This is a genomic window from Solwaraspora sp. WMMB762 (assembly GCF_049179115.1).
Lineage (GTDB): Bacteria > Actinomycetota > Actinomycetes > Mycobacteriales > Micromonosporaceae > Micromonospora_E.
This window is the reverse complement of record NZ_JBMHMD010000001.1, coordinates 7060008-7116194: the sequence shown is the minus strand read 5'-3', so window position 1 is coordinate 7116194 and position 56187 is coordinate 7060008. Positions and strand designations below refer to the sequence as shown.

Annotated in this window: 53 protein-coding genes (1 of these 53 cut by a window edge); 14 read left to right on the top strand and 39 right to left on the bottom strand. The window is 72.5% G+C overall.

Features of this window, described 5'->3' with window-relative positions; all coding sequences use genetic code 11:
* The 7 genes from pspM to ACN27J_RS32070 form a co-directional block, all read right to left on the bottom strand.
* On the bottom strand, positions 1–48 hold the start of the coding sequence (gene pspM, locus ACN27J_RS32100) for a phage shock envelope stress response protein PspM (RefSeq protein WP_421371900.1). The gene continues 738 nt to the left of window position 1, outside the view; only the first 48 of its 786 coding nucleotides appear in the window; the start codon lies at positions 46–48; its stop codon lies beyond the left edge, outside the window.
* 150 nt (positions 49–198) lie between these two features.
* Complete coding sequence (locus ACN27J_RS32095) at positions 199–1080, bottom strand: PspA/IM30 family protein (RefSeq protein WP_421371899.1); 882 nt, start codon at positions 1078–1080, stop codon at positions 199–201.
* Positions 1081–1312: 232 nt separating this feature from the next.
* A complete protein-coding gene (locus ACN27J_RS32090; protein ID WP_421371898.1) occupies positions 1313–1837 on the bottom strand; it encodes a helix-turn-helix domain-containing protein in 525 nt (174 codons plus the stop codon).
* A gap of 166 nt (positions 1838–2003) precedes the next feature.
* Positions 2004–2501 (bottom strand): CinA family protein, encoded by a 498-nt coding sequence (locus ACN27J_RS32085; RefSeq protein ID WP_278174422.1) that lies wholly within the window; start codon positions 2499–2501, stop codon positions 2004–2006.
* A 104-nt stretch (positions 2502–2605) separates the two neighbouring features.
* Entirely contained in the window at positions 2606–3208 is a 603-nt protein-coding gene (gene pgsA, locus ACN27J_RS32080) for a CDP-diacylglycerol--glycerol-3-phosphate 3-phosphatidyltransferase (RefSeq protein WP_421371897.1), read from the bottom strand.
* Positions 3209–3212: 4 nt separating this feature from the next.
* Positions 3213–4745 carry a 30S ribosomal protein S12 methylthiotransferase RimO gene (gene rimO / locus ACN27J_RS32075; protein WP_421371896.1) on the bottom strand — a complete coding sequence of 511 codons (1533 nt, stop codon included), beginning with the start codon at positions 4743–4745 and terminating at the stop codon, positions 3213–3215.
* A gap of 67 nt (positions 4746–4812) precedes the next feature.
* On the bottom strand, positions 4813–7326 hold the full coding sequence (locus ACN27J_RS32070) for a DNA translocase FtsK 4TM domain-containing protein (RefSeq protein WP_421371894.1): 2514 nt from the start codon (positions 7324–7326) through the stop codon (positions 4813–4815).
* 236 nt (positions 7327–7562) lie between these two features.
* Here ACN27J_RS32070 and ACN27J_RS32065 point away from each other — a divergent pair, with 236 nt between their 5' ends.
* From ACN27J_RS32065 to ACN27J_RS32055, 3 genes are read left to right on the top strand one after another with little or no spacing between them, the layout of a single operon-like run.
* Positions 7563–8033 (top strand): YbjN domain-containing protein, encoded by a 471-nt coding sequence (locus ACN27J_RS32065; RefSeq protein ID WP_421371893.1) that lies wholly within the window; start codon positions 7563–7565, stop codon positions 8031–8033.
* Between the two features lie 5 nt (positions 8034–8038).
* Entirely contained in the window at positions 8039–9865 is a 1827-nt protein-coding gene (locus ACN27J_RS32060) for an HSP90 family protein (RefSeq protein ID WP_421371892.1), read from the top strand.
* On the top strand, positions 9862–11433 hold the full coding sequence (locus ACN27J_RS32055; RefSeq protein WP_421371891.1) for a YbjN domain-containing protein: 1572 nt from the start codon (positions 9862–9864) through the stop codon (positions 11431–11433). Before ACN27J_RS32060 ends, ACN27J_RS32055 begins: the two co-directional genes overlap by 4 nt.
* On the opposite strand, the gene ACN27J_RS32050 is transcribed toward ACN27J_RS32055, so the two are convergent.
* From ACN27J_RS32050 to ACN27J_RS32010, 9 genes are all read right to left on the bottom strand, one after another.
* Positions 11390–11764, bottom strand: coding sequence for a DUF2784 domain-containing protein (locus ACN27J_RS32050; protein WP_421371889.1), 375 nt, complete (start codon positions 11762–11764; stop codon positions 11390–11392). The genes ACN27J_RS32055 and ACN27J_RS32050 overlap by 44 nt on opposite strands.
* 132 nt (positions 11765–11896) lie before the next feature.
* Complete coding sequence (locus ACN27J_RS32045; protein WP_421371888.1) at positions 11897–13474, bottom strand: S1 family peptidase; 1578 nt, start codon at positions 13472–13474, stop codon at positions 11897–11899.
* A 176-nt stretch (positions 13475–13650) separates the two neighbouring features.
* Complete coding sequence (locus ACN27J_RS32040; RefSeq protein WP_282229933.1) at positions 13651–13848, bottom strand: DUF397 domain-containing protein; 198 nt, start codon at positions 13846–13848, stop codon at positions 13651–13653.
* A gap of 89 nt (positions 13849–13937) precedes the next feature.
* A complete protein-coding gene (locus tag ACN27J_RS32035; RefSeq protein WP_421371887.1) occupies positions 13938–14855 on the bottom strand; it encodes a helix-turn-helix domain-containing protein in 918 nt (305 codons plus the stop codon).
* Between the two features lie 92 nt (positions 14856–14947).
* Positions 14948–16636 carry a ribonuclease J gene (locus ACN27J_RS32030; protein ID WP_421371886.1) on the bottom strand — a complete coding sequence of 563 codons (1689 nt, stop codon included), beginning with the start codon at positions 16634–16636 and terminating at the stop codon, positions 14948–14950.
* Positions 16633–17556 carry a 4-hydroxy-tetrahydrodipicolinate synthase gene (gene dapA / locus ACN27J_RS32025; RefSeq protein WP_421371885.1) on the bottom strand — a complete coding sequence of 308 codons (924 nt, stop codon included), beginning with the start codon at positions 17554–17556 and terminating at the stop codon, positions 16633–16635. The genes ACN27J_RS32030 and dapA overlap by 4 nt, the downstream gene beginning before the upstream one ends.
* Positions 17557–17616: 60 nt before the next feature.
* On the bottom strand, positions 17617–18372 hold the full coding sequence (thyX, locus tag ACN27J_RS32020; protein WP_421371884.1) for an FAD-dependent thymidylate synthase: 756 nt from the start codon (positions 18370–18372) through the stop codon (positions 17617–17619).
* An 83-nt stretch (positions 18373–18455) separates the two neighbouring features.
* Complete coding sequence (locus ACN27J_RS32015; RefSeq protein WP_421371883.1) at positions 18456–19034, bottom strand: DUF2752 domain-containing protein; 579 nt, start codon at positions 19032–19034, stop codon at positions 18456–18458.
* Between the two features lie 89 nt (positions 19035–19123).
* Positions 19124–20371, bottom strand: a complete 1248-nt coding sequence (locus ACN27J_RS32010; protein WP_421371882.1) for a winged helix-turn-helix domain-containing protein — start codon at positions 20369–20371, stop codon at positions 19124–19126.
* A 163-nt stretch (positions 20372–20534) separates the two neighbouring features.
* On the opposite strand from ACN27J_RS32010, the gene ACN27J_RS32005 reads away from it, so the two are divergent.
* Complete coding sequence (locus ACN27J_RS32005; protein WP_278167998.1) at positions 20535–20813, top strand: YggT family protein; 279 nt, start codon at positions 20535–20537, stop codon at positions 20811–20813.
* 51 nt (positions 20814–20864) lie between these two features.
* On the opposite strand, the gene ACN27J_RS32000 is transcribed toward ACN27J_RS32005, so the two are convergent.
* From ACN27J_RS32000 to ACN27J_RS31980, 5 genes are read right to left on the bottom strand one after another with little or no spacing between them, the layout of a single operon-like run.
* On the bottom strand, positions 20865–22433 hold the full coding sequence (locus ACN27J_RS32000) for an AMP-binding protein (protein WP_421371881.1): 1569 nt from the start codon (positions 22431–22433) through the stop codon (positions 20865–20867).
* Positions 22430–22894 carry a MaoC family dehydratase gene (locus tag ACN27J_RS31995; protein WP_421371880.1) on the bottom strand — a complete coding sequence of 155 codons (465 nt, stop codon included), beginning with the start codon at positions 22892–22894 and terminating at the stop codon, positions 22430–22432. Before ACN27J_RS31995 ends, ACN27J_RS32000 begins: the two co-directional genes overlap by 4 nt.
* Positions 22891–24063: an acyl-CoA dehydrogenase family protein gene (locus ACN27J_RS31990; protein ID WP_421371879.1), complete on the bottom strand. Its 1173-nt coding sequence runs from the start codon at positions 24061–24063 to the stop codon at positions 22891–22893. Before ACN27J_RS31990 ends, ACN27J_RS31995 begins: the two co-directional genes overlap by 4 nt.
* A 24-nt stretch (positions 24064–24087) precedes the next feature.
* A complete protein-coding gene (gene fabG / locus ACN27J_RS31985) occupies positions 24088–24846 on the bottom strand; it encodes a 3-oxoacyl-ACP reductase FabG (protein ID WP_421371878.1) in 759 nt (252 codons plus the stop codon).
* 13 nt (positions 24847–24859) lie between these two features.
* Positions 24860–26029, bottom strand: a complete 1170-nt coding sequence (locus ACN27J_RS31980) for an acyl-CoA dehydrogenase family protein (protein ID WP_421371876.1) — start codon at positions 26027–26029, stop codon at positions 24860–24862.
* 95 nt (positions 26030–26124) lie between these two features.
* Here ACN27J_RS31980 and ACN27J_RS31975 point away from each other — a divergent pair, with 95 nt between their 5' ends.
* The 3 genes from ACN27J_RS31975 to ACN27J_RS31965 are packed head-to-tail and all read left to right on the top strand — an operon-like array spanning position 26125 to position 29366.
* Positions 26125–26790 (top strand): TetR/AcrR family transcriptional regulator, encoded by a 666-nt coding sequence (locus ACN27J_RS31975; protein WP_421371875.1) that lies wholly within the window; start codon positions 26125–26127, stop codon positions 26788–26790.
* Positions 26791–26832: 42 nt separating this feature from the next.
* Complete coding sequence (locus ACN27J_RS31970; RefSeq protein ID WP_421371874.1) at positions 26833–28251, top strand: aldehyde dehydrogenase family protein; 1419 nt, start codon at positions 26833–26835, stop codon at positions 28249–28251.
* The gene (locus ACN27J_RS31965) at positions 28248–29366 is read left to right on the top strand and encodes an alcohol dehydrogenase catalytic domain-containing protein (protein WP_421371873.1); all 1119 of its coding nucleotides are present in this window, start codon (positions 28248–28250) and stop codon (positions 29364–29366) included. The genes ACN27J_RS31970 and ACN27J_RS31965 overlap by 4 nt, the downstream gene beginning before the upstream one ends.
* Before the next feature lie 81 nt (positions 29367–29447).
* Here the strand turns inward: ACN27J_RS31965 and ACN27J_RS31960 are convergent, their stop codons facing one another.
* The 6 genes from ACN27J_RS31960 to ACN27J_RS31935 form a co-directional block, all read right to left on the bottom strand.
* On the bottom strand, positions 29448–32309 hold the full coding sequence (locus ACN27J_RS31960) for a LuxR C-terminal-related transcriptional regulator (RefSeq protein ID WP_421371872.1): 2862 nt from the start codon (positions 32307–32309) through the stop codon (positions 29448–29450).
* 48 nt (positions 32310–32357) lie between these two features.
* Positions 32358–32978 carry a TetR/AcrR family transcriptional regulator gene (locus tag ACN27J_RS31955; protein WP_278167988.1) on the bottom strand — a complete coding sequence of 207 codons (621 nt, stop codon included), beginning with the start codon at positions 32976–32978 and terminating at the stop codon, positions 32358–32360.
* A gap of 93 nt (positions 32979–33071) precedes the next feature.
* Positions 33072–34298, bottom strand: coding sequence for an acyl-CoA dehydrogenase family protein (locus tag ACN27J_RS31950; protein WP_421371871.1), 1227 nt, complete (start codon positions 34296–34298; stop codon positions 33072–33074).
* The gene (locus tag ACN27J_RS31945) at positions 34298–35377 is read right to left on the bottom strand and encodes a phosphotransferase family protein (RefSeq protein ID WP_421371870.1); all 1080 of its coding nucleotides are present in this window, start codon (positions 35375–35377) and stop codon (positions 34298–34300) included. The genes ACN27J_RS31950 and ACN27J_RS31945 overlap by 1 nt, the downstream gene beginning before the upstream one ends.
* Complete coding sequence (locus ACN27J_RS31940) at positions 35370–36215, bottom strand: SDR family NAD(P)-dependent oxidoreductase (protein WP_421372648.1); 846 nt, start codon at positions 36213–36215, stop codon at positions 35370–35372. The genes ACN27J_RS31945 and ACN27J_RS31940 overlap by 8 nt, the downstream gene beginning before the upstream one ends.
* A gap of 11 nt (positions 36216–36226) precedes the next feature.
* Complete coding sequence (locus tag ACN27J_RS31935; RefSeq protein WP_421371869.1) at positions 36227–36997, bottom strand: SDR family oxidoreductase; 771 nt, start codon at positions 36995–36997, stop codon at positions 36227–36229.
* A 148-nt stretch (positions 36998–37145) separates the two neighbouring features.
* Here ACN27J_RS31935 and ACN27J_RS31930 point away from each other — a divergent pair, with 148 nt between their 5' ends.
* On the top strand, positions 37146–38354 hold the full coding sequence (locus tag ACN27J_RS31930) for an acetyl-CoA C-acetyltransferase (protein ID WP_421371868.1): 1209 nt from the start codon (positions 37146–37148) through the stop codon (positions 38352–38354).
* A gap of 17 nt (positions 38355–38371) precedes the next feature.
* On the opposite strand, the gene ACN27J_RS31925 is transcribed toward ACN27J_RS31930, so the two are convergent.
* From ACN27J_RS31925 to ACN27J_RS31890, 8 genes are all read right to left on the bottom strand, one after another.
* The gene (locus ACN27J_RS31925; RefSeq protein ID WP_421371867.1) at positions 38372–39649 is read right to left on the bottom strand and encodes an ABC transporter substrate-binding protein; all 1278 of its coding nucleotides are present in this window, start codon (positions 39647–39649) and stop codon (positions 38372–38374) included.
* A 152-nt stretch (positions 39650–39801) separates the two neighbouring features.
* Entirely contained in the window at positions 39802–40854 is a 1053-nt protein-coding gene (locus ACN27J_RS31920; protein WP_421371866.1) for a branched-chain amino acid ABC transporter permease, read from the bottom strand.
* Positions 40851–41729: a branched-chain amino acid ABC transporter permease gene (locus ACN27J_RS31915; RefSeq protein WP_421371865.1), complete on the bottom strand. Its 879-nt coding sequence runs from the start codon at positions 41727–41729 to the stop codon at positions 40851–40853. Before ACN27J_RS31915 ends, ACN27J_RS31920 begins: the two co-directional genes overlap by 4 nt.
* 40 nt (positions 41730–41769) lie before the next feature.
* A complete protein-coding gene (locus tag ACN27J_RS31910; protein WP_421371864.1) occupies positions 41770–42492 on the bottom strand; it encodes an ABC transporter ATP-binding protein in 723 nt (240 codons plus the stop codon).
* A 4-nt stretch (positions 42493–42496) separates the two neighbouring features.
* Positions 42497–43339, bottom strand: coding sequence for an ABC transporter ATP-binding protein (locus tag ACN27J_RS31905; RefSeq protein WP_421371863.1), 843 nt, complete (start codon positions 43337–43339; stop codon positions 42497–42499).
* A gap of 214 nt (positions 43340–43553) precedes the next feature.
* Positions 43554–44723, bottom strand: coding sequence for an acyl-CoA dehydrogenase family protein (locus ACN27J_RS31900; RefSeq protein ID WP_421371862.1), 1170 nt, complete (start codon positions 44721–44723; stop codon positions 43554–43556).
* Positions 44720–45943 carry an acyl-CoA dehydrogenase family protein gene (locus ACN27J_RS31895; RefSeq protein ID WP_421371861.1) on the bottom strand — a complete coding sequence of 408 codons (1224 nt, stop codon included), beginning with the start codon at positions 45941–45943 and terminating at the stop codon, positions 44720–44722. The genes ACN27J_RS31900 and ACN27J_RS31895 overlap by 4 nt, the downstream gene beginning before the upstream one ends.
* Positions 45944–46084: 141 nt before the next feature.
* Positions 46085–46978 carry an alpha/beta hydrolase family protein gene (locus tag ACN27J_RS31890; protein ID WP_421371860.1) on the bottom strand — a complete coding sequence of 298 codons (894 nt, stop codon included), beginning with the start codon at positions 46976–46978 and terminating at the stop codon, positions 46085–46087.
* Between the two features lie 138 nt (positions 46979–47116).
* Here ACN27J_RS31890 and ACN27J_RS31885 point away from each other — a divergent pair, with 138 nt between their 5' ends.
* Both ACN27J_RS31885 and ACN27J_RS31880 read left to right on the top strand, forming a co-directional pair.
* Complete coding sequence (locus ACN27J_RS31885; RefSeq protein ID WP_421371859.1) at positions 47117–48184, top strand: DUF2855 family protein; 1068 nt, start codon at positions 47117–47119, stop codon at positions 48182–48184.
* A gap of 110 nt (positions 48185–48294) precedes the next feature.
* Positions 48295–48870: a GNAT family N-acetyltransferase gene (locus tag ACN27J_RS31880; RefSeq protein ID WP_421371858.1), complete on the top strand. Its 576-nt coding sequence runs from the start codon at positions 48295–48297 to the stop codon at positions 48868–48870.
* A 27-nt stretch (positions 48871–48897) separates the two neighbouring features.
* On the opposite strand, the gene ACN27J_RS31875 is transcribed toward ACN27J_RS31880, so the two are convergent.
* The gene (locus ACN27J_RS31875; protein ID WP_421371857.1) at positions 48898–50145 is read right to left on the bottom strand and encodes a helix-turn-helix domain-containing protein; all 1248 of its coding nucleotides are present in this window, start codon (positions 50143–50145) and stop codon (positions 48898–48900) included.
* Between the two features lie 305 nt (positions 50146–50450).
* Between ACN27J_RS31875 and ACN27J_RS31870 the strand changes: the two genes are divergently transcribed.
* From ACN27J_RS31870 to ACN27J_RS31860, 3 genes are read left to right on the top strand one after another with little or no spacing between them, the layout of a single operon-like run.
* On the top strand, positions 50451–50825 hold the full coding sequence (locus tag ACN27J_RS31870; RefSeq protein WP_421371856.1) for a hypothetical protein: 375 nt from the start codon (positions 50451–50453) through the stop codon (positions 50823–50825).
* On the top strand, positions 50822–51604 hold the full coding sequence (locus ACN27J_RS31865) for a GOLPH3/VPS74 family protein (protein ID WP_421371855.1): 783 nt from the start codon (positions 50822–50824) through the stop codon (positions 51602–51604). The genes ACN27J_RS31870 and ACN27J_RS31865 overlap by 4 nt, the downstream gene beginning before the upstream one ends.
* Complete coding sequence (locus ACN27J_RS31860) at positions 51601–52038, top strand: hypothetical protein (RefSeq protein ID WP_421371854.1); 438 nt, start codon at positions 51601–51603, stop codon at positions 52036–52038. The genes ACN27J_RS31865 and ACN27J_RS31860 overlap by 4 nt, the downstream gene beginning before the upstream one ends.
* Here ACN27J_RS31860 and ACN27J_RS31855 read toward each other — a convergent pair.
* Positions 52025–53269: a glycosyltransferase 87 family protein gene (locus ACN27J_RS31855; protein ID WP_421371853.1), complete on the bottom strand. Its 1245-nt coding sequence runs from the start codon at positions 53267–53269 to the stop codon at positions 52025–52027. The genes ACN27J_RS31860 and ACN27J_RS31855 overlap by 14 nt on opposite strands.
* 31 nt (positions 53270–53300) lie before the next feature.
* Between ACN27J_RS31855 and ACN27J_RS31850 the strand changes: the two genes are divergently transcribed.
* A complete protein-coding gene (locus ACN27J_RS31850; protein WP_421371852.1) occupies positions 53301–53882 on the top strand; it encodes a GNAT family N-acetyltransferase in 582 nt (193 codons plus the stop codon).
* A gap of 74 nt (positions 53883–53956) precedes the next feature.
* Here ACN27J_RS31850 and dapB read toward each other — a convergent pair whose 3' ends face one another.
* Both dapB and ACN27J_RS31840 read right to left on the bottom strand, forming a co-directional pair.
* Positions 53957–54748, bottom strand: a complete 792-nt coding sequence (dapB, locus tag ACN27J_RS31845) for a 4-hydroxy-tetrahydrodipicolinate reductase (protein ID WP_421371851.1) — start codon at positions 54746–54748, stop codon at positions 53957–53959.
* 66 nt (positions 54749–54814) lie between these two features.
* Complete coding sequence (locus tag ACN27J_RS31840) at positions 54815–56182, bottom strand: M16 family metallopeptidase (RefSeq protein WP_421371850.1); 1368 nt, start codon at positions 56180–56182, stop codon at positions 54815–54817.
* Positions 56183–56187 lie beyond the last annotated feature (5 nt).

The window sequence follows — 56187 nt, the reverse complement described above, 5'->3', positions numbered from 1 at the left end:
ACGCAGGCGACGCAGCCTGCGAAAGTAGCGGGTCCGTGGATCCACCACCGTTGCTCCTTCCCGCCCCCTCGGACGCCGCCGCCCCCTCGGACGCCGCCGCCTCGAGGCGACACCACCCCGGCCGGGGATGGCCGTCCCGTGCCCCCTGCCTACGGCACCGTCTGAACCGGGCCGGTCACCACGTGCCCAGCCCGATGGTCAGCCGGCGGCGGAGGCGTCACCGGTGTTCTTGTCCTTCGCCATCGAGGCACGGAGCTGGTCGAGGCGGGCGACACTGGCGCTGTCCGCGCCGGCCGTGCTGTCCGCACCCGCCGGGGTCTGCTCGACCGCCGGCCCCGGCTGTGCCCCGGCGAGCTTCTCTCCCGCCATGCTGGCCCGGATCTGATCGAGCCGCGACGTACCAGCCATGTCGAGGGTGGACTTCTGCACCTCGAGCATCCGCCCCTCGACGGAGTTGCCGGCCAGCTCGGCCCGGCCCATCGCGGTGGCGTAGCGCTGCTCGATCTTGTCCCGCACCTCGTCGAGCGACGGCGTGTTCTTCGGCGCGGCGAGCGCCGACATCGACTCCAGCGACGACGCCACGGTCTCCTGCATCTTGGCCTGCTCGAGCTGGCTCAGCAGCTTGGTCCGCTCGGCCAGCTTCTGCTGCAGGATCATCTGATTGTTCTCCACCGCCTGACGGGCCTGAGCAGCGGCGGCCAACGACTGGTCGTGCAGGGTCTTGAGGTCCTCCATCGACTGCTCGCCGGCGACCAACTGGGTGGCGAGAGTCTGGGCGGTCTGCTCGTACTTGTTCGCCTCCGCCTCGTCGCCCTCGGCGCGGGCCTTGTCGGCCAGCACCAGCGCCTGCCGGGCCATCCCCTGCAGCCGCTCGACCTCGCTCATCTGCCGGGAGAGTTTCATTTCCAGCTGTCGCTGGTTGCCGATCACCGCGGCGGCCTGCTGAACCAGTGCCTGGTGCTGGCGCTGGGCGTCCTCGATCGCCTGCTGGATCTGCACCTTGGGGTCGGCGTGCTCATCTATCTTGGCGCCGAACAGCGCCATCAGGTAGCGCCAACCCTTGACGAACGGGTTCGCCATCTCTGCGGTATCCCCTCACTATCGGCGCGAACGGTCAGGCGGTCACGGCGACCCGACCCGGGCGGTACGGTGCGCCGGCACCCCTACCATCGTCCCAGGCCGTCGCCACCGCGTAAGCCACCGTCGGTGGGATCCGGCAGGGTAGGCCGGTTGAGGGTCAACCTTAGTGTCCCGGATCCAGCGGTGGCGAGCCCAGGATCCGGCAGCACGCTGCCGCTCGATCGGCCGCGGCTCAGGCGGCGCAGACGACGTCACGGTCCCGACCGCCGGTGTTCGGCACCCGCCGGGAGGCCCGCAGCGTCGTCTTGAGCGGCGAGTCGCTGCGGACCGAGACGGTCACCCCGCCCTCGGTGGCGACCTGGTGCACCGAAGCATCGCCCCGCTCGGCCGTACCGACGGCGCCGTCCGGGGCGGAGCGCAGAACCTCGCTGTGGCTCGGCCGCTCTTCCAGGGCCCGCTCGGGCGACGCGGCGGGCGACGTCGGGGACTGCTCGGGAAATGGAACCAGCAGGCCCTGCCGCTGCTCGGCGACGGCGACGGTGTGGCTCACGTCACGCAGCACCTCGGACAGCTGAGCACCCAACGCGTCGCAGATCGCAGCGAGCAGCTCACTCGAGGCTTCCTTCTGGCCGCGCTCGATCTCGGAGAGGTAGCCGAGGCTGACGTTCGCGGCGGTGGAGACCTCGCGCAGAGTCCGGCGCTGACCCTGCCGGCGGGCACGCAGCGCGTCACCGATAACGCGGCGTAGCAGGACCATCGCACCTCCCCCTGTCCGGGACCGGCCGGCGAGTGCCGGAGGCTTCCCGCAACCTTATCCGTTCGTCACCCGATCGACACCCCACCCGGGAGCACGAATCGGGCCCGGCAGGGCGATCAGAGTCAGATGTCAGTTATATCCGCTCGGCGTCCCGGGTGTCCCCCGCTCAGGGCCGCGTGGCGTGCAGTTGCGTCGTCAGCAGCCGCAGGGCAGCGGTCACGCTCGACCTGCGTACCGCATCTCGACCGCCACCGAGGTCCAACCGCCGGACCTGATGCACGCCAGCCGGACCGGCCAGGGCGACGTAGACCCGCCCGACCGGCTTGCCGCCCTGCGGCTGTGGGCCGGCCACCCCGGTGGTCGCCAGCGCCCACTCGGCGGCGCACCGGACCCGGGCACCCCGGGCCATGGCGACCGCGACGTCCGGGTCGACCGGTCCGCGGTCGGCGAGCAACCGCTCCGGCACGCCGGCCAGGGTGCGCTTCAGGTCGGTGGCGTACACGACCAGCCCACCGCGGAAGACCAGGCTCGCCCCGGCAACCTCGACCAGGGCGGACGCCAGCAAGCCACCAGTGAGCGACTCGACGACCGCCAGCGTCTCGCCCCGCTCGGCCAGGGCGTGCACGACCGCCGCCGCCGGGCTGCCGCTGGCCGACCGCCCCATGCCGAGATCGCCGCCGTCCGGCGCCGGCCGCCCGCCCGCTGGCGCGCCGGCCGGAGGCACCCGGTCCGACCCGGCCGGAGGCACCCGGTCCGACCCGGCCGAGGTCACCGGTCCGGCCCGGTACGGCGCAGCCGCAACGCACGGACCAGGTAGTCCAGCCCAGTCGCCACGGTGACCAGCAGCGCAGCCGCCATGATCCACGGAGCGACCGCGGCAAGCACCGACGGCAGCGGTAGCAGGTACCAGACGATCGCCGTGATCTGCAGCGCGGTCTTCGCCTTGCCGCCCCGGCTCGCCGCGATCACCCCGTGCCGCAGCACCCAGAACCGGATCAGCGTGACTCCCCACTCACGCACCAGGATCAGCCCGGTCACCCACCAGGGCACCAGGTCGTACCAGGACAGCAGTACCAGCGCGGTGCCGGTCAGCGCCTTGTCGGCGATCGGGTCCGCGACCTTGCCGAACGACGTCACCAAGGCGTACCGGCGGGCGATCCAGCCATCGATCAGGTCGGTCGCCGACGCGACGACGAACGTCAGGCAGGCGGCGATCCGCCAGCCCGGATGGGTCATCTCGGAGAGAATCACGAACACCACGAAGACCGGCACCAGCACCATGCGTAGCCCGGTGAGCGCGTTGGCCGCGTTGACCACCGGCACCGCAGCGACGGCGGTACGCGGACCGGCGGAGGCGCCCGGCTCGGTCATCGGCTCACCTGACCGCGGTGGAGAGCGGCCGGTCGGCCGTACCGGACGAGAGCACGTCACTCGGCACTGCCACCAGGTCGACCCCTTCGGTCCCGGTCACCGTCGCCCGGACCAGGTCCCCGGGACGCAGCATGGCGAGGTCGACCCCGGCTCCGGTGGCGGCGGCAGCGCCGGCCACCAGCGTCGTCGACCCGTCCACCTCCGGCGCCTGGTGCGCGGCCCGACCCTCCACCAGCCCGTCGTCGACGCTGTCGACCAGCACCTCCACCGTCGTGCCGACCCGTTCCTCGGCCCGCTGCGCGCACAACTCGTCGGCCAGCGCACAGATCCGGTCGTAGCGCCGCTTCACCGTGGCGGCCCGTACCTTGTCGGGCAGTCCAGCGGCCTCGGTGCCGTCCTCGTCGCTGTAGTCGAACACCCCGATCGCGTCCAACCGGGCCGCGGACAGGAAACGGACCAGTTCGTCGACGTCCGACCGGGTCTCGCCGGGGAACCCGACGATGAAGTTGCTTCGCGCGCCGGCCTGCGGCGCCAGTGACCGGGCCGAGGCCAGCAGGTCGAGGAACCGCCCGGTGGAGCCGAAGCGCCGCATCCGGCGCAGCACCGGCTCACTGGCGTGTTGGAAGGACAGGTCGAAGTACGGTGCCACGCCGGCCGTGGTGGCGATCGTCTCGATCAGGCCCGGACGGGTCTCTGCCGGCTGCAGGTAGCTGACCCGCACCCGGACGATGCCGTCGACGGCGGCCAGCTGTGGCAGCAGCTTCTCCAGCAGCCGCGGATCGCCCAGATCCTTGCCGTACGAGGTCGAGTTCTCGCTCACCAGCACGAGTTCCCGAACGCCGGTGCCGGCCAGCCACTCGGCCTCGGCCAGCAGCTCCTCGGGAACGCGGGAGACGAACGCCCCCCGGAACGCCGGGATGGCGCAGAAGGCGCACCGGCGGTCACAGCCGCTGGCCAGTTTCAGCGACGCCACCGGGCCGCTGTCCAGCCGACGCCGCAGGACCGTGCGAAGGTGCGCGGGGGTGTGCTCGTCGACCGTCGCGTGACCGGGCACGACGACACCGGAGCGCTGCCGGGAAACCGGGGTCAACGGCAGCATCGTGCGCCGGTCCCGGGGCGCGTGCGCGGGCAGCTGCTCGCCGGCCAGCACCGCCCGCAGCCGGCCAGAGATGTCCGGGTAGTCGTCGAACCCGAGGACGGCCTGCGCCTCCGGCAGGTGCTCGGCGAGCTCCCGGCCGTACCGTTCGGCCATGCAGCCGGCGGCCACCACCTTGGCCCCGCCGTCGGCGGCGTCGAGCAGCGTCTGCACCGAGTCCTGCTTGGCCTTCTCGACGAAGCCGCAGGTGTTGACGAGCACCACGTCGGCGCCGTCGGCGTCGGTGGTCACCTGCCAGCCGTCGGCGTCCAGCCGGGCGGCCAACTCCTCCGAGTCGACCTCGTTGCGGGCGCACCCCAGGGTGAGCAGGGCGACGCGCCGGCCGGGCGGTTGGGCGGGAGGCGGGGGAAAAGCAGACACCTGACGAGGGTACCGGGCCATTGGCGTACGGCGGCCGGGCGGCGCGGTGCCGGACGATCCGATCGGTCAGCCGACCGTACCAGTGCGGTCAGCTCGCCTCGACGGCCCGCAGACTCGCCAGCGCGTCCTCCAGCTCGTCCGGCTTGACCAGGACGTCGCGGGCCTTGGAACCCTCGGACGGCCCGACGATGCCCCGGGTCTCCATCAGATCCATCAACCGGCCGGCTTTGGCGAACCCGACCCGCAGTTTGCGCTGCAGCATCGAGGTCGACCCGAACTGCGAGGTCACCACCAGCTCGATCGCCTGGACCAGCAGGTCGAGGTCGTCGCCGACGTCCTCGTCGATCTTCTTCTTGTTCTCCTGGGCGGTGGTGAGCACGTCGGGGCGGAACTCCGGCTCGCGCTGCTTCTTGCAGAAGGCGACGATCTCGTCGATCTCCTTCTCGCTGACCCAGGCACCCTGGATGCGCAGCGGTTTCGACGCCCCCATCGGCAGGAACAGGCCGTCGCCCCGGCCGATCAGCTTCTCGGCGCCCGGCTGGTCCAGGATGACCCGCGAATCGGACAGCGACGACGTGGCGAAGGCCAGCCGGGACGGCACGTTCGCCTTGATAAGACCGGTCACCACGTCCACCGACGGCCGCTGGGTGGCCAGCACCAGGTGGATGCCGGCGGCCCGGGCGAGCTGGGTGATCCGGACGACCGAGTCCTCCACGTCCCGGGGGGCGACCATCATCAGGTCGGCCAGCTCGTCGACGATCACCAGCAGGTACGGGTACGGCCGGATCTCCCGCTCGCTGCCGGGCGGAGCGGTGATCTCCCCGGCCCGTACCTTGCGGTTGTAGTCGTCGATGTGCCGGACGCCGTTCGCGGCCAGGTCGTCGTAGCGCATGTCCATCTCGCGTACCACCCACTCCAGCGACTCGGCCGCCTTCTTGGGGTTGGTCACGATCGGGGTGACCAGGTGCGGGATGCCTTCGTACCCGGTCATCTCGACCCGTTTGGGGTCGATCAGCAGCAGCCGGACCTCGTCCGGGGTGGCCCGGCTGAGGATCGAGATGAGCAGCGAGTTCAGGCAGGACGACTTGCCGGCGCCGGTCGCCCCGGCGATCAGGATGTGCGGCATCTTCGCCAGGTTGGCCACCACGAAGCCGCCCTCGATGTCCTTGCCGAGCGCCACCAACATCGGGTGGTGGTCGGCGCTGGCGGCCCGGGAGCGCAGCACGTCACCGAGCGACACGTCCTCCCGGTCGGTGTTCGGGATCTCCACGCCGACCGCGCTCTTGCCCGGGATCGGGCTGAGGATCCGCACGTCCGGTGACTTCACCGCGTACGCGATGTTGCGGGAGAGCTGGGTGATCCGCTCCACCTTGACCCCGTGGCCGAGCTCCACCTCGTAGCGGGTCACCGTGGGGCCACGGGTGAACCCGGTGACCGCCGCGTCAACGTCGAACTGCTCGAACACCCCCTGCAGCGCGGCGATCACCTCGTCGTTGGCCTTGCTGCGGGTCTTCGCCGGCGGCCCGGTCCGCAGCAGTTTGGCCGGCGGCAGGCGATAATCCCCGGACAGCCCGGTGATCGCCAACTGCTCGGCGCGGGTCGGGGTCGGGGAATGCTCCGGCGGCTCCGGCGCGGTGCGGGTGGTCGGCACCTTCGCCGCCGGCCGGCGCGGCAGCTCCATCGTCTCCTGCAGATCGAGCGGCTCGGCCGGGGCACCGTCGTCACCGGCCGACGGTGCCGGCAGGGCGTCGGCCGTCCGGCTGGCCTGCCGGCGGCGCGGCGGTCGGCGGCGGGCCCGCTCGTCGCCAGCGGTCTCGTCGTCACCGGTGTCGTCACCGGCGTCGGCCGAGGTCGGACCGGACTCCGGCCCCCGCCCGGTCACCACCCCGGCGAGCAGCCCGAGCCGCTCCGGGATCCGGTTGATCGGAGTGGCGGTGACGACCAGCAGACCGAAGATCAGCAGCAGGATCAGCAGCGGTACGCCGACCCAGTAGCTGACCGTGCGCTCCAGTACCGTACCGACGCCGAGCCCGATCAGCCCGCCGGCGTAGTCACGCTGCAGGTCGTCGTCGGGGCGTTGGCCGATGTGCAGCAGCCCCGCCGTGGCGACCAGCATCGCCGACCAGCCGACCAGCCCGCGGCCCCGGGGTTCCGGCTCCTCCGGTGGGTCCCGCATCAGCCGGACCGCGCCGATCAGCAGCAGCAACGGCACGGCGACCGCGATCGCGCCGACGAACAGCCGCATCATGTCCGCGACGCGGACCCCGAACGGACCGGCCGCGCCGAACCAGATCGCCATCGAGGTGAGAATGGCGAGGCCGAGCACGAACAGCCCGGCACCGTCCCGCCGGTGCTCCGGGCTCAGCTCGCGCGCGGTGGCCGCCCGACGACCGGCGGTACGCACCGCCCAGCCGACGCCGTGCGCCAGCCCCATCCAGGTGGCGCCGACCGCGCGACCGACCAGGACTGCCGGCGAGTTGCGGGCCGGGCGCCGCCGGGCCGTCGGGCGCTTGCGGGCCGGGGTCCGGGCACGACCGGTCGCGGCGCCGCGGCTGGTCGACCCGCCACGCCGCCGATTCGCCTGGGAGGTTCGGCCGGCCATAGAGTCCCACGGTAACCCCGCCGGCATACAAACCCTCGCTTTTCCGGGTCGTGTCCGAACCACGCGGGGCGGCGCGGCTGTGCCACCATTCCGAACGGCCCCTACTGTCCCCCGGGCCACGACGACGCCGTCCATCGCCGGACCCCCGTCCGGACATCGCCGGCCCGTCCGCGCGCCGGCTCCCGGCCGGGGCGCGAGGCCCGCCGTCCGACGTGCCGTACCGAAAGGACCACCGCATGCCCCCGCCGGACCCAGACCACCTGCCCGACGCGCCCTCCGGCGGTGGTGCGATGCAGGTGCTGCGGCCGCTGACCACCGCGATGATCGCCGAGACCCTCACCTCCCGTGGGTACCACTTCCAGGCCGACTCCGACGGCGACCTGGTCGGCCGGTGGAACGACAACCTGATCGTGTTCTCCCGGCTCGGACCCAACGGCGAGGTGCTGCGGGTCCGGACCATCGCGTCGACCCTGTTCACCGTGGACGACGTGCCCGCGCTGTACGCCTTCTGCAACGAGTGGAACCACGACCGGCTGTGGCCCAAGACCTTCGTCCACGTCGACGACGACGGCACCGCCCGGGTCTGCGGTGAGCTGATCACCGCGTTGGAACGTGGAGTCAGCGCCCCGCAGCTCGACCACCTGCTCGACTGCGGGATCGCCACCGGGTGCCAGGTCTGCGACGCCGTCGCCGAGTTGGCGGGCTGACCCGGATGGAACGCCGTTTCCAGGTCGACCTGCGCGGCATCGTCGACCTGCTCAGCCACCACCTGTACGCCAGCCCTCGGGTGTTCGCCCGGGAGTTGGTGCAGAACGCCACCGACGCGATCACCGCCCGCCGTGCGGCCGAGCCCGACTGGGCCGGCGGTACCGTCCGGATCGAGCCCACCGACGACGGTGGCCTGCGGGTACACGACGACGGCATCGGCCTGACCGAACCGCAGGTGCACACCTTCCTGGCCAGCGTCGGGCGCACCTCCAAACGGGACGACCTGGGCTTCGCCCGGCAGGACTTCCTCGGCCAGTTCGGCATCGGCCTGCTGTCGTGCTTCATGGTCGCCGACACCGTCGAGGTGGTCACCCGGTCGGCCCAGGGCGGACCGGCGGTGCGCTGGACCGGGTACGCCGACGGGCGCTACACCACCGAGGTCGACGACGCCGCACGCGGACCGGTCGGCACCACCGTCACGCTGCGGCCCCGCGCCGACGCCGGACACTGGCTGGCCGCCGACCAGATCCGTGACCTGGTCCGCGACTACGCCCGGCTGCTGGACGTCCCGGTGCTGTTCTGCCCGCCCGGAGGCGAGCCGGTCCGGCTGACCGAGCCACAGGCCCCGTGGGAGGTGGTCCACGCCGACCCGGCGGCCCGCCGGGAGGCGCTGCTCGACTACGGCGCGACGCTACTCGGTGCCCGACCGATGGACGTGATCGACCTGCGGGTGCCGGAAGCCGGGCTGGTCGGCGTCGGCTTCGTGCTGCCGTCGGCGTCGACGGTCGGCCAGGGCGGGCACCGGGTCTACCTGAAACGGATGCTGCTCAGCGACGACGCCAGCAAACTGCTGCCCGAGTGGGCGTTCTTCGTCCGCTGTGTGGTCGACACCTCCATGCTGCGCCCCACCGCCAGTCGCGAGGCGCTCTACGAGGACGACCTGCTCGGCGCGGTCCGCGACGGGCTCGGCGAGCAGATCCGCAGCTGGCTGCTGGAGCTGTCGGTCAGCCAGCCGGAACGGCTCGCCGCTTTCCTGCGGGTGCACCACCTCGGGGTCAAGGCGCTCGCCGTCCGCGACGACGAGATGCTGCGGCTGGTCGACTCGTGGCTGCCGTTCGAGACCAGCCGGGGAATGATGCCGCTGCGGCTGTTCCGCCAGCATCTGGCGATGATCCGGTACGTGGAGACGGTCGACGAGTTCCGGTCACTGGCCGCGATCGCGTCCGCCGCCGGTACGCCGATCGTCAACGCCGGCTACGCCTACGACGCGGAGATCCTGCAGCGCCTGCCCCGGCTGGACCCGGCGATCCGCACCCGCCGGCTGGACCCCGGCGAGCTGGCCGCCCGGTTGGAGACCCTCTCGCCGGGGCAGCTGGCGGTGGCGGAGACCTTCCTGGCCACCGCCCGCACGGTGCTGGCCGAGCTGGACTGCGTACCGCAGCTGCGGCAGTTCGACCCGGTCACGGTGCCGGCCCTGTACGTCCTCGGCCAGGCCGCCCGCGAGCAGGACAGTGTGCGCCGTGCGGTGGCCGGCTCCGACGAGCTGTGGTCGGAGGTGCTGTCCGCGTTCGCCGATGTCGACGTCGACCACCGCCCGGAGCTGGTCTTCAACTGGCGGCACCCGCTGATCCGCCGGCTCGCCGGGCAACCGGCGGGAGCGGCGCTGCGCAACGCCGTCGAAGCGCTGTACGGTCAGGCGCTGCTCGCCGGTCACCATCCGTTGCGGGCGGTGGACAGCGCCGCGCTCAACCGGTCCTTCCTGGCCCTGCTGGACCGGGCCTTCACCGATCCGCCCGCCGGGCCGGGCACCCCCACCGAGGAGACACCGTGACCGCCGAGGAGCTGGTCCAGGCGCTGGACGAGGCCACCGACCTGCCCGACGGCGACGGCAAGATCGCCGAGCTGGAACGGATCGCCGCGCACGCCGACGCGGCCGGGCAGGCACGGATCGGCTTCGACGCGCGGATGGCGCTGATCGAGACGTACAACCACCACACCGAACGCTGGCGGATGCTGCCGGCGTTCGGCTGGTGTCTGAGCACCTTCGACCGTTATCCGGAGCTGTTCGAGCCGTGGGACGCCGAACTGCTGCGCTGGTACCACAAGTGGGCGGTAGCGACGCTGCGCGGCACGCCGCGGGTGGGTCTGGCACAGACCCGGGCCGCGCTGGACGACATGGAGCGCCGGTTCACCGCCAGCGGGCAGAGTCTGCAGGCGGTGTACAACCTGCGCTGCAAGATCGCCGACCATGTCGGCGACGAGGCCCAGGCCCGGCAGTGGCTGGACCGGTGGCGGACCGCGCCGCGCGATGAGAACAGCGACTGCGCCGGCTGCGACCCGTCCCGCCAGGCCGAGCTGCTCGCCGGCTGGGGTGAGTGGGAGGCGGCGCTGGCGATCGTCGAACCGGTGCTCAGCGGCGCGGTCGGCTGCACCGAGCAGCCGGAGAAGGCGCTGGTCGCGGTGATCATGCCGTACCTGCGGCTGGGCCGGTACGCTGACGCGGCGCAGGCGCACGTCCGGGCGTACCGGCGGCACCGGCATGAACGCGACGCCTTCCCGTACCTGGCCGAGCATCTGCGGTTCTGCGCGGCGGTCGGTCAGCACCAGCGTGGCCTGGCGATCCTCGCGGAGCATCTGGAATGGTTCGACCGGCCGTACGACGACTCCTCGGCGATGGAGTTCGCCGCCGCCGGTGCCCTGGTCTGCCGGCTCGCGGCCGCCGCCGGCCACGGCGACGAGACGATCCACCGGCCGGAGTACGGCGACCGGCCGGCCGCCGACCTGCCGGTGGCCACGCTCGGTGCGCAGCTGGCCGGCGCCGCCACCGAGCTGGCGGGCCGGTTCGACGCCCGCAACGGCACCGACCACCAGTCGCGGCGGATCGCCGGCTGGCTGGCCGCCGAGCCGCTGACCGACGCCGTCGAGCTGCCGGCCGATCAGCCGGCCACCGGCGGCGAGGTCGGCGTACCGCCGGCGGGCGGCACCCCGGACGTGGTCTCGCCGTTGACCCTGGAGGGCATCACGGCGGCGCTCAACGAACGCGGCGACCGGTACTTCGTCGACGACAACGGGGTGGTCGGCGGCAAGTGGGGACACGCGGTGATCCACTTCGAGCGGCTCGGCGAGCAGCAGCGGGTGCTGCACAGCCGGGTGCTGGCCGACCGGCGGTTGCCGGCGGACCGACTGGCCGAGGCGTACCGGTTCTGCAACTCGTGGAACCACGACCGGCTGCTGCCGAAGGCCTACGTGCACGACACCGGGTCCGGCGAGCTGATCCTGGCCGGCGACGTGAGCACCGACCTGGCGTACGGGGTCAGCGGGGCGCAGCTCGCCGCGCTGGTGAACGCGGCGGTGATCACCGGGGCGCAGTTCGCCGACGCCGTCGCCGAACTGCCCTGAGCACCCCGGCCCAGCTGACTACGACGACCGTGGCCAGCACCAGCCGGGCCGCCCAGGCGTACTGGTCGGGGTAGATCACCCCGGTCAGGTAGCGCTCGACGAACCCCTCGTCGAAGCCGACCTGGCCGGCCCGGCTGCGGGACCAGTGCTCGGCCACGGTGAGCGGGCAGCTCAGGTTGGCCGCCACCACCAGCACTCCCCAGCCCGCCGCGGTCAGATGCAGCCAGATCGTCCGCGGCCACCGCCAGGCCAGGAACCCGCCGACCGCCAGGTAGGCGAGGAACCCGAAGTGTGCCGTCAGGATGACGACGGTCAGCAGCTCGTAGCCCATGGTGACCTCCCCGTAGGCCAGGCTACGAGCGCCGGTCGACGGCCGACAGGGTACGCGTACTCAGCGGGTGCGACGGGGGAGTGCGCCGTCCCCGGGAAGGGCGGTCCCCGGGGACGGCGCGGCGGGTGGCGGTCAGTTCACCGAGAACCCGAGGAGGTAGCCACCCACGCCTCGACCGGACTGCACCCGGTACCGGTAGGCACCGGCGGGTCCGGAGAAACTCAACCGGGTCACCGTGGCACCGGCGCGGTCGCCCCGGGCGACCGTACGCCAGCCGTCGGCGGTGAAGCGTTGCAGCGTAAGCCGGAAGGCCGCGCCGGCCGGTGCCTGCAGGCAGGCGCTGTGTCGGCCGGCACCGGCCCGGAAGAACCGTCCGTCCGGCTGGATCTGTCGGCCACCGGCCCGGGTCAGTTCGCCGTCGCGCAGCACCGTGTGGTCGGCGCACGGGCTCTGCGGCGGGTCCGCCGGCTGGGTCGGCGCCGACGTCGGTACGGCGGTCGGCGCGCCGGTCGGCGGGGCCGCACCGTCCTCGGTGGTGACCAGGGTCAGGTTGTTGACCTGCAGGATCTCGGCCAGCGGCTGGAAGAAGGTGACGCCACCGGAGCGGCAGTTGCCGGAGCCGCCCGAGGTGACGCCCTGCGCCTGGTCGCCGGAGAGCCAGGCACCGCCGGAGTCGCCGGGTTCGGCGCAGACGTCGGTACGGGTCAACCCGCTGACCGCGCCCTCCGGGTAGTTGACCGTGACATCCTTGGCCCGGATCACGCCGCACCGGGTCCCGGTGGTCGACCCGGAGCGGCAGATGCTGGCCCCGACCGGAGCTTCCACGCTGCCGGCGACCGGCAGGTTGTTGCCGTTGAAGTCGTTGACCACCGGCTGCGGCGTCCAGTCGTCGTCGACCGCGACGAACGCCCAGTCGTCGCCGGGGAACGACGACGCCTGGAACACGCCCTGCGCCTGCTGGTTGAATCCGGTGGTGGTGTCGCCGGGGCGGCCACAGTGCCCGGCGGTGACGAAGCCGCCTACCACGGAGAAGCCGACCGAGCACCGTCCACCGGCACCGATGAAGTACGGGTCGCCGCCGCGCACGTCGAACAGCGGCACCGGCGCCTCGTCGGAGGCGTCCACCCGGACCGCGTCGGCCGGCACCCCGGCGGCGGCGGCGAAGTCCCGGGCGGCGGCCTGGGCGCCGGGCCGGGCGAGCAGCACCACGGTGTTGTCGGCCAGGTCGACGTACCAGCCGGCCAGGTCGGGGCTGGCGGCCTCGCCCACCCGGTCCAGGCTCTCCTTCACGCCGGTCAACTGCTGCTGGCTGCGGGCCACCAGGCGGGCCTCGGCACCGGCGGCGCGGACCCGGTCCAGCTGTGCGGGGTCGGTCACCGCGACGACGAGGTCGGCGCCGTCGCGGCTGATCCACGCGCCCGCGTACGCCGCGTCGAGGTCGGCCCGCAGAACGTCGACGGTACGGGTGGCCCAGCGTTCGGTTGCCAGCCGGGTCCGGGCGTCCGCCGCGCTGACGCCGAGGTCGCGACGCAGCGCGTCGACGAGGTCGTCGTGCGCGCCGGCCGGCTGACCGTCGGTGCCGGCCGGCTGACCGGTGCCGGGGCCGCCGTCGGTCGGGTCGTCGCCGGCCACGGCCGGCAGGGTCACCGCGGCGAGCAGCCCGACCGCGGCCACGGTGATTCCGGCGGTGACGATCCGTCGGCGTCGCATCCGTACCTCCTCTGCGGCTGGCGTCGGACAGCCGCCGGCAGGTGGTACGGAGAACACCGGTCGATGGATCGACCGGTACGGATGCCGAATGTCACAGCCGGGTTGGTGAACCGCCCGGGGCCGCGCCGCGTACCAACTCTCGGCCGAGTCGGTGGGAGGCGGCCTCCACCCGCCTCCTACCGGCCGGCGAAGTCGCCTCGGTTGACCCCGCGCAGGAACCGTCGCCACTGCTGCCGGTCGACGTCCAGCCAGGGCCCGTCCGGCTCGGCCGAGTCGCGCAGCGCCACGTCGCCGGAGGCGGTCACGGTGGCTTCCAGGCACGCGTTGGTGTCACACCGGCTGCTCCGCCACCAGCCGCGATATGTCCGCATCATAGCTTTTTCTCCGCTTCAGACTTAATGCCGATTATTCGGCATTTGCCTGGTTAACGCGGCAGCTGGCCCGGCCGATACGCGACCGGAACTCACCCACCGACGGACGGGGCCTGCGCGACCGGCAGATCGGCGGTCAACGCCGCCGTCCGCTCGGTGATCAACCGGGCCGAGGTCGCCTCGTCGTGGGCCGAGTCCCAGATGTGCGCGAAGTAGTCGCGGTGCCGGCCGATCCGCTGCGCCGCATGGACGATCTCGTCCAGCAGGATGCCCTCGCGGTAGAGCAGCGCGTTCTCCTCGTCGCCGAAGTCGAGCAGCGTGAACGGCGCCAGCATCGCCATGATCGCCGCGTCGGCGAACGGCACGATCCGCACCCGCACGTTCGGTCGCCGCGCCACCCGTAGCAGGGCGGCGAACTGCCCGGCCATCACCCGCGGCCCGCCGATCGTGCGCCACAGCACCGACTCGTCCAGCACCAGGTGGAACTCCGGCGGATCGGGTCGGTCCAGCACCTGGTCACGGCGCCGCAGCCGGGCCTCGAGCCGCAGCGCCCGGTCGGCCTCCGGCAGCTCACTGCGCCAGAAGTTCAACACGAACTCGCCGTACTCGCGGGTCTGCAGCAGCCCCGGGATCAACGTCGGCTGGAACACCCGGATGGCGCTGGCCTCGCCCTCCAACTGCAGCAACTGCAGCATCGCCGGAGTCAGGTGCTCCCGGTAGCGCGGCTCGTCCCACCAGCCCCGCAACCGGGAGGTACGGGCGTCGCGCAGCAGCCGCTCGGCCCGGTCGGCGTCGACCACGCCGTACAGCTCCAACAACGCCCGCAGATCGGTGGTCGAGACCGAGACGCTGCCCTTCTCGATCCGGTTGACCTTGGAGACCGACCAGTCGAGGGCGTCCGCCACCTTGCCCTGGGTCAGCCCGGCCGACTCCCGGGCGCGACGCAGCGCGAGTCGGAGCCTGCGCCGCGCCGCCGCAGGGGACTCGCCGGACCCGGGATCGCCTGGCACGCCAGCCTTCTCGTCACGACAGTGGGTAACTGTCCGACCAGTATGCCCGTCGGCCGGCCGCCCGGTCAGCCCCGGCGGGCCTCAGGACGTCTTCAAACCTCCACCACGGTCGGTACGATCATCGGCCGGCGGCGGTACGCGTCGTTGACCCAGCGGCCGACGATCCGCCGGACCACCTGCTGCAGCTGGTGCGGATCGGTGATGCCGTCGGCAGCCGCCCGGCCCAACGCCTCGGTGATCAACGGGACGACCGCGTTGAACGCCTCCGGGTCCTCGGAGAAACCCTTTGCCGAGACAGTCGGACCACCGACCACCTTGCCGGTCACCGAGTCGACCACCACGGTCGCCGCGATGAACCCGCCGTCGCCGAGGATCCGCCGCTCGGTCAGCAGCGACTCGCCGACGTCGCCGACCGCGAGACCGTCGACGTAGACGTACCGGCTCTTGACGTGCCCGACCAGGGTGGCGTGCCCGTCCACCAGGTCGACGACGTCGCCGTCCTCGCAGAGCACCACCCGCTGCGGGTCGAGACCGGACTCGATACCGAGCCGGGCGTGCGCCCGCAGGTGCCGCCACTCGCCGTGCACCGGCAGCAGGTTGCTCGGCCGCACCACGTTGAGCAGGTAGAGCAGCTCCCCCGCCGGCGCGTGACCGGAGACGTGCACCTTGGCGGTCTCCTTGTGGATCACGGTCGCCCCGGCCCGGGCCAGCTGGTTGATCACCCGGTAGACCGAGGTCTCGTTGCCCGGCACCAGCGAACTGGCCAGCACCACGGTGTCGCCGGGCGCGACGGTGATGTGCCGGTGGTCACCGGTCGCCATCCGGCCCAACGCGCTCATCGGCTCGCCCTGCGAGCCGGTGGACATCAGCACGATCCGGTCCGGCGGCAGCGCCGTCGCCTCGTCCAGCCCGACCACCAGGCCAGGCGGGATCCGCAGCAGACCGAGGTCCCGGGCGATGCCCATGTTCCGCACCATCGACCGGCCGATCAGCGCGACCTTGCGGTCGTACTCGTACGCCGAGTCGATCACCTGCTGCACCCGGTGCACATGGGAGGCGAAGCTCGCCACGATGATCCGGCCGGTGGCCTTGCCGAAAATCGAGTCGAGCACCGGCCCGATGTCGCGTTCCGGGGTGACGAAACCGGGGGTCTCGGCGTTGGTCGAGTCGGACAGCAGCAGGTCGACGCCTTCGGCACCGAGCCGGGCGAAGCCGGCCAGGTCGGTGATCCGCCCGTCCAGCGGCAGCTGGTCCATCTTGAAGTCACCGGTGTGCAGCACCAGCCCGGCCGGGGTGCGGATCGCCACCGCGAGCGCGTCCGGGATCGAGTGGTTCACCGCGAGGAATTCGCACTCGAACGGCCCGATCCGCTCCCGCTGACCCTCGCGTACGGTCAACGTGTAGGGCTCGATCCGCCGCTCGGCCAGCTTCGCCTCGACCAACGCCAGGGTGAACTGGGAGCCCACCAACGGGATGTCCGGCTTGTGGGCGAGCAGGTACGGCACCGCGCCGATGTGGTCCTCGTGACCGTGGGTCAGCACGATCGCCTGCACGTCGGCGAGCCGGTCCAGGATCGGGGCGAAGTCCGGCAGGATCAGGTCGACCCCGGGCTGCTCCACGTCCGGGAAGAGCACCCCGCAGTCCACCACCAGCAGTTTGCCGTCGAACTCGAAGACCGTCATGTTGCGGCCGATCGCGCCGAGCCCGCCCAGCGGGATGACCCGCAGCCCACCCGGCGGCAGCTGCGGCGGCAGGTCCAGCTCCACGTGTGCCTGGCTCACGGCAGCTCCAGTCCGGCGTCGGCGCAGTCGGCCCGCAGCTGGTCCAGCTCGGCGTCGGTGGCCTCGACCAGTGGCGAGCGCACCGGACCGGCGGGCAGGTCGAGCACCCCGAGCGCCGCCTTGACCAGGATCGTGCCGGGACTGCGGAAGATGCCGGTGAACAGCGGCAGCAACCGGCGGTGCAGGGCCAGCGCGGCGGCGTGCTCGCCGGCGACGTACGCCTCGATCATCTGCTTGGTCAACGCGCCGGTCAGGTGGGTCGAGGTGCCGACCAGCCCGACCCCGCCGATCGCCAGCGTCGGCAGGGTGAGCGCGTCGTCGCCGCAGTAGAACGCCAGGTCGGTGCGGCCGGTCACCCAGGAGGTGGCGGCCAGGTCGCCCTTGGCGTCCTTGACCGCGACGATCCGCTCGTGCTCGCCCAGCCGGGCCAGGGTCTCGCTGCTCATCGCGATGCCGGTGCGGTGCGGGATGTCGTACGCCATCATCGGCAGCCCGGTCGCGTCGGCGACCTCGGTGAAGTGCCGGACGACCCCGGCCTGCGGCGGCTTGTTGTAGTAGGGCGCGACCACCAGCAGCCCGTGCGCGCCGACCTTTTCGGCGGCGACCGCCAGCTCGACCGTGTGCCGGGTGTCGTTGGTGCCGACACCGGCGACCACCCGGGCCCGGTCCCCGACCGCGTCGATGACGACCCGGAGCAGTTGCTCCTTCTCGGCGTCGGTGGTGGTCGGCGACTCGCCGGTGGTGCCGCTGACCACCAGGGCGTCGTTGGCCTGCTCGTCGACCAGGTAGCTGGCCAGCCGGGCGGCGCCGTCGAGGTCGAGCGAGCCGTCGTCGTTCATCGGGGTGACCATGGCGGTCAGGAGTCGCCCGAACGGGGTCGGTGTCCCCGCCCCGGGACCGGCTAGGTGGTGCTGCGTCATACGGACAACCTATCGGACGGCCGCACCGCGTTCTCAGCGCTGGTGGTGCGGGCCGGCGGCCTACTCCCCCTGCCGGGTGTACGGGCTCGCGGCGACCTCGCTGCCGTCGGCCAGCCGGCTGATCTCGAAGTCGGCGAAGACGCTCGGCGCCACCCGCTGCAACTGCCGCAGGCACTCCACCGCCAGGTCGCGGATCTCCACGTCGGCGTGCTCGGTGGCCCGCATCCCGATGAAGTGCCGCCACGCACGGTAGTTGCCGGTGACCACGATCCGGGTCTCGGTGGCGTTCGGCAGCACCGCCCGGGCCGCCTGGCGGGCCTGCTTACGGCGCAGCGTCGGGTTGGGTTCGTCGACGAACCGCTTCTCCAGGCCCTCCAGCAGCTCGGTGTAGGCCCGCACGCTCGCCTCGGCGGCGGCGACGAACTGCTGGTGCAGCTCGGGATCCTCGGCGATCACCGCCGGCTCGACCATGGCCGCGTCGCGCTCCGGCACGTACCGCTGGGACAGCTGAGAGTAGGAGAAGTGCCGGTGCCGGATCAGCTCGTGGGTCAGCGACCGGGAGATCCCGGTCAGGTAGAACGTGACACTGCCGTGCTCCAGCACCGACAGGTGCCCGCTGTCCAGGATGTGCCGCAGGTAGCCGGCGTTGGTGGCGGTCGCCGGGTTGGGCTTGCGCCACGACTGGTAGCAGGCCCGGCCAGCGAACTCGGCCAAGGCCTGGCCACCGTCGGCGTCGGTCGACCAGTCGACGTCGGCGGGCGGCTGGAACTGGGTCCAGGCGATCAGCGTGACCTGCGGCGACACGATTTCCGGCATTTCTCGGACTCTAGTTGCCGGCCGGCACCACGGGCAAACACAGCCCTCCCGCTCGGGCCGGCCCGCTGGGCAGGCCGCGGTGGTCAGACGTAGAACCAGCTGAACGGCTCCCACGGCAGGTTGCGCAGCACCGAGAACGCCAGCCAGACGCCCAGCGACCAGCCGACCGCCGTCGGGCTGAGCGACAGCTGCGGCAGCCGCCAGCGGAACAGTTGCTGGCCGACCCAGGCCAGGTAGACGTAGAGCAGGAACGGAACGGCGAAGACCACCAGCAGGTGGTGCCGGGCGGCAGCGCCGAGATCACCGTTGAGCAGGTACCAGACCGCCCGCGTCCCGCCGCAACCTGGGCAGTCCAGCCCGGTGGTCAGCTTCAGCAGGCAACTGGGCGCCGCCTCCGCGCTGCTGGTCGTCGGATCGGTGATCACCGTGTAACCGGCGGCCGCGCCGATACAGCCGAGCACCGCCAGCGGGGCCAGCCAGCGCGGCGATCGGGCCCAGAGCCGGTTGACCAGGCGGGTGAACCGGTCCGGTTGGGCCTGCGGCTGGTACGCGTACTGCTGGTGATGGTGGGAGTGATCGTCCGGGTAGGGACCGGCGTCGCCGGGCGGTGCCGGACCGTCACCGACGGGCCGTTGCACCGCCACGCCGTCTGGACCCGCCATCCGTCATGCCTCCCTCGATGCCGATCGTCCCACCGTACACCGGCCAGTCCCGCCGGCTCAGTCAACGACCACGCCGCGTACCCGCCCGGTCAGCCAACGACCACGCCGCGCGTACCGGCGGCGGGCAACGCCCGGGTCAGCGGGCCGGCCAGATCGCCGGCGGCCGGCACCGCGACCTCGGACAGGCCGAGCCAGCCGGCCAGCCGGGTCAGCTCGCCGGCCAGGGCGGTCGCGGTCCGCTCCGGATCGGTCGTGGTGTCCGGCACCGGCCAGGCGGCCGGCACCCGCAGCACCCCGGCGGCCCGGTCCGCCTTGAGGTCGACCAGCGCGGTCAGCCGGTCGCCTTCGAGAAACGGCAGTACGTAGTAGCCGTGCACCCGCTGCGCGGCCGGTACGTAGATCTCGATCCGGTACCGCAGCCCGAACAGCCGCTCGGTGCGGGCCCGCTCCCACACCACCGGGTCGAACGGGCTGAGCAGCGTGGCGGCGCGGATCCAGCGCGGCAGCCGGGCCTGGTGGTGCAGGTAGGCGGTCTGCGACCAGCCCTGCACCCGGACCGGGCGCAGGATGCCGTCGGCGACCAGGTCGGCGACGACCGGCCGGACCGCCGCCGCCGACAGCCGGAAGTAGTCACGCAGCTCCGGCTCGGCGGCCACGCCGAGGCAACGGGCGGCGATCTCGATCAGTTGCCGGTGCGCCTGCGCCTCGGTCGGTGTCGGCGCGGCGACGACCCGGGGTGGCAGCACCCGCTCCGGCACGTCGTAGCGGCGGGCGAAGGTGCTGGTCCGCCCGGCGGAGCTGATCTCGCCGGCCCAGAACAGGTACTCCAGGGCGGTCTTGACCGCCGACCAGTTCCACCCCCAGTTGCCGCTCGGCCGGGCCGTTTCCTGCTCGAGCTGCGCGGCGGTGACCGGGCCGCGCTCGCGGACCTCGGCGAGCACCCGCTCGACCAGCTCCGGCTGCTCGACGGCGATGCGTCGGATGCCGCCCCAGGCGTCGTCGCGGGCGCGGGCCATCCGCCAGCGCAGCGCCGGCTGCAGGTCGACCGGGATCAGCGACGCCTCATGGCCCCAGTACTCGAACAGCTCCCGGGGGGCGTGCCCGGCGGCCCGGTCCAGCAGGTCGGTCGGGTACGGACCGAGCCGGCTGTACAGCGGCAGGTAGTGGGCGCGCTGCAGGACGTTGACCGAGTCGATCTGGATCAGACCGACCCGGTCCAGCACCCGGCGCAGGTGCCGACGGGTCGGCACCCCGGTCGGCGCGGGATCGGCGAAGCCCTGAGCGGCCAGGGCGATCCGGCGGGCCTGGGCGAGCGAGAGACTGTCTGGTGCGGGCATCGCCAGGCAAGCTACCGCCCCGGTACGACATTTTCCGGCGGTGCCGGGTGGCCCGGTAGCCAAGCGCGGTTGATCGCCTCGTCCGCCCCGGCGATTCTCAGCGACCACACACGGTCGCCAGGCATAGTGGAACGCTCACCGGTCGTCCTGGAGGTCTGCCCCGATGGGTCCCCTGCTCGCACTTCTGAGTCTGCTACTGCTGGTCTTCCAGTTGCTGCTCATCGCCCGCGCGATCCTCGACTGGAGCACGGTGCTGGCCGGGCCGAGCCCGCGTGACTCGCTCCGCTCCCGCGCCACCGCCGCTTTGCACACGGTGACCGAGCCGGTGCTGGCCCCGGTCCGACGGGTGCTGCCGCCGCTGCGCGTCGGCGGCGCCGCCATCGACCTCTCCTTCATCGTCGTCTTCGTCGCCATCGCGCTGATCCGGGCGTTGCTGCCGTGACCCGGCCACCGGTACGGCGGTCCCGGTCGGCGACCGGGACCGCCGTACCGGTCAGCCCTGGTCCGCCCGGTCGACCGCCATCTCCTGGCGCATCGACTCCCGCAGCTCGCGTTTGCGCACCTTGAGGCTGGGTCCGAGCGGCAGCGAGTCGACGTACCGCACGATCCGGGGATACTTGTGCCGGCCGAGGTGGCCACGCGCCCAGTCGACCAGCTCGGCCTCGGCCGGCACCGGGCCGGCGGTGCTGTCCGGCACGACCACCGCGCAGATCTCCTCGCCGTGCCGGGCGTCGGGTACGCCGACGACCGCGACCTGGCCGACCGCCGGATGTCGGGCCAGGACCTCCTCGACCTCCCGGGGATAGACGTTGAAGCCACCCCGGATCACGATCTCCTTCTTCCGGTCGACGATGAAGACGAACCCGTCGGCGTCCTTGCGACCGAGGTCGCCGCTGCGGAACCAGCCGTCCACGATCGCCTCCTCGGTGGCTTCGGGACGGCCGAGGTAACCCGCGAAGACGTTGTGTCCCCGGATCACGATCTCACCGAGCTCGCCGACGCCCAGCAGTTCGATCCGGTCCGCCAGCTCCGCGCGGGCGATCTCCACCTCGACCCCCCAGACCGGGTGCCCGACGCTGCCCGCCCGGGTGCCGGACCACGGCTGGTTGGTGGTGGCGGTCGGGGAGGTCTCGGAGAGCCCGTACCCCTCGTAGATGGTCGTCCGGAACGCCGTGTTGAAGCGGTCCAGGACCGTGGTCGGCAGTGCCGCCCCGCCGCTGATGCACAACCGCAGGCTCGGCAGCACCTCCCGGTTCCGGGCGGCCTCCAGCAACGCGATGTACATCGTCGGCACGCCGTGGAAGACGTCCACCCGTTCCCGGACCATCAGGTCGAGCGCGGCCGGGCCACTGAACCGGCTCAGCAGCACCAGGGTCGCGCCGACCCGGAAGGTGCCGTTCATCGCGACGGTCTGGCCGAAGCTGTGGAACAGCGGCAGGCAGCCGAGGACCACGTCGCAGGCCCGGGCCTCGTTGGCGTCGAAGGCGTTGACAGTCGCGTTCATGACCAGGTTGAGATGGGTGAGCAGGGCGCCCTTGGCGGTGCCGGTGGTCCCACTGGTGTAGAGGACCACCGCCGGGTCCGCCGCGGACCGGGTCCGGTACGAGGGCAGTGGTGCCAGGCCGTCACCGACGTCCTCCAGCCGCCGCAGGTCCGACCCGGGCGCCGCCGGTCCGACCGTCACCCCCTCCACCCCGGCGAGCGTGGCCGCGGCGGCACCGAGCGCCAGCAGCGCGGTGTGGCAGACCACCAACGTGACGCCGCTGTCGCGCAGCACGTACCCGGCCTCGTCCGGGGTGAGCAGCAGGTGCACCGGCACGACCACCGCGCCGGCCGCCAACGCCGCGTAGTAGACGCGGGGGAAGTCGGCCACGTTGGGGGCGAACAGCGCGATCCGGTCGCCGGGTCGCACGCCCAGCTCGGCCAGGGCGGCGGCGTGGCAGCGGGCCTCCAGCCACAGCTCGGCGTAGGTGATCCGGGACGCCCCGTCCACCACCGCGACGGTGTCCGGGTGCCGCCGCGCGCTCTCGGCCAGCACGGCGGCCAGCGACAGGGCGGTCACCGGGACGCTCCGGTCAACAGCCGACTCACCGTCTCGGCGACGCAGACCGGTTTGCCTGCGGTGTCGGCGGTCACGGTCACCGCCATGACCACCTGAACGCCGCCGTCCACCGGGTCGACCGCGGCGATGACGGCCTCGGCCCGTACGGCGGATCCGGTGCGGACCGGAGCCGGGAACCGGACCTTGTTGAGCCCGTAGTTGACGGCCATCCGCACTCCCTTCACCTGGTAGAGCCGGCGCATCAGGACCGGGATCAGCGACAGGGTGAGGAAGCCGTGGGCGATCGTGCCGCCGTACGGCCCGTCGGCCGCCCGTTGTGGGTCGAGATGAATCCACTGATGGTCGTCGGTGGCGTCGGCGAACCCGTCGACCCGGGTCTGGTCGACCGGGAACCAGTCCCCCGGGCCCAGCGATTCACCCACGGCCGCGGCCAGGTCCTCAATGGTGGCGAAGGTCCTCATGCCAGATGCCCTCCCAACATGGTGTAGCCGCGCAGCAGGTCGCGGGCGATGATCAGCCGTTGCATCTCGTCGGTGCCCTCGAAGATGCGGTAGAGCCGGACCAGCCGGTACCACCGCTCGATCGGCAGCTCACGGGTGTAGCCCATGCCGCCGTGGATCTGCAGCACCCGGTCCACCACGCGGTTGACCATCCCGGCGCCGTAGAGCTTCGCCATGGAGGAGGCGTGGCGTGGGTCGAGACCCGCGTCGACGGTCCAGGCGGCCCGCAGGATGAGCCAGCGGGCGGCCTCCAACTCGGTCTCCGAGTCGGCGATCATCCAGCTGATCGCCTGGTTGTCCCCGATCGGTCGGCCGAAGGTGTGCCGGGTGGTGGCGTGGTCGATCGCCATCCGCAGGGCCCGTTCGGCGATGCCGACGGCGTGTGAGGGGATGGTGTAGCGCCCCTTGCCGATCCATTCCATGCCCAGCCGGAACCCCTCGCCGACCGCGCCGAGCACGTTGCGGCCCGGGACCCGTACGTCGTCGAAGATCAGCGCCGCCGGGCCGCCCTCGCCCATCGTGGGGATGAACTCCGAGCGCCACCCCATCGACCGGTCCACCAGGAACGCGGTGGCCCCGCCGGCGCGCACGTCGCGTTCGGGATCGGTCACCGCGACGACGATGGCGAAGTCCGCCTCGTTGCCCCCGGTGATGAAGGTCTTCTCCCCGTTGAGCACCCAGTCGTCGCCGTCGCGGCGGGCGCGGAACCTGATGTTCGCCGCGTCGGAACCGGCGCCCGGCTCGGTGATCGCGAAACAGCTGGCGCGCTCCCCCTCGATGGTCGGGAGCAGGTACTCGCGCCGCTGGTCGGGGTCGGCCCGGAACAGGATGTTGTCCGCCTCGCCGCCGAACCGGAACGGCACCACCGTCCGGCCGATCTCGGTCCAGATCAGCGACTGCATGACGGCCGGCAGGTCCATCCCGCCGTACTCCTCGGGGGTGGCCAGGCCCCAGAAGCCGAACGTGCGGGCCCGGCGCTGCAGCTCGCGCAGCTCGTCGCGGGTCAGCCCGGGCTGGTGCGCCCGCTCGCGGCGCAGCAGCTCCGACTCCAGCGGCACCACCTCCCGGGTGATGAAGTCCCGCGCCGTGTCCCGGATCGCCCGTTCCTCAGTGGATAGTCCGAAGTCCATGTCCGCTCCTTCGCTGCGCCGGGTCTAGCGGGCGCCGCCGTTGACGTAGAGGGTCTGCCCGGTGACGTACGAGGCGTCGTCGCTGGCCAGAAAGGCGATGACCGAGGCGATCTCGGCCGGCTGGGCGACCCGGCGCAACGGGATCTGCTCGGCGGCCCGCTGCTGGTGGGCAGCCGGGTCGCTGCCGGTGCGGACCGCGGTGGCCGCGGTCATCGGGGTCGCCACGTACCCCGGCGCGACCGCGTTGACCGCGATGTCGAACGGGCCGAGTTCCAGCGCCAGGGTGGCGGTGAGTCCCTGTACCCCGGCCTTGGCCGCCGCGTAGTTGGCCTGGCCCCGGTTGCCCAGCGCGGATCGGCTGCTCAGGTTGACGATCCGGCCGTACCGGGCGGTGACCATCTGCCGCTGGGCCGCCTGGCAGCAGAGGAACATGCTGGTCAGGTTGGTGGCGAGCACCGCGTCCCACTCCTCGACCGGCATCTTGAACAGCAGGTTGTCGCGGGTGATACCGGCGTTGTTGACCAGCACGTGCAGGCCGCCGAAGGTCTCCACGACCTGCGTGGTCATCGCCTCCACCGCGTCGGCGTCGGTGACGTCGCAGCCGATCGCGACGGCCCGGCCACCGGCTGAGGTGATCTCGTCGGCGACGGTCCTGGCGCCATCGGCGGCGAGGTCCACCACGGCCACGGCGGCTCCTTCGCCGGCGAGCCGGTGCGCGGTCGCCGCGCCGATGCCCTGGGCGGCTCCGGTCACCACGGCGGTGCGGTCGGTGAATCTGGACATGGTGCTCCCTGGTTCAACTGGTGGACGGTGGGTGCGAGAAGGCGTTCACGCCGGTGAGGGCGCGGCCGATGAGCAGTTCCTGGATCTGGCTGGTGCCCTCGTAGAGGGTGGTGACCCGGGCGTCGCGCAGGTACCTGCCGACCGGGTACTCGTCGATGTAGCCGTACCCGCCGAGCACCTGGATCGCGTCGTTGGCCGCGTCGACCGCCGCCTCGCTGGCGAACAGTTTGGCCATGGACGCCTCGGTGGCGAACGGCTCACCCCGGTCGATCAGGTCGGCGACCCGCCAGACCAGCAGCCGGGCGGCATCGGTCCGGACCGCGATCCCGGCGAGCAACCGTTGGACCAGCTGGTGTCCGGCGATCGGCCGACCGAACTGGGTCCGCTGGCCCGCGTGACGTACCGCCGTGTCCAGGCAGGCCCGGGCGAGGCCGACGCAGCCGGCGGCGACCGACATCCGGCCCTTGGTGAGGGCGGCGAGGGCGATCCGGAAGCCGCCGCCGACCGGGCCGAGCCGGTCTGCGTCGGACACCCGGACCCCGTCGAGGGCGAGCTCGGCGGTGGCCTGTCCACGCAGGCCGAGCTTGCCGTGGATCTCGCGGCGCTGCAGGCCGGGGGCGTCGGTGGGGACCAGGTAGGCGGTGATGCCCCGCGGGCCGGCCCCGCCGCTGCGGGCGAACACCAGGGCGACGTCGGCGGTGGTGCCGTTGCTGATGAACATCTTGCTGCCGGTCAGCAGCCAGTCGTCGCCGTCGCGCACGGCCCGGGTGGTCAGCGACGCGGCGTCCGAGCCGACGTCCGGTTCGGTCAGCGCGAAACAGCCCAGGGCCGTTCCGGCGCACAGCCGGGGCAGCCACCGGGTCCGCTGCTCGTCGGTGCCGTGGCTGGCGATGGTCTTGGCGACCAGGCCGAGGGTGACCGAGACGATGCCACGAACGGCGGCGTCCGCCCGGCCCAGTTCCTCCAGGACCAGGCAGTACGACAGGTGGTCGCCGCCGGATCCGCCGTAGGGCTCGTCGATGGTGAGGCCGAGGAAGCCGACCTCGCCGAGCTTGCCGACGATCGCCGGGTCGACCGCCTCCCGGCGGTCCCAGTCGGCGGCGTACGGCGCCACCTCGCGGTCGGCGAACCGCGCGGCGAGTTCGCGGAGCGCGGCCTGTTCGGCGGAGAGGCGAAGGTCCATGGGCATTAAACTAGCGCTGCAAGTTTTATTCCGTCCAGACCTGCTGTGGCAGAGTTCGTAACCGATCAGGAACCCGTCGCCCGAGGAGATCACCCATGCCACGGCCACGGCAGGCGCTGCTGAGTCGGGAACGGATCATCGAGACGGCAGCGGCGCTGATCGACGCGGACGGGCTGGCCGCGTTCTCCACCCGCCGCCTCGCCGCCGCGCTGGGGGTACGCGGCCCGTCGCTCTACAACCACTTCGCCACCAAGGACGAGATCGTCGACGCGGTGGTGGACAACGTCACGACCCGGGTGGATGTCTCGTTCTTCGGCACGCTGGACTGGCGGGAAGCGCTGCGCCGGTGGGGGTACTCGTACCGGGCGGCGCTCGCCGCCCATCCGAACATCGTGCCGCACCTGGCTCAGGGACCCGGCCGTCGACCGGCCTCGCTGGCGATGGCCGACGCGGTCTACGGCGGACTGGTAGCGGCCGGCTGGCCGCCGGCCCGGGCCACCCACATCGGTGCCCTGATGCGCTACTTCGTGACCGGTTCGGCACTCGGCTCGTTCGCGCGCGGCTTCGGCGAGGACCCGGCGTTCTACGCCGAGCAGTACCCGCATCTCGGCCAGGCCCACCGGCTCCCCGAACACCAGAGGCAGGTCGACGAGGGCGCCTTCGCCCTGGGGCTGGAGGCACTGATCGACGGGCTCGCCCGGACCTACGAGCGCACGGTCGGCCCGCTGCCGCCCCTGTCGCCGATCGACGAGACGTACTAGAGTCAAAAACTTGCAGCGCTAGTTTTTGCTCCGGAGGTCACGATGGTGGACGAACGGACCGACCTGTACCTCGCCGGAAGCTGGGTCACCGCCGCGACCCGGGAACGCCTACCGGTGCACGACCCCAACAGTGAGGAACTGATCGCCACCGTGCCGGGCGGCACGGCAGCCGACGTGGACCGGGCCGTCGCCGCCGCCCGCGCCGCCTTCGACGGCTGGGCCGACACCGCACCGCAGACGCGGGCCGCCTGCCTGCGCCGGCTGCACACCGCGCTCACCGCCCGCACCGAGGAGATCACGCACACGGTCGTCCGGGAAGTCGGCACCCCGCTGCGGATCGCCGCCCGCGTCCAGGTCGGCCTGCCGCTGACCGTGCTCGCGGGCTACGTCGAGCTGGCCGCCCAGCCGCCCCGGCCCGAGACGGTCGGCAACTCGCTGGTGCTGCGGGAACCAGCCGGGGTGGTCGGGGCGATCACGCCGTGGAACTACCCGCTGCACCAGATGATGGCCAAACTCGCCCCGGCGCTCGCCGCCGGATGTCCGGTGGTGCTCAAGCCGAGCGAACTGACACCGTTGGTGGCGTACCTGCTCTTCGAGGCGATCGACGAGGCCGGCTTCCCGCCCGGGGTGGTCAACCTGGTCACCGGCACCGGTCCGGAGGCCGGCGCGGCACTCGCCGCACATCCCGACGTGGACGTGGTCTCCTTCACCGGCTCGACCGCCGTCGGCCGGCACATCTGCCACCTGGCCGCCGACCGGATCGCCCGGGTCACCCTGGAACTGGGCGGCAAGTCGGCCAACGTGATCCTGCCCGACGCCGACCTGCCGACCGCCGTCCGGGTCGGAGTCGGCAACGCCCTGCTCAACTCGGGACAGACCTGCACCGCCTGGTCCCGGATGCTGGTGCACCGGGACCGGTACGCGGAGGCGGTCGACGAAGCCGCCCGGGTCGCGGACGGCTACCGGACCGGCGACCCGTTCGACCCCCGGACGCGGCTGGGTCCACTGATCTCGGCGACCCAGCGGGACCGGGTCCGCCGCCACGTCGAACGCGGCCTCGCCGACGGCGGCCGGCTGGTCGCCGGCGGGCCGGACGCCCCGCTGCCGGAGCGCGGCTGGTTCGTCGCCCCCACCGTGATCGCCGACGTCGACCCGGACGCCCACCTGGCCCAGGAGGAGGTCTTCGGGCCGGTGCTGGCGATCCTGCCGGTCGACGACGACGAACACGCCGTCGCGGTCGCCAACAACTCCCGGTACGGGCTGGCCGGCGCGGTCTGGTCGGCCGACGAGGAACGGGCGGTACGCGTCGCCCGACGGATCCGCACCGGCATGGTCGACATCAACGGAGGCGCGTTCAACCCGCTCGCCCCGTTCGGCGGCTACAAGCAGTCCGGTCTCGGCCGCGAATTCGGCACCTACGGGCTGGACGAGTTCCTGCAGACCAAGGCGATCCAGCGATGAGCGCCGGTCCGGCCGGCGACGTGGCGACGTCGGGATCCCCGGTACGGGCGGTGGTGGCCCGGGCTCCCGGGCAGCCGCCCCGGGTCGAGCGGATCACGCTACCGCCGGTCGGCCCCGGTCAGGTCCGGGTCGGTATCCGGGCCGCCGGTGTCTGCCACTCCGACCTGTCCATGATGAACGGCACCATCACGCCGGAGTACCCGCTCGTCCTGGGGCACGAGGCGGCCGGCGAGGTGCTCGAGGTCGCGGCGGGGGTCAACCGGGTCGCGCCCGGCGACCCGGTGGTGCTCAACTGGGCGCCACCGTGCCGGCGGTGCTGGTACTGCCAGCGCGACGAACCATGGCTGTGTGACCGCGCCGGTGCCGCCTCGGCACCCCGGGGACGCACCGCAGCCGGCGAGCAGCTGCACGTCACCCTCGGCCTCGGGGCGCTCGCCGAGGAGGTGGTCGTCGGTGAGCAGGCCGTCGTCGGGGTGCCGGCCGGGCTGCCGTACGAGGTGGCCGCGCTGCTCGGCTGCGCCGTGCTGACCGGAACCGGCGCGGTACGGCGTACCGCCGGGGTCCGGGACGGCGAGTCGGTCGCGGTGATCGGCCTCGGCGGGGTCGGCCTGTCGGTCGTCGCTGCGGCCCGGGCGGCCGGCGCGGCACCGGTGCTCGCCGTCGACCTCGCCGCCGCCAAGGCGGACCTGGCCGTCGCGGCCGGAGCCACCGACTTCCTGGTCGCCGACGCCTCGCTGACCCGGGCGATCCGGGCCCGCACCGACGGACGCGGCGTCGACCACGCCATCGAATGCGTCGGGCGGGCCGGCACCATCCGGGCCGCCTGGCGCGCCACCCGGCGCGGTGGCCAGGTCACCGTGGTCGGGATGGGGTCGGCCGACGACACCGTCGGGCTCTCCGCCCTGGAGATCTTTCATTCGGCCCGTACCCTGCGCTCCTCGGTCTACGGCTCCTCCGACCCGGACCGCGATCTACCCGCGTTGGCCCGGGATCTCCTCGCCGGCGACCTTGACCCGGCCGTCCTGATCACCGATCGCACCGACCTGGACGGTGCCGCGGCGGCGTTCGCCCGGATGGCCCGGGGCGAGGGCGCCCGCACCGTGGTCCTGCCCTGACCGCAGCAGGGCCTGCCATGGCCGCGCAGGGTCTGCCCTGACCGCGCAGGGTCTGCCCTGACCGCGCGGCGCCAGCCATGATCATGCCGGCGCCGGCCGGGCCGGGACGGTCAGGGCGCGGACCAGCTCGGTACGGGACCGGACGCCGAGCCGGACGTAGACGTTGCGCAGGTGGTGGTCGACGGTCCGGGTGGACAGGAAGAGCCGTCGGGCGATCTCCCGATTTGTCGCCCCCTCGACGACCAGTTCGGCGACCCGCAGCTGCTGCCCGGTGAGCAGCCCTGCCGCGCGCAACTCGCCCGGCAGGCGCAACTCGCCTGCCGCGCGCAACTCGGCGGCCGCCTGGTCGGCCCAGTCGGTCAGGCCCAGCCCGAAAAAGGTGTCGTGGGCCCAGTGCAGATGTTCGCGCGCGGCCCGGGGGTGCCGGGATCGGCGCAGTTCCCGGCCGAACAGCAGCTCCGTACGGGCCCGCTCGAACGTCGCGGCACCCACCGGGTGCAGCCGCAGCGCCGTGCGGTACCAGTCCTGCGCGGACTCGCCACCGCGTGGAGCGAGCAGTGCGTGGCAGCGGGCGGACAGCGCCCGTCGGACCGGGTTGGCGGTGCTGGCCGCCCACGCGTCGAACACCGCCAACACGTTCCGGGCCGTCCGACGTTGCCCGGGCAGCTGCGCGGCCGCCTCGATCAGGTACGGGGCGGCCATCACCTGCACCAGCACCTGTCCTCGGCCGGTGCCGGGGTTGGCCAGGCCCAGCAGCCGGGCCAGGGCCGGTTCGGCGTGCCCGGCGGTCAGCTCAAGCACGGCCAGTGCCCACTGGGCCAGAGCCTGCGGCCGGCTGCCCGGATCCGGGCCCTCCGTCAGCTCGCCCAGCTCCCGGATCCGGTCCAGGCAGCCGGCCCGGTCCGCGCGTACCGCCGACAACACGGCCAGCAGACCCAGGTGGATCGCGGCCCAGTTCTGCTGGCCGGTCGACCGCGCGGTCCGCAGCCCGTCGCGGGCGCTCGCGGCCGCCGCGCCGTGCCGGCCGAGCCAGTATTCGGCGCAGGCCCGCAGCTCCAACGCCCGGGGCAGACCCGAGTGCTCCCCACGGCCACGGGCCGCCTCGACCGCGTCGTCGGCCAGCCGGTGCGCCTCACGGTCGGCGGCGAGCAGGTGCGCGGCGGCTGCGGCGCAGTTCAACGCGGCTGGAGTCCGCTGCGGCCCGGTGAGCCGGATCCCGAGGTCGACCGCCCGGCGCAACGCGGGGACCGCGTGGTCGTGCGCGCCGCTCAGCGTCGCCGCCGTCGCGACAAGTTGGGCCGCCATCACCTCGACCTCGGGTGGGTCGTCCGCTCTGGTCAGCGCCTCGGCCCGGCGCGCCAGGTCGACGTAGCGGTACTGGTCACCGAGGTAGCCGATCGCCTCGCCCGCCCCGGACAGTGCCGCGACGGCCGACGCGCGGTCGTACGGAGCGAGCCGGTGGGCCGCCGCGAGCAGATCCGGTAACGCCCGCGTCGGCGCGCCGCACCGCAGTTCGATCTCCGCACGGAGCAGATCCGCCCGGCTGGCCGACGCCTCCCGACCAGCCGACACCTCCCGACCGGCCGACACCTCCCGACCAGCCGGCGCCTCGCGACCAGCCGGCGCCAACGGGTTGGTGGATGCCGGCAGGTCACGCAGGAGCTGACGGGCGCGCGCGGGTTGTCCCGCCGCCCAGGCGAAGCTTGCGGCTGCCACCAACCGGGCACCGCGGGCCGACTCGGGGCCGAGCCGGGCGGCCCGGTGCAGCGCGTACGCCGCGCTCGTGCGGTCCTCGCCACCGGCGAACGCCGCGCGTTCCAGCTCGTCGGCGAGGTCAGGGGCCGGCCCGGTGGTCGCCTCGGCGAGGTGGACGGCCCGGCGCAGCCGGTGCTCGGGTCGGTCGAGCAGCCCGGCGAGCAGCTGGTGCCCGGCGTGCCGCTCGGCCAACGGCGCGGTTGCCACAATCATGGCGCGGGCCAACCGCTGCGGGAAGGTCACCGTCTCACCGTCGACCCGGACCAGTCCGGCGTGCTCGGCCGGGGCGAGATCACCGACCCCGGTGCCGGTCGCCGCCGCCACCCGGGCCAGCAGCTGCTGGTCCGGACGCTCGTCGAGGGCTGCGACGAGCAGCAGTCGGCGGGTCCGGTCCGGCAGGTTCGCCAGTCGGGCACGGTAGGCGCGACCGAGGCCACCGTCGGCCGGCAGCAGGTCCGGCACCGGCTCGTCCCCGCGCAGCTGGCCGGGGCCAAGGGCGGCGGCCAGGTCCACCAGTGCCTGTGGGTTGCCGCCGCCGGCGGCGACCAGGGCGGTGAGCACGTGCCGCGGTACCGGCATGGGGAGGCGGTCGGCGAGGACGGCCCGGCTCTGGTCGTCGTCGAGTGGCCCCAGCCGGTGGCCCGGGACACCGGCGACACCGCAGGTCCCGGTGAGCACCCCGGCGACCGGGCGGCCGGCCAACCGGCGGGCGACGGCGGTGAGCACCTCGGCGGTGCCCGGGTCGCCCAGATCCAGGTCGTCGAACGCGTAGAGCAGGACACCGTCGGCCGCCACCACGGTCAGCAGCTCGCGTACGGCTATCGCCAGGGCGAGTCGTCGTTGCGGCGGACAGCCGTCACCGGCCAGCACCGCCCGCAGCAGCAGCCGGTGCCGGTCGGCCAGGGCGGCCACCTGGTCCCGGACCGGGTCGAGGAGGCGGTGCAGTCCGGCGTACGGCAGCGTGGCCTCGTCGGCGACGCCGGCCGAGATCAACAGGTGCCAGCGGCGGGGGCGGATCCGCCGGACGGCCTCGTGTAGTAGCGAACTGCGGCCGGAGCCCGGCTCACCGTGGAACAGGACGGCCGTCCCCTGGTGCTCGGCCGCCGCCGACAGCAGGCGGTCGAGGGCGCGACATTCCTCGACCCGCCCCCACAACCCAGATTTTTGCACTGGGGATGCAGTGAACATGAGGTCAGTGTCGCTGATGTGTAACCAACAGGAAAGAGCCGGGAAACATCAGGGTGAATCGGCGGAGCCGGTCGACAGCAACGCGCCAACCGTCCGGGTCATCACCGCCCGGGCCTGATCCACCCCGAGTCCGAGCCCGTCGCGCAGCATCGACCACGCCGACCACATGCTGGCGACCGTCACGGCCTGCACCAGCTGCTCGCGGCCCGCCCCCGCGCGGTCAAGCTCCACCGCGAAGAGCTGCTCGACCTCCGCCCGGACCCGGTCGATGTGCTTGAGCCGGTTCCGGTGCAGCTGCGGAGAGAGCGGCTCACGCATCTGCGCTGCCCGGGCCGACGGCGCGATGAGCTGCAACAACCGGGCCCGCTGCCGGCAGTACGCGTCCACCCGCTTGGCCAACGGCAGGTTCGGCGAGATCGGCCGGTACGCCGCCTCCTGCTGCCGCAGCACCTCCTCGCCACTGGCTTCGAAGAGGGTTTCCATGTCCTTGAAGTTGGTCCACAGGGTCCGCAGCGAGATCCCGGCCCGTTCCGCGATCCGTTCCCCGGTGGGCCGCAGGTCGCCCTCGGAGATCAGCGCCAGATGCGCCTCGACGATCGCCGCCCGGGTCCGCTCCGCCCGGGCGCTGCGCCCGTCGACCCGGCCCGGCGCCTCGGCGCCCCTGCCCATCACGCCTCCTTCGACACCCGCCGCCGGACCACCCGGCACTGCGTCACGCCCGTCGGAACCGGCCGGGCGCCCGGTGGGCTTCCCCGGCCGAGTCTAGACACGCCGCGCGTCGCCGCCGTGGCGCCGTAGTTCGCGCCGGGCCAACGACTGCCGGTGCACCTCGTCCGGGCCGTCGGCCAGCCGCAGCGTCCGGGCCCGGGCCCAGAACCGGGCCAGTACGATGTCCTGGCTGACCCCGGCCGCGCCGTGCGCCTGCACCGCCCGGTCGACGACCCATTCGGCCACCGCCGGCACCACGATCTTGATCCCCTGGATCTCGGTGTGCGCCTGCCGGTTGCCGACCGTGTCCATCAACCAGGCGGCCTTGAGGACCAGCAGCCGGGCCTGCTCGATCCGCACCCGGGCCTCGGCGATCCAGTCCCGGATCACTCCCTGGTCGGCCAACGGCCCGCCGAACGCCCGCCGGCCGGCGACCCGCCGGCACATCAGCTCCAACGCCCGCTCGGCCATCCCGAGCAGCCGCATGCAATGGTGGATCCGGCCCGGCCCGAGCCGGGCCTGGGAGATGGCGAAACCGGAGCCCTCCACGTCGATCAGGTTCGCCGCCGGCACCCGTACGTCCACGAAGTCGATCTCGGCGTGGCCGCCGTGCTCCCGGTCCTCGTACCCGTAGACGGACATGCCCCGGCGGACCGTGACGCCCGGGGTGTCCCGCTCCACCAGCAGCTGGCTCTGCTGCCGCCGCACGGGCGCGGCCGGATCGGTACGCCCCATCACGATGAACAGCTCGCAGCGCGGGTCCATCGCCCCGGTCACGAACCACTTGCGACCGTTGACCACGTACGTCTCACCGTCGCGTTCGATCCGGGTGGCGATGTTGGTCGCGTCCGACGAGGCCACCGCAGGCTCGGTCATCGCGAAGGCCGACCGGATCCGACCGTCGAGCAGCGGCACCAGCCAGCGTTCGCGCTGCTGCGGGGTGCCGAACCGGGCCAGCAGCTCCATGTTGCCGGTGTCCGGCGCGGCGCAGTTGAGCGCGGCCGGTGCCAGCGAAGGCGACCATCCGGTGAGCTCGGCCAGCGGGGCGTACTGCAGGTTGGTCAGGCCGGCCCCGTACTCGCCGGGCAGGAACAGGTTCCACAGCCCACGGCGCCGGGCCTCGGCCCGCAGCCGGTCCAGCACCGGCGGCGGCTCCCACCGCCCGGGTGCCTCCCGCACCTGACGCTCGAACTCCTCCTCCGCCGGGTGGACCCACCCGGTCATGAAGTCGCGCAGCTCGGCCAGCAGCCGGGCGGTCGTCTGGTCGTAGCCGAAGTCCATCAGCGCCTCGCCAACTCGCGTAGTCCCTGGGCGACCAGCGGAAGCACCCGCTCACCGACCGTGTCAAATCCCTCGCCGACGGTCTGGCCGCGTACGTAGCGGTAGTGGACGCCCTCGAGGATGACGGCGAGCTTGTACGCACCGAAGGCGAGGTACCAGGGCAGGTCGTCCAGGGACCGGCCGCTGCGTCGGGCGTACCGGGCGGCCAGCTCGTCGGTGCCGGGCTGCCCCGGCACCCGGACCCGCCCGGCGTGCACCAGGGTCAGCCCGAGGTCGGTCAGCGGATCCCCGAGGGTGGACATCTCCCAGTCCAGCACCGCCCGGATCGGACGCCGACCGCCCGGCGTACCCCCGACCGGACCGTGCCCCCCGACCGGACCGTGCCCCCCGACCGGACCGTGTCCGCCGGCCGGACCGACGTCCGCCCGCAGATCGCCCACCACCACGTTGTCCGCCCGCAGGTCGCCGTGCAGCACGGTGCCGGGCCCGGCGGTCGGTACGGACGCGGCCAGCCGGGCGTACAGTTCGTCGACGCCCGGCAGGTCCCGGCTGCGGGAGGCGTCCAGTTGCCGCTTCCAGCGGCGCACCTGCCGGGCGGCGAAGCCGACCGGGACACCGAAGTCAGCCAGCCCCACCCCGGCCGGGTCGATCGCGTGCAGGTCGGCCAGGGTGTCGACGAGTGCCAGGGCCAGCGTGCGGACCCCCGCCGGCCCGAGCCGGGCCAGCTCCGCTCCGGTGCGGTGGACCGGCCCCGGCACGAACTCCATGAGGTAGAAAGGCGCACCGACCGGGCCGGGATCCGGGCAGTGGTGCAGTATCGCGGGGACCGGCACCGCCGTGGTCGCGAGTGCCCGCAGCACCCGGACCTCCCGCCCCATGTCGTGCGCGGTGGCCAGGACGTGTCCCAGCGGCGGACGACGGAGGACCAGCGTCCGTCGCCCGTCGCTGACCCGGTAGGTCAGGTTGGACCGACCGCCCGCGATCACCTCGCCGGTCAGCGCCCCGCCGAACAACCCCGGCCCGGCCCGGTCGAGGTGGGCGGCGAGCCGGGTCAGGTCCAGGCCCGGCAGCTCAGTCATCGGCCGCGCCGTCCGCTACTCGCGGCACCACACCGTCCGCCGGTCGCGGCACCGCACCGGGCAGGTCACCGCGTCGCTCCAGCTCCCGCTGCGCACGGTTCATCGTCCGCAGCCAGCGCTGCGGATCGGCGGCCCGGCGGGCGTGGTACGTGGCGACCTCCGGATGTGGCAGGACCAGGAACCGGTCGTCGGTCAGGGCCTCTCCGACAGCGTCGGCGACCTGCTCGGGGGTGACGGCGTCGTCGTCGAGCTGGGCGGCGGCCCGGTCCCCGCCGGCCGCCAGCATCGGGGTGCGCACCCCACGCGGGCAGAGCAACTGGACGGTCACACCGCGGTGCGCGTAGGTGGCCCGCAACCACTCCGCGTAGCCGACGGCGGCATGCTTGGTCACCGAGTACGGAGCGTTGCCGAGCATGGTGAGCAGGCCGGCGGCGGAGGCGGTGACGAGCAGTCGGCCCCGGCCGGCGGCGAGCCAGTGTGGGAGCAACTCCCGGGCGGCGTACACGTGGGACATCACGTTGACCTGCCAGGCGCGGTGCCAGACCTCGTCGGTCGGCTCCCCCGGGCCGCCGCCGGCGACACCGGCGTTGCCGCAGTACAGATCGATGCCGCCGAGGCGTCGTCGGGCATAGCCGACCAGGGCGGACACCGCCGCCGGCTCCGCCACGTCGGCGGGGAAGGCCGCCGCGCCGAGTCGGGTGGCGACGGCACGCACGGCGTCGGAGGCGATGTCGTTGACGACGACCCGGGCGCCGCCGGCCACGAACCGGGCGGCCAACGCGGCACCGATGCCGGACCCGGCACCGGTCACCACCACCCGCGCACCGGCGACGGCCAGTCCCGGTCCGCTCACCCGGTGGTCCGGCTGGCCAGCGAGATCCCGCCGTCCACAACCAGGGTCTGGCCGGTGATCCAGGCCGCGTCGGCCGAGGCGAGGAAGGCGACGGCACCGGCGACGTCGGTCGGCTCGCCGAGCCGACGCAGCGGGTACGCCCGGGCGACCTCCTCCTCCCGCCCTTCGTAGAGGGCGGCGGCGAACCGGGTCCGGACCACGGCGGGGGCGACGGCGTTCACCCGCACCGACGGGGCGAGTTCGACGGCGAGGCTGGCGGTGAGGTGGTTGACGGCGGCCTTCGTCACGCCGTAGAACGCGATGCCCGGCGACGGCCGCAGCCCGGCGATCGACGAGACGTTGACGACGCAGCCGCCCCGGTCGGTCATCCCGGCGGCGCAGACCTGCTGCACCCAGCCGAGGGTGCCGAGCAGGTTGACCTCCAGCAGTTTGCGGGCGGCCGCCAGGTCGAGCCCGGCCAGCGGGCCGTGGACCGGGTTGATCCCGGCGTTGTTGACCAGGACGTCCACCGGCCCGAAGGTCTCGGTGACCTGGCGTACCGCGGCGGCGCGGTGGTCCGGATCGTCGGTTCCGCCGGGGACCGCCACGGCGTGATCCGGACCACCGAGGGCGGCGACCGCCTCGTCCAGGGCGCCGGCCCGCCGGGCGGTGAGGCCGACCCGGGCGCCCTCGGCGACCAGCCGGCGGGCGATGGCCAGCCCGATCCCGCGGCTGGCCCCGGTCACCAGCGCGACCCGCCCGGAAAGCCTGCCGCAAGCTTCACTCATAGTGCGGATAGTACGAGAGGGACCTTCACCTCGTCAACAATGAGATATCCCATCTGTACAGCCACCAAGCGGCCGCCAGACGCATTGACTTCTAGACAAGATAGAAGCACTGTCAGTGCATAAATAGCGCCACGCGAAGGAGTCTGCCATGCCCGACGCAGTGATCGTCGCCGCCGCCCGCTCACCGATCGGGCGGGCCGCCAAGGGTTCGCTGCGGGACCTGCGCCCGGACGACCTGGCCGCCGCCATCGTCCGGGCCGCACTCGACCAGGTCCCCGAACTGCCCGCCGACCAACTCGACGACCTGATGCTCGGATGCGGGCAGCCCGTCGGCGAGCAGGGACACAACCTCGCCCGGGTGGTCGCCACCCTGCTCGGCCACGACCAACTGCCCGGCACCACCGTCACCCGGTACTGCGCCTCGTCCGTGCAGACCACCCGGATGGCCCTGCACGCCATCCGGGCCGGCGAGGGCGACGCATTCATCTCCGCCGGCGTGGAGTGCGTGTCCCGGTACCCCGAAGGGCAGCCGGACGTCACCAACCCGGCGTTCGCCGGGGCACGGGCCCGTACCGCGGAGCGGGCCGGCGCCGACGCCCCGCCCTGGCGGGACCCGCGCGACGACGGCGCGCTGCCCGACGTCTACATCGCCATGGGACAGACCGCAGAGAACGTGGCCCGGCTGCGCGGGGTCAGCCGGCGACGCCAGGACGAGTTCGCGGTCCGCTCGCAGAACCGCGCCGAGCAGGCTGCCGCGAGCGGGTTCTGGGCCCGGGAGATCACCCCGGTCACCGTGCCCGACGGTACGGTGGTCACCGCCGACGACGGGCCACGGCCCGGCGTCACCCTGGACGCGGTGGCCGCGCTGGCCCCGCGGTTCCGTCCGGACGGCACGGTCACCGCCGGCAACGCCTGCCCGCTCAACGACGGGGCCGCCGCTCTGGTGATTCTGTCCGACACCCGGGCCCGCGACCTCGGCATCCGGCCGCTGGCCAGGATCGTCGCCACCGGTCTGAGTGGACTCTCGCCGGAGATCATGGGTCTGGGGCCGGTGGAGGCGTCCCGGCGGGCGCTGGCCCGGGCAGGCATGTCCATCGACGACATCGACCTGGTGGAGATCAACGAGGCGTTCGCCGCGCAGGTGGTGCCGAGCGCCGAGGAGTTGGGAGTCGACTGGGACCGGCTCAACGTCAACGGCGGCGCGATCGCGGTCGGACATCCGTTCGGCATGACCGGTGCCCGGCTCACCACCACGATGATCAACTCGCTGCGCTGGCACGACCGGCAGACCGGGCTGGTGACCATGTGCGTCGGCGGCGGCCAGGGCATGGCCCTGATCATCGAGCGGCTGGCCTGACCGCCGCCGCAGGCGGCTCAGGGCGCCGACGGAATCCCGTCGGCCGGCGGGGTGGCCGACTCGCCGGGGTACTCGTTCACCGGACCGTCGGCCGGATCCGTCTCGTACGTCGGCCCGAAGTACTCCTGCGTCCCACCGCTGACCCGGGTCAGCCGCTGCCCGCCGTACCCGGAGTGGTCGGTGGCGGAGAAGCGCAACGGGGCCAGTCCCGGGCCTTCGAAGCCGCCCCGCTCGACCGCCTCGACCAGCGCCGTACGGGTCAGATCGGGTCCGGCCGCCTGGAGCGCCTGGACGAAGAGGTAGCCGACCGCCATCCCGTACACAGTGTTGCCGTCGAACGGCGCGTCGGCGTTGTACTTCTCGTGGATCTGGCGGAACAGCACGATCCACGGGTTCGTCTCGTCGTTGTGCATCGGCAGGTAGTTGACGCCGATCAGGCCCTCCAGCAGCCCGGCCGCCTCACCGAGTTGGCTGGCGAGGGTCAGGTGGTCGGCGCCGACGTTCGAGACCAGCCACTGCGGTTGGAAGCCGATCCGGGCAGCGGTGCCGATGGCGAGCGCGGTGAAACCGGGCACCGTCGCCAGGATCACCACCTGACAGCCGGCGGCCTTGAGCGCACCGATCTGTGGTGCCACGTTGGTGTTGCTGGTGACGTACGTCTGCTTGTCGGTCACCGGGCCCAGGATCTTCTCCACCCCGACCAGGCTGTCCCGGCCGAAGTCGTCATCCTGGCCGAAGAAGCAGACCGTTCTGCCGGCGAAGTTCTCCGCCACGTGGCTGGCCAGGATCTTCCCTTCGACGATGTAGTCCGGGTTGAATCCAAAGGTGCCGGGATACTTCTGCGGCTGGTCCCAGGTACGGCTGCCCGAGGCGACGAACAGATCGGGGACCCGGTTGGTGTGCAGGAAGTCGAGCACGCCCGTGTGGGTAGGGGTACCGAGCCCGTTGAGGACGGCGAAGACGCCGTCCCGCAGGACGAGTTCCCGCACCACCTGCTGAGTGGTGGCCGGGTTGTAGCCGTCGTCCATGATCTTGTAGTTGATCTTCCGGCCGTACACCCCACCGGCCTCGTTGACGTGCTCGAAGTACGCCCGGGTGGCGGGCGCGATCGTGGAGTATCCGGCCGAGGCCGGCCCGGTCAACGGCATGTGGGTGCCGACCAGGATCTCGGTGTCGGTGACGCCGGGCGTCGCGACGCCGGAATCGTCACCGGGATCGGCGCCGCAGGCGGCGAGACCGAGGAGCAGGGTCAGGGACGCGGCGGACGCGAGACCGCGACGAAGGGTGGGTGACATCGACGGACACCTCTCTCGATGCTGGCGTGGTCATGACGGTGTGCTTGATCGGTGCGGGTCGGTACAGGTGCGGGTCGGTACAGGTGCGGGTGCGGGTGCGGGTCACGGACGGTGCGGCGGTCGGGTGGTCAGGTGGTCACGTGGTCAGGTGGTCACGTGGTCGGTGGTGCCGCCCGGTGCGGCAGCCGGGTCCACGCGGCATGGGCCAGCCGGGACAGATGCCCCTGCACCCCACCGGGTGCGACGATCACGACGAGGACGAGGGTGAGCCCGAAGATCGCCAACGGCAGGTTGCCCTCCATCCGGTGCGCCAGCGCCGGTGTCAACGGCAGCGCCTCGGCGAGGCTGTGGGTCAGCTCCGGCAACGCCACCAGCAGCAGCGCGCCCCAGGCTGCTCCGGCGAGCCGGCCGAGCCCGCCGACCACCACCGCCGTCAGCAACGAGAGCGACAGGGCCAGCGAGAACGCTCCCGGGGAGACGTTCTGGGTCAGCAACGCGAGCAGTGCCCCGCCAAGTCCGGCGGCGGCGGCGCTGACCACGAAGGCGAGCACCCGGATGCCGGCAACCGGCAGGCCGGCCAGGCCGGCGGCGACCTCGTCGTCGCGGACCGCGCGCAGCAGCCGGCCGTACCGGCTTTGGACCAGGTTCGTCAGCAGCAGCAACGCGAGCAGGGTCACCGCCGCCGCCAGCCAGAGCTGCCACCGCTCGTACGGGAAGTACGGCCCGAGGACGGCCGGCGGTGGCGCTAGCGGCACCGCGAGCCCCTGCTCGCCATTGAAGACCCCACTGAAGGTGACCGTCAGCGCGGGCACCGCGATCGCCACGGTCAGCGTGACGCCCGCCAGGTAGGGCCCCCGGATGCGGGCGGCCGCCACCCCGATCACCGCGCCGAGGGCGGTGGTGACCAGCACCGCCACCAGCAGCGAGATCGGCAGTGCCCCGCCGCCGGTCAGGCCGCGCTCGGCAAGGGCACGCTGGCTGAGCGCCAGGCTGTAGGCGCCGACCGCCATCAGCGCACCGTGGCCGAGGGAGAGCTGCCCACTCAGGCCGGTGAGGATGGTCAGGCCGGCGGTGGCGCAGAGGAAGGCGGCCACGGTCGCGGCCTGGAACAGCCGGTACGGCTCCAGCAGGTAGCTGGTCGCCAGCACCGCCAGCGCGCCGAGAACGAGCAGGCCGAGGTGACGGGGCAGCGTGTAGGCGCTCACACCTGCCTCGCCGTCGTCGTGGCGAACAGTCCGCCCGGTCGGATCAGCAGCACCGCCAGCAGCAGTGTCAGGACGGCGAGCGGGGTGACGTCGCTGCCCACGTAGCCGCCCACGTAGGACAGGGCCAGACCGACGGCGAGGCCACCGACCACCGCCCCGGGCGGGCTCTCCAGGCCACCGACCACGGCCGAGGTGAACGCCGAGACGAAGACCAGGTCCATCGCGTTCGGGTGCAGGCCGAGCTCGGTGGGGACGATCAGCATCGCGGCGAGCGCCCCGACGGCCGACGCGAGTGCCCAGCCGAGGGTGAGCATCCCGCCGACCCGTACCCCGAGCAACCGGGCCACGTCCGGGGCGAAGGCCGCCGCCCGCATCCGCAGGCCGACGGCGGTCCGGGCGAAGATCCACGCCAGCGCGACCACGACGACCCCGACGGCGCCGAAGACGAACAGGTCGTACGGGGAGAGCAGGCGCAGCCCGCCGATCGTGACGGCGGAGCGGGACAGCGGCGTAGGCGCCGGGCGGAACTCGTTGCCGTACACGATGCCCAGCGCGGCCTGGATGACCAGGACCAGTCCGAGCGCCACGATCACCGGGCTGAGCGGGGAGGCGTGCCCGACGTGCCGCATGACGATCCGCTCGACGGCGGCGCCGAGCAGCAGACCGGCGGCGATCGCGGTCAGGAAGCCGATCCAGTACGAGCCGGTCGCGGCGGCGACGCCGTAGCCGACGTACGCGGTGGCGGCGGCCATCGCGCCCTGGGCGAAGTTGACCGCCCGGGCGGCCCGCCAGATCAGGACGAGGGCCAGCGCGAACGCGGCGTAGACCGCGCCTCGCGACAGCCCGTCGAGGGTGAGGAAGAGGAAGCGGTCCAACGGGGCCTCCTGGTGCGGTCGGAGATCCGGGATTCGGCGGTCAGAACCCGAGATAGTGGTGGCGCAGCGATTCGTCGTCGCGCAGTCGGGCGGCGGGAGCCCGCACGACGATCCGGCCCAGGGACATGACCACCGCCTCGTCGGCGACGGAGAGTGCGCCGTGGACGTTCTGCTCGACGAGCAGGACGGTCAGTCCGGTCTCGTCCCGCAGCCGCCGGAGCAGCGCCATGATCTGGGTGATCACCCGGGGTGCCAGGCCGAGTGACGGTTCGTCGAGCAGCAGCAGCCGGGGACGGGCGACGAGCGCCCGACCGAGGGCGAGCATCTGCCGCTCCCCGCCGGAGAGCTGGTGGCCGTGCCATCGGCGCCGCCGGGCCAGCGGTTCGAAGAGCTGATAGACCTCGTCGAGGGCACGGGCCGCGTCGGCCCGGTCGCGCCGCCAGAGCCCACCGAGCCGCAGGTTCTCGTGGACGGTCAGCTCGCCGATCACCCCACGCCCTTCCGGCACGTGCGCCATGCCCCGCCGTACCACCTCCTCGACCGGTACGCCGCGCAGGTCCGCGCCGGCGAGCACCACCTGTCCCGCGCTCGCCGGGACCATGCCGCAGAGGGTCCGCAGCAGCGTCGTCTTGCCGGCGCCGTTGGCACCCACCACGGCGACGATGGTGCCGGCGTGGATGGTCAGGTCGACGTCGCGCAGGACCGGCACGGCCCCGTACCCGGCGGCCAGGTCCCGGACGGTGAGCAGCTCCTGGGCGGTCACGGGGTCACCGCCCGTCCGCTGTCGCGGGCGGTTGCGGTGCCGCGGCCGACCGGGTTCCGGGTGTGGGGGCCGGGTCGTCGACCGCCGCGCCGAGGTACGCCTCGACGACTGCGGGAGCGGCGCGGACCTGCTCAGGGGTGCCGGTCGCGACGACCCGACCGAAGTCCAGCACGACGACCTGGTCGCAGGTGGACATGACCAGGTCCATGTGGTGCTCGACGAGCAGCACCGCGCAGGGGTCGACGGTCCGTCCGGGCAGGTCGCGGATCAGGTCGGCGAGTTGCCTGACGTCCTCGTCGCCGAGCCCGCCGGCTGGCTCGTCGAGCAGCAGCAGCCGGGGACGGGCGACGAGTGCCCGGGCCAGTGCCACCCGCTGGCGGACCGCGAACGGCAGGGTGCCCGGCAGTCGTGCCGCGTGTGCGGCGACGCCGAGCCGGTCGAGGGCGTCGAGCGCCTCAGCACGCAGCCGCCGTTCGTCACGGTCGGCCCGGGGCAGGGCGAACAGGGCGGCGAGGAAGCCGGTCCGGGCGCGGTGGTTGGCCCCGGTCATCACGTTCTCCAGGACGGTGAGCCCGGCGAAGAGTCCGGTGCCCTGCAGGGTGCGGGCGATCCCGAGTCGGGTGAGCCGGTGCGGGCGCGGCCGGAACGGCTGCCCGTCCAGGGTCATTGTGCCGACGTCCGGCGACACGAATCCACAGACGACGTTGAACAGGGTGGTCTTGCCGGCGCCGTTCGGGCCGATCACCCCGGTCACGGTGCCGGGCGGCACGTCGAGGGAGACGTCGTCGAGGGCGGTGAGCCCACCGAAGCGCACCCCGACGTTTCGCAGTCCGAGTCCTCGTCCCATCGCCCGTCCCTTGGCCGGGGGAATTAATTACACTGACAGTGTACGTTTTTGGATCACCAGGTCAACACCCGCGAAGCAACTGTGTAACCTGCTTGGAACCAGATTGAGGGCTCAGGTCGACCATCAGAGGATGATCAAAGATCATGCATTACCGATGCATGATCTTTGACTCGACGGCGGTCGTGGGCCGGCCGACCGGGCCGAGCACGTCCGGTCAGGCCACGTCCGGGCCGGGCAGGTCGACCAGCCGGGCCAGCGCCGCGCGGTGCCGGTCGGGCGTACCGAACATGACGGCGTTGCTCCTGGCCCGTTTCAGGAACAGGTGGGCCGGGTGCTCCCAGGTGAACCCGATGCCGCCGTGCAACTGCACGCAGGTCTCCGCTGCGGTGACCGCGACCGCCGAGCAGTGCGCCGCGGCGACGGCCGCCGCCAGCTCCGTCTCGGCGTCGACGGGTGCCGGGCCCGGTGGCTGCGTCGCGGCGACGCGGTCAGCGGCGTACCGGGCCACCGCGCGGGCCTCGACGATACCCACCCAGACATCGGCCAGCCGATGCTTGACCGCCTGGAACGAGCCGACCGGGCGACCGAACTGGAACCGCTCGCGGACGTAGCGGACCGTACTGTCCAGACACCACTCGGCGACCCCCACCTGCTCCGACGCGAGCATCGCCGCACCGGCCACCAAGCCGTCGCGCACGGCCACGACTGCTGCCGAGCCGTCGGCGAGCCGGACCGCCGGGGCGGCGGTCAGGTCGACGTCGCCGAGCGGCCGGGTGCCGTCCAGCGACACCACCGGGGAGATCCGCACCCCCGGGCCGGAGGCCCGGACCGCGTAGAGCCCGTCCCGGGCCGGGACGAGCAGCAGATCGGCGGGGAGCGCGTCGGCGACACCGGCCACCGCGCCGGAAACGGTCGCCGAGCCGGAGACAGTCGCCGAGCCGGAGCCCGCGCCCGGTGCCGCCGCAGGCCCGACCTCGAACGTCGGCCAGTCGTCTCCCGGTGCGGTGGACACCGGCACCACCAGCACCGCGCGGGTACGACCGGCCGCGACCGGGGCGAGCAGCTCGGTCGCACCGCAGCGCAGCAGGGCCCGGGTGGCGACCACCGCGCTGCCCAGATAGGGCACCGGCGCCACGGCCCGGCCCAGCTCCTCCAGGACCACGGCGACCTCCCGAAGACCGGCGCCGGCACCGCCGTACTCCTCGGGCACCGCCAGCCCGACGACGCCCAGCTCGTCGGCGAGCCGCTGCCAGAGTCGCGGGTCGTACGGCTCGTCGGCGGCCAACCAAGCCAGCACGCGCCCGGTCGGGCTGACCGCCGCGCACAGCGCGCGGACACTCGCCCGCAGCGCCTCCTCGGTCTCGTCGTAGAGCAGGTTCGTCATCGGTCCACCCGGGGTTCGCTCGGCAGGCCGAGCACCCGCTCGGCGATGACATTGCGCAGGATCTCCGAGGTTCCACCTTCGATGGAGTTGCCGCGGGCCCGCAGGTAGCGGTAGGCGGCGGTCCGGCCGAGCAGGTCCGGCTCCTCGGGGCGGCGCATCGTCCAGTCGTCGTGCCGCAGACCGGCCGCGCCACGTACCTCGATCTCCAGGCCGCTGATCAGCTGGTTCAGCTCGGCGAAGCTGAGCTTCACCGCGGAGCCCTCCGGTCCGGGCTGCCCCGCGACCAGTTGCTGACGCAGGCGCAGCGCGGTCAGCCGGGCCGCCTCGGCCCGGACCCACAGCCGCAGCAGATCCTGGTGCGGGCCGGTACGCCGAATCTCCGGATGCCGGCGCCACACGTCGGTGAGAACGCCGATCATGCCGCCTTCGCGGGCCAGCGGCCGGCCACCGATGGCGACCCGCTCGTTCATCAGCGTGGTACGGGCGACCTGCCAGCCCTCGCCGACCTCACCGATCCGCATGGCGTCGGGCAGCCGGACCCCGGTGAGGAAGACCTCGTTGAACTCGGCCTCACCGGTCAGCTGGCGCAGCGGACGCACCTGCACTCCCGGTGCGGTCATGTCACAGATGAAGTAGGTCAGCCCGGCGTGGCGCCGGCCGGTGGAGCTGGTGCGGGCGAGCAGGATCGCCCACCGGGCCCGGTGGGCGAGCGACGTCCAGACCTTCTGACCGTCGACCAGCCAACCGTCGCCGGACCGCTCGGCGCGGGTCGCCACCGCGGCCAGGTCGGAGCCGGCGTCGGGCTCGCTGAACAGCTGGCACCAGATCTCCTCACCGGTCCAGAGCGGCCGCAGCCAGCGCCGCTGCTGCTGCGGTGTGCCGTGCCGCAGCAGTGTCGGCGCCGCCATCCCGAGACCGATGCTGTTGCGGCGCGGGCGGTTGTCCGGGGCACCCGCCCGGGTGAACTCGTCGTCGACGACCGCCTGCAGATGCCAGGGCAGGCCCAGCCCGCCTAGTCCGACGGGATGATGCACCCAGGCCAGGCCGGCATCGAACCGGGCCCGCAGGAAGGCGGTCCGGTCCCCGGTCCGGTCGTGCCGGCGGAGGAACCCGGCCACCACACCACGCAGCTGATCCGGGTCGCGGAGCTGATCCGGGTCGCCGGGCTGGTCCGAGTCACGGAGCTGGTCGGTGTCGGTGTCGGCGTCGGTGTCCGGCACGGCAACCTCCGAGAATAGTTTCTGCACTCTGACTGCAATTTAGCCGACAGGTCGCGGACACGGAAGCAGCACGGGGTGACGGAACCGGTGCGGGGTGGTCGCCCGGTCGGCCACCACCCCGCACCCCGCCCGCCGGCCGGATCAGAAGGGACAGGTGCTGCGGTACTCCTCGATCGCCAGACCCGACGGCCCCGGGCAGAGGAACTGCGTGTACCTGGTGTCGTCGTCCACGAAGCGCTTCAGCCAGGCCACCCCCTGCTTGGCCAGCTCGGTGTTCGGGACCTGTGGGAAGAGATGCCCCTCGCCGTTCAGCTCCAGGTACGCCTTCTCGGTCCAGGCCGGGATCGAGTCGTAGAAGGGCTTCGCGTGGCTGTAGACCGGGGCGATCGTGTCGTACTCGCCGCCGACGATCAGCGTCGGCACCGCGACGGTGGTCCAGGTCTTGTCCGTGTTCCACGGTGCGATCGGCACCGCGGCCCGCAGCGACGGCCGGTCGACGGCGGCCTCCAGGCTGCCCCCGCCGCCCATGGAGTGACCAGCCACCGCGAGCCGGTCCGGGTCGATCCGGCTCCGCACCGGGCTCCGGTCGACCAGGTAGTCGAGCGCGGCCAGCAGCTGGCGACCCCGGCTGCCCGGCTGGTCGAACCGGCTCTCGGTCTCGATGCCGATGACCACGAAACCGTGGGAGGCGATCCGCGGGCCGAGCCAGGCAAGACTCGACCAGCTCGCGGTGTAGCCGGGCGAGATGGCGACCGCGCCGAAGGTTCCCTCACTGGTGGTCGTCGGATAGTAGATGACCCCGCCGTCGAAGCCGCTGACCAGCGACGAGACCGACTGTTGGCTGGTGGCGAACGGGCCGCGGCTGGCTTCCAGGATCGCGTGCGTGGGTGCCGGGCCGCGCTGGTACGGGTTGGTCTGCGCCTGCGCCGGGGCGGCCGCCGCGACACCCGCGACGGCAACCAACGCGACGGTCAGGCAGAGCCGGGTCACGAAGCCCGGGACGGGACGCGCACCGCTCATGATGGTGGGACGCATGCCAGATCCTCCTCAAGGACGGAAGGCTATCGACACACATCAGTCTCTGTGGCGCCGTCCGCGTACCGCATCGGCAGAATCACCGGCCTGCCCGCTGGAACGTTGTGCGGTCGTCGCCACCTGCCCTAGCGTCGCGTCATGGCTCCCAGCTGGACATTGGCGGTCGCGCGCGACGACCTCACCCGGACCGTCCTGGTCGACAGGCCGGCACCCGACCCCGCCGACGGCGAAGCGGTGCTACGAGTCGACCGGGTCGGGGTGACCGCGAACAATGTGACGTACGCGGTACTCGGCGACGCCCTGCGATACTGGCGGTTCTTCCCGCCCGAGCCGCACGGGCTGGGGCCGGACCACGGACTCGTTCCGCTCTGGGGATTCGCCGAGGTGGTCGCGTCGAGAGTCACCGGGGTGACCGCCGGCCAGCGGCTCTACGGCTACCTGCCGCCCGCCCGCCACCTGGTCGTGCGTCCCGGCAGGCTCGACCCGGCCGGGTTCCGCGACGTCAGCGAACACCGGGGCGAACTCCCGTCGCCCTACAACGCGTACCGGCTGACCACAGGCGACGAAGCGTACCGCGCCGACGAGGAGGACCTGCTGATCCTCTACCGGCCGCTCTTCTTCACCTCGTTCATGCTCGCCGACCATCTCGTCGACAACGACTGCCACGGCGCCTCGACCGTGGTGCTCTCCTCCGCCTCCAGCAAGACCGCGTACGCCGCCGCGTTCGAGTTGCGGGGCCGCGGCCCGCGGCTGGTCGGCCTCACCTCACCCGGAAACGTCGCCTTCACCGAGTCACTCGGCTGCTACGACCAGGTGCTGCCGTACAGCGGCGTGGCCGCGCTCGACCAGGTTCCGACCGTCTATCTCGACCTGTCCGGCGTACCGGCGATCCGCGCCGCCCTGCACGCGCACCTCGGCGACCGGCTCGTCCGGGACGTGGCGGTGGGTCTGACCAACCAGACCCCGAACGCCGACGCCGCCGGCGAGGTCTTCTTCGCCCCGGCCCAGATGCGCAAACGCACCGTCGACTGGGGTCGCGACGGCCTCGACCGGCGCTTCGCCGACGCCTGGCGGCGGTTCGCCACCACCGTCACCGGATGGGTCGACATCAGGGTCGGCCACGGGCCGGACGCCCTGCGCAGCGCCTGGCTGGAGGTCCTCGCCGGCCGCACCCCGCCCCGGGTGGGCCACGTGGTCCAGCTCTAGCCACGCGCCGACCGCGCTCTAGCCGCCGCTGGCCGCACCGCGTCCGGCGCCGGCCGACACCCGGCCGGCGCTGCTGGACGTCGGTTGTGAAACAGGATAGAAATCCCCATATGCCAGAAGTCAGGCAGGAGACTCCGGAGGACGCCGACGCGATCGCCGGGGTCCACGTGCGCGCGTGGCAGGCCGGCTACGCGGGCCTGATCCCGGCCGACGTGCTCGACCGGCTCAACGTCGCCGCCTGGGCACAGCGCCGCCGCGACGTCGGCACCGCCGACCCGGAGCAGCCGTTCCGCACCCTGGTCGCCACCGAAGGCGAGCAGATCGTCGGGTTCAGCACCTTCGGCCCGTACCGGATCGACCAGGACCGGGACCAACTCGATCCGACGTACGGCGAGATCGTCAGCATGTACGTCGACCCCGCCCACTGGGGCACCGGGGTCGGTCGGCTCCTGCTCACCGCATCGATCGCCGGGCTGACTGGGCAGGGCTGGCGCACGATGCGACTGTGGGTGCTCGACGGCAACCAGCGGGCCCGGCGGTTCTACCAGGCGGCCGGGCTGCGCCCGGACGGCGAACGCAGCGTCTATCAGGTGCCCCGCTCACCTGGGCAGACCCCGGTCGGGCTCGACGAGGTGCGCTACCTGGCCCGGATCGCCGGCGGCCGGATCCTCACCCTGGCCGGTTGACCGGCGATCGGAAAGCTGTCATCCGGGCTACGTGATTTCAGTGAAGGCACGGATCTCGGCCCGCAATTGTTCGGCCTTCCGAGTCCCGGTGAAGCGCTTGGCTCCGAGTATGTCGGCCATGCGTCCGATACGCTTATTGATCCACGAAATCCGGCGCTCCGGTGGAAGATCGAGCACCGGACGAATGGCTGCCGCAGCTTCGTCCAGCTTGCCGACCTTCAGGTAGGCGGTGCCCTGATAAACGCGCGCCAGTGCTTCGTCGTCTAGCGACCGATCCTCCTCTGAACCATTCTCCCAAAGCCGAATTGCCTCGGATGCTTCTCGGACTGCCCGATCTGCGTCTGAGGCTTCATCCAGCCAAATCAGGCTACTGCCGGCATAATAGTGCTGTTTGGCCTCACTGAAATCGAATATCCCGCGCTCCGAGGCTCTTGGGATCAACTTTTCCCGCTCATGTTGCACTTGGTCGAGGGCCCGGTTGCTGCCTGCCGAGTCGCCAAGATTCGCCTTACACTGGGCATACCCGCATATTAGGCGAAGTCTGCTTGCGCTAGCAGCTGAGTGCGCGAGCCCGTCCGTGACGGACGCGAGTGCTTGGCTATAGTTGCTATCAAATCTGGCTATGAGGCTCTGGGTTCCCCGCGCCCAGGCTCGGAGCTCGCGATCACCTGAATTTTCGGCACAGACCAGCGCCGCATCTGCATGTGTCATCGCTACCGCCGAGTCTCCGAGGTCGAGGGCGGCGTATGCGAGAACGCCTTGAAGGCGGCCAGCTATCTGATACAGGTCGGCCAGTTCATTCGGCCGGTACTGGCGGCTTCGTAGGCGGCGTAGGACATCGCCTCGTAACTCTACAGCGGAATGTAGCATCGGTGCAGGAGCGGTGCCAAGGTATGCAATCGAGAGCCGGGTCGTAGCTTGCTCCAGATCGGTCAGGTCCATGGACTCTTCCACGGCTGCGATCATCTTCAGCGAGTCCTTGGTTGAGGCGGTCAGCATCCGCCCTGTCGCCAGAGCCTTTCGTCGCTCCTCCGCTGTGTCTCGCCATGCTGCCACCAGGGAACCATTAGCACCTAGTGCCCGGTCGGCGAGTTCAGCGAACTGCCGGTCAGGAAACTTGTCGCCTTGTTCTACCTTCCCGATGTAGCCGCGATTGAATCGTATCCGTTCGCCAAGATCGCGAAGTGACCACTCGCGACCGACCCTGAGTTTTCGGACCGCGCTACCGAAGTGAGTCGGGTCGCTTTCGCCGGCAGCCCCTGGCTGTGGTGTCATCGCGGCCTCCCCGCTGTCGCCCGTCGCTGCCTACAGCCTTCAGGCGACAGATTACCCCTGCAGGTTCAGGTCGGCATCGTCCAGTGTGGGTCTGGCGCAGGCGGACGGCCATGTCGTTGATCAATCACCTCGTACATTCAACGCTGTGACGCTCGCTCGTGCTGCACGTGAAACCGCTGTACTGAAGTCGATCAAGTGGCCGTTGGAGGAGCGTTGTGGATTCTGCTTGCGACCGTGGCCGGTTTTCTCGCTGGCGTGGTGGGTGGGTTCGTGTTGTGTCGGTGTCGGCACCGGTGGTGTCCGGTGTGCGGGCAGACGTTGACCTGCCCGGACTGCACCGCCCCGATCGAGCGGACCTGGGGCACCACCCCACCACCACAGTCGGGTCCGCGCGGGCGGCGGTGGCGCAACCAGGCCGGGGCACAGCACCGGTGACCGGGCTGGACGACGTGCTGCACGTGCCCGTACGGCCGATCTGGTCCTGTTCGGGGTGCGGGCCGCAGGTCGACTGGCCGTGTGAGTACGCCCGCGCCGAGTTGACCGCGAACCTGGACCCGATCTCCCGCAGCATGTACGCGGCCGAACGGATGGTCGAGGCGATCGCCGACCTGCCGGACGAGGCGACGCCGGGGGAGCTGTTCACCCGGTTCCTGGCCTGGACGAGGCGGGCCGGCCGGTGACCGTCTACCGCACCTGCACCCGCGACTGGTCCACCACCACGCCCGCAGCGGCACCGGCGGCGCTGGCGGAGCCGGCCGTACCGTTGCCGCCGGCTGGTTGGCTCGCCGACGAGCTGTTCCTGATCGCCCACGACGACGTGACCGGCAAGCCGCGCGTCCCGGCCGGGGTCGTCGGGCGTGGGCTGGCCGCCGCGATGCTCGCCGACCTCGCCTTCGTCGGCGCGGTCACGGTCGCCGCGACCGGCAGCATCGTCACCGGCACGGCCGCGCCGGGTGCCGTCGACCCGTGGGGGCGGACAGTGCTGCGCTGGATCGACACCGACCCACCGCACCCACCGGACGCCTGGATCGACCGGCTCGCCGGGCACACCTACCGCAGCGTCGCCGACCGGCTCACCGCCGCCGGGCTGGTCCGGCCCCGCACGGTCCGCCGCTGGTGGTGGCGTCGGGACACCGTCTACCCGCCGGTCGACACCAACGCCGCCGCCTGGCCGTGGGCGCGGCTGACGATGCGGGTACGCCGCCACACCCGCCTCAACACACACGACAGCACGCTGGCCCGACTCTGCGTGGCGACCGGACTCGGCGGCCACATCCTCGGCGCGGACACGCTCACCGCCCGGCGGCAACTGCGGCAGCTGCTCACCCCCGTACCGCCGGGGGTCGACCAGCTGGTGCGACACGTTGCCGCCGCCGACGGACGCAGCCGGCACAGCCAGCACGACCGACAGAGCCGGCACGAACGACAGAGCCGGCACGACCGGCGGAGCCGGCGGTGACCGCGACCGCCGGCCCCGCCGGCACGGTGCGGGTACGGCGGGCCGGGGTGCACGACGTGCCACGCCTGGCCCGGATACTGGCCGACGCGTTCGCCGACACCCCGGATGCCCGCTGGCTGATCCCCGACCCCGTCGAGCAGCGCCACATCTACCAGCGGCTCAGCCCCGGACTCCTGACCCAGGCGATGACCTCCGGCACCGTCCACACCACCGTCGACCGGGCCGGAGCGGCACTGTGGCTGCCGTACCCGGTGGCCCACACCACCACCGACCGGCAGACCGCCCGGCTCCGACGGATCACCGGCCGCTACACCGACCGGTTCCTCCAACTCGCCCACCTGCTGCACGCCCACGCACCCCGTGCGCGGCATCGAGGTGAGGCTGACGCACGTCAAGACGCAAAGATGACGTGCGTCAGCCTCACCTCGATGTGATCGGTCGACCGGCGGCCGGTGCCGGCCAGCGGGCGGACCGGTCCAGCTGGCGCACCGGCAGGAACAGCAGGAGCCCCAGGCTCACCCACACGTACGCGTTGCTGCCGACGAAGCCGGCCACGTTCGCGGCGTCGGACTCGCGCCAGATCCACACCAGCCGGCTGATCAGCAGCAGATAGCCGACCGTGGCGAAGCCGAGCAACGCCCGACGCCGCCGGCTGCCCCGCGACGCGGCGAGCCCGTTGTCCACCAGCAGGATCAGCGCCGGCAGCAACCACACCAGATGATGCACCCAGGTGACCGGGCTGACCAGGCAGCCGACCACGCCGGTCAACGCCAGCCCGGTCGCCTCGTCACCGGCGGCGACCGCGCGCCGGCACCGCCACGCCCACCAGATCAACGTGACCAGCACCAGCACCAGCCAGGCGACGGTACTCGGATGCAGCGGATCGATCCGGGCGACGACCCCGCGCAACGACTGGTTGGAGACGAAGTCCAGCGCACCGACCCGGTCGGTGTTCCACAGGGCCTGCGTCCAGAACTCCCGGGACGCGTCCGGCGCGACCGCCGCCGCGACCAGGGTCGCCACGGTCGCCGTCCCGGCGGCGGTGACCGCCGCCCGCCACCGCCGGGTGACCAGCAGGTAGACGATGAAGATGCCCGGGGTCAGCTTGATCGCCGTCGCCAGGCCGACCCCGACCCCCGCGAACCGGCGCCAGCGCGGCGGCACCGGCGACCCGGCCGCGACCAGCCACAGCAGGTCGGCCGCGACCAGGACCAGCAGCAGCGTGTTGACCTGGCCGAAGTTCACCGTCTCGCGCATCGGCTCGTACGCGGCGACCAGGCAGGCGGCGACGGCGAAGGCGAACCAGCGGGTCCAGCCCTCGCGGCGGGAGATCGGGTCGACCAGCCACCACAGCACCAGCGCGCTGGTCACCACGGCGAGCGTCACGCTCACCACGATCGCCAGATGCCACGGCAGGACCGCCATCGGCGACATCACCAGCGCGGCGAACGGCGGGTAGGTGAACCCGTACTGGCTGAACGGCTTCATGTGGTCGTAGAGTTCGCCGCCGTCGCGCAGCCAGTGGCGCATCGCCCCGTAGTAGACCTTGAGGTCGAAGAAGCCGTGCCGTTCGGCGGCGACGGCGAGGAAGCCGGCGACGACGACCGCGAGGGCCACCACGATAGCCACCCGCCGGCCGGTGCCCCCGGCGGCCCGCTGCGGCATGGCCGCCCCCCTGTCCGTACGCTGACCACTCATGGCGCTCGGATATGTCCGTCCTGCCCGACCGGGCGACGCTGGTGAGATCGCCCGCATCCAGTTGACCACCTGGCGGGTCGCCTACCGGCGGCTGCTGCCCCGGCAGGTGCTCGACGAGGTGGACGAGGACTGGCTGGCGCAGCGGTGGGACGCCGCGATCAACGATCCGCCGTCGCAGCGGCACCGGGTGCTGGTCGCCGTCGAGCAGGCCGAGCAATCCTATCTGGTGGGCTTCACCGCGTCCGGCCCGCCCGACGAGCAGGCACTGGCTCCCGAGGAACCGGCCGAGGCGCTCGGTGACCGGGTCGCCGCCGTCACCGACCTGCTGGTCGAGCCGCGCTGGGGCCGGCGGGGACACGGCAGCCGACTGCTCGCCGCCGCCGTGGACCTGTGGCGCACCGACGGCTTCGACACCGCGCTCGCCTGGGCGTACGAACGGGACCCGGCGACCCGCAAGTTCCTCGGCTCGGCCGGCTGGGAGCCGGACGGGGCGACGCGGGCGTTGGACGTGGCCGACATGCTGGTCCCGCAGCTACGGCTGCACGTGGCGGTCCCACCGGCGGCTGCCGAGGAGCAGTGACCCGGCCAGCCGCACGACCCGGCAGGGCCCGGCAGCAGGACCCACCAGAGCCTGGCAGCAGGACCCGGTAGGGCTCAGTCGAGCAGGCTGTCCAGCCCGACGGTCAGCCCGGGGCGGCGCGTCACCGCCCGTACCGCCAGCAGCACCCCCGGCATGAACGACGCCCGGTCGTAGGAGTCGTGCCGGATCGTCAGGGTCTCCCCCGCCGTGCCGAACAGCACCTCCTGGTGCGCGACCAGGCCGGCCGCCCGTACCGAGTGCACCCGGATCCCGTCGATGTCCGCGCCCCGCGCGCCCGGCACCTCGGCGGTGGTGGCGTCCGGCATCGCGGCCGACCCGGCGGCGGCCCGGGCCGCCGCGATCACCCGCGCGGTGTGCCCGGCGGTGCCGCTGGGCGCGTCCACCTTCGCCGGGTGGTGCTGCTCGATGATCTCCACGGACTCGAAGTGCCGCGCCGCCTTCGCCGCGAACTGCATCATCAGCACCGCGCCGATGCCGAAGTTGGGGGCGATCACCACGCCGACCTCGGGCTTGCCGGACAGCCAGGAGCGGACCAGGTCGAGGCGCTGATCGGTGAACCCGCTGGTCCCGACGACCACATTGATCCCTTGGTCGATGCACCAGCGCAGGTTGTCCAGCACCGCGTCGGGGTTGGTGAAGTCGACGACCACCTCTGCGGCGGCGTCCGAGGCGTCGGACAACCGGTCACCCTCGTCGATCGTGGCGACGAGTTCGAGTCCGTCGGCCCCCTCGACCGCTCGGCAGACCTGCACGCCCATCCGGCCGCGCGCCCCCAGCACGCCGACCCGGACCGGTGCGGCGGACGACCGGGCGGCCGCCCCGGACCCGCCCGGGGAGACTGTCACATTCGTACCGTATTCGCTCACCGGCACAACCTATCCCACCGGCGGGGACGGCGATCCGGCCAGCGCCTACCCCACCGGCGGAGACTGCGCGCCGGCCAACGTCGCGGACTCCACCGGGCCGATCACCGCCAGGGACATCGGCCGGGTGAGCAGCTCGGCAGCGATTGCGCCGACCTGTTCGGCGGTCACCGCCGCCACCCGTGCGAGCAGCTGGTCCACGGTCAACTGCTCGCCGTAGAGCAGCTCCCCCTTGGCCAGCCGACCCATCCGGGACCCGGTGTCCTCCAGGCCCAGCACGTACCCACCGCGGCTCATACCCTTGCCCCGGGCCAGCTCGTCGGCGCTCAGCCCGTGCTCGACGACCGCCGCCAGCTCCGCCCGGACCAGCTCCAGCACCTCGTCGACCCGGCTCGGCGCACAACCGGCGTAGACGGCGAACGTCCCGCCGTCGGCGTACTGGCTGGCGTACGAGTAGACCGAGTACGCCAGCCCTCGGCGTTCCCGCACCTCCTGGAACAGCCGGCTGGACATGCCACCGCCGACGACGTTGTTCAGCACCCCGAGCGCGAACCGACGGTCGTCGCCACGACTGATACCCGGGCCGCCGAGCACCAGATGGGCCTGCTCGGTCTCCTTGCGGCGCAGCACCGTGCGGGACCGACGGGTACGCACCGCCGGGGTCGCCGGGCGTGGCGGCGCCGGCGCACCGGGCCGTTCGGCGTCCAACGGGCTGCCCCGCAGCGCCGCCCGTACCTGGCGGACCACCGCCCGGTGGTCAAGGTTGCCGGCGGCGGCGATCACCATCGCGCCGGGCGTGTAGCGCCGCCGGTAGAAGTCGTGGATCTGCCGGCGGGTCAACGCCGAGATCGTCGCCTCGGTGCCGGAGATCAACCGGCCGAGCGGATGCGGGCCGAAGACGGCCTCGGCGAGCAGGTCGTGAACCTCGTCGTCGGGCTCGTCGTCGTGCATGGCGATCTCTTCGAGAATCACGCCACGTTCGGTCTCCACGTCGGCCGGGTCGATCACCGAGTTGGCCACCAGGTCACAGACGACGTCGACGGCCAGCGGCAGGTCCTCGTCGAGCACCCGGGCGTAGTAGCAGGTGTACTCCTTGGTGGTGAACGCGTTGGTCTCGCCGCCGACGGCCTCGATCTGCGACGAGATATCCCACGCGGTACGCCGCTTCGTCCCCTTGAACAGCAGGTGTTCCAGGAAGTGCGACGCACCGGATCGGGCCGGGGTCTCGTCGCGCGAGCCCACCCCGACCCACACGCCGAACGACACGCTGCGCATCGCCGGAATCGCCTCGGTGATCACCCGCAGCCCGTTGGGCAGCACGGTACGGCGTACCGTGCCGCCCAACGGGTCGGCGGTGAGTGTCCGGGTCACCGGCCGGGACAGGCCCCGGCCGGTGACCGGTTCGGTCCTGGCCATCTCGG

Bases quoted from the DNA above. Each gene is read 5' to 3' on its own strand.
- ACN27J_RS32095 (WP_421371899.1), bottom strand. From the start codon at position 1,080: ATGGCGAACCCGTTCGTCAAGGGTTGGCGCTACCTGATGGCGCTGTTC.
- ACN27J_RS32090 (WP_421371898.1), bottom strand. From the start codon at position 1,837: ATGGTCCTGCTACGCCGCGTTATCGGTGACGCGCTGCGTGCCCGCCGG.
- ACN27J_RS32085 (WP_278174422.1), bottom strand. From the start codon at position 2,501: ATGGGGCGGTCGGCCAGCGGCAGCCCGGCGGCGGCGGTCGTGCACGCC.
- pgsA (WP_421371897.1), bottom strand. From the start codon at position 3,208: ATGACCGAGCCGGGCGCCTCCGCCGGTCCGCGTACCGCCGTCGCTGCG.
- rimO (WP_421371896.1), bottom strand. From the start codon at position 4,745: ATGGCCCGGTACCCTCGTCAGGTGTCTGCTTTTCCCCCGCCTCCCGCC.
- ACN27J_RS32070 (WP_421371894.1), bottom strand. From the start codon at position 7,326: ATGGCCGGCCGAACCTCCCAGGCGAATCGGCGGCGTGGCGGGTCGACC.
- ACN27J_RS32065 (WP_421371893.1), top strand. From the start codon at position 7,563: ATGCCCCCGCCGGACCCAGACCACCTGCCCGACGCGCCCTCCGGCGGT.
- ACN27J_RS32060 (WP_421371892.1), top strand. From the start codon at position 8,039: ATGGAACGCCGTTTCCAGGTCGACCTGCGCGGCATCGTCGACCTGCTC.
- ACN27J_RS32050 (WP_421371889.1), bottom strand. From the start codon at position 11,764: ATGGGCTACGAGCTGCTGACCGTCGTCATCCTGACGGCACACTTCGGG.
- ACN27J_RS32045 (WP_421371888.1), bottom strand. From the start codon at position 13,474: ATGCGACGCCGACGGATCGTCACCGCCGGAATCACCGTGGCCGCGGTC.
- ACN27J_RS32040 (WP_282229933.1), bottom strand. From the start codon at position 13,848: ATGATGCGGACATATCGCGGCTGGTGGCGGAGCAGCCGGTGTGACACC.
- dapA (WP_421371885.1), bottom strand. From the start codon at position 17,556: ATGACGCAGCACCACCTAGCCGGTCCCGGGGCGGGGACACCGACCCCG.
- thyX (WP_421371884.1), bottom strand. From the start codon at position 18,372: ATGCCGGAAATCGTGTCGCCGCAGGTCACGCTGATCGCCTGGACCCAG.
- ACN27J_RS32015 (WP_421371883.1), bottom strand. From the start codon at position 19,034: ATGGCGGGTCCAGACGGCGTGGCGGTGCAACGGCCCGTCGGTGACGGT.
- ACN27J_RS32010 (WP_421371882.1), bottom strand. From the start codon at position 20,371: ATGCCCGCACCAGACAGTCTCTCGCTCGCCCAGGCCCGCCGGATCGCC.
- ACN27J_RS32005 (WP_278167998.1), top strand. From the start codon at position 20,535: ATGGGTCCCCTGCTCGCACTTCTGAGTCTGCTACTGCTGGTCTTCCAG.
- ACN27J_RS31995 (WP_421371880.1), bottom strand. From the start codon at position 22,894: ATGAGGACCTTCGCCACCATTGAGGACCTGGCCGCGGCCGTGGGTGAA.
- ACN27J_RS31990 (WP_421371879.1), bottom strand. From the start codon at position 24,063: ATGGACTTCGGACTATCCACTGAGGAACGGGCGATCCGGGACACGGCG.
- fabG (WP_421371878.1), bottom strand. From the start codon at position 24,846: ATGTCCAGATTCACCGACCGCACCGCCGTGGTGACCGGAGCCGCCCAG.
- ACN27J_RS31980 (WP_421371876.1), bottom strand. From the start codon at position 26,029: ATGGACCTTCGCCTCTCCGCCGAACAGGCCGCGCTCCGCGAACTCGCC.
- ACN27J_RS31975 (WP_421371875.1), top strand. From the start codon at position 26,125: ATGCCACGGCCACGGCAGGCGCTGCTGAGTCGGGAACGGATCATCGAG.
- ACN27J_RS31970 (WP_421371874.1), top strand. From the start codon at position 26,833: ATGGTGGACGAACGGACCGACCTGTACCTCGCCGGAAGCTGGGTCACC.
- ACN27J_RS31965 (WP_421371873.1), top strand. From the start codon at position 28,248: ATGAGCGCCGGTCCGGCCGGCGACGTGGCGACGTCGGGATCCCCGGTA.
- ACN27J_RS31960 (WP_421371872.1), bottom strand. From the start codon at position 32,309: ATGTTCACTGCATCCCCAGTGCAAAAATCTGGGTTGTGGGGGCGGGTC.
- ACN27J_RS31955 (WP_278167988.1), bottom strand. From the start codon at position 32,978: ATGGGCAGGGGCGCCGAGGCGCCGGGCCGGGTCGACGGGCGCAGCGCC.
- ACN27J_RS31950 (WP_421371871.1), bottom strand. From the start codon at position 34,298: ATGGACTTCGGCTACGACCAGACGACCGCCCGGCTGCTGGCCGAGCTG.
- ACN27J_RS31945 (WP_421371870.1), bottom strand. From the start codon at position 35,377: ATGACTGAGCTGCCGGGCCTGGACCTGACCCGGCTCGCCGCCCACCTC.
- ACN27J_RS31935 (WP_421371869.1), bottom strand. From the start codon at position 36,997: ATGAGTGAAGCTTGCGGCAGGCTTTCCGGGCGGGTCGCGCTGGTGACC.
- ACN27J_RS31930 (WP_421371868.1), top strand. From the start codon at position 37,146: ATGCCCGACGCAGTGATCGTCGCCGCCGCCCGCTCACCGATCGGGCGG.
- ACN27J_RS31925 (WP_421371867.1), bottom strand. From the start codon at position 39,649: ATGTCACCCACCCTTCGTCGCGGTCTCGCGTCCGCCGCGTCCCTGACC.
- ACN27J_RS31905 (WP_421371863.1), bottom strand. From the start codon at position 43,339: ATGGGACGAGGACTCGGACTGCGAAACGTCGGGGTGCGCTTCGGTGGG.
- ACN27J_RS31900 (WP_421371862.1), bottom strand. From the start codon at position 44,723: ATGACGAACCTGCTCTACGACGAGACCGAGGAGGCGCTGCGGGCGAGT.
- ACN27J_RS31890 (WP_421371860.1), bottom strand. From the start codon at position 46,978: ATGCGTCCCACCATCATGAGCGGTGCGCGTCCCGTCCCGGGCTTCGTG.
- ACN27J_RS31885 (WP_421371859.1), top strand. From the start codon at position 47,117: ATGGCTCCCAGCTGGACATTGGCGGTCGCGCGCGACGACCTCACCCGG.
- ACN27J_RS31880 (WP_421371858.1), top strand. From the start codon at position 48,295: ATGCCAGAAGTCAGGCAGGAGACTCCGGAGGACGCCGACGCGATCGCC.
- ACN27J_RS31875 (WP_421371857.1), bottom strand. From the start codon at position 50,145: ATGACACCACAGCCAGGGGCTGCCGGCGAAAGCGACCCGACTCACTTC.
- ACN27J_RS31855 (WP_421371853.1), bottom strand. From the start codon at position 53,269: ATGCCGCAGCGGGCCGCCGGGGGCACCGGCCGGCGGGTGGCTATCGTG.
- ACN27J_RS31850 (WP_421371852.1), top strand. From the start codon at position 53,301: ATGGCGCTCGGATATGTCCGTCCTGCCCGACCGGGCGACGCTGGTGAG.
- ACN27J_RS31840 (WP_421371850.1), bottom strand. From the start codon at position 56,182: ATGGCCAGGACCGAACCGGTCACCGGCCGGGGCCTGTCCCGGCCGGTG.